The sequence below is a fragment of the Amycolatopsis sp. NPDC004625 genome (assembly GCF_040609695.1).
Classification (GTDB): domain Bacteria; phylum Actinomycetota; class Actinomycetes; order Mycobacteriales; family Pseudonocardiaceae; genus Amycolatopsis.
Window position 1 is genome coordinate 1 of record NZ_JBEXKX010000009.1, and the last position, 57,546, is coordinate 57,546.

Annotated in this window: 46 protein-coding genes (1 of these 46 only partly in view); 29 read left to right on the forward strand and 17 right to left on the reverse strand. The window is 73.5% G+C overall.

The genetic code is table 11. From position 1 onward, the window contains the following. Positions 1–143: 143 nt before the first annotated feature. Positions 144–440: a DUF1540 domain-containing protein gene (locus tag ABZW17_RS12355; RefSeq protein ID WP_354812536.1), complete on the reverse strand. Its 297-nt coding sequence runs from the start codon at positions 438–440 to the stop codon at positions 144–146. Between the two features lie 141 nt (positions 441–581). Next, complete coding sequence (locus ABZW17_RS12360; RefSeq protein ID WP_354812538.1) at positions 582–2,603, reverse strand: phosphocholine-specific phospholipase C; 2,022 nt, start codon at positions 2,601–2,603, stop codon at positions 582–584. 165 nt (positions 2,604–2,768) lie between these two features. Between ABZW17_RS12360 and ABZW17_RS12365 the strand changes: the two genes are divergently transcribed. Beyond that, positions 2,769–3,305, forward strand: a complete 537-nt coding sequence (locus ABZW17_RS12365) for a MarR family transcriptional regulator (RefSeq protein WP_354812540.1) — start codon at positions 2,769–2,771, stop codon at positions 3,303–3,305. Continuing rightward, positions 3,302–3,694, forward strand: coding sequence for a hypothetical protein (locus ABZW17_RS12370; protein ID WP_354812542.1), 393 nt, complete (start codon positions 3,302–3,304; stop codon positions 3,692–3,694). The genes ABZW17_RS12365 and ABZW17_RS12370 overlap by 4 nt, the downstream gene beginning before the upstream one ends. A 235-nt stretch (positions 3,695–3,929) precedes the next feature. Here ABZW17_RS12370 and ABZW17_RS12375 read toward each other — a convergent pair whose 3' ends face one another. Then, entirely contained in the window at positions 3,930–5,159 is a 1,230-nt protein-coding gene (locus ABZW17_RS12375; RefSeq protein WP_354812544.1) for an MFS transporter, read from the reverse strand. A gap of 110 nt (positions 5,160–5,269) precedes the next feature. Between ABZW17_RS12375 and ABZW17_RS12380 the strand changes: the two genes are divergently transcribed. Continuing rightward, on the forward strand, positions 5,270–5,980 hold the full coding sequence (locus ABZW17_RS12380; protein WP_354812546.1) for a metalloregulator ArsR/SmtB family transcription factor: 711 nt from the start codon (positions 5,270–5,272) through the stop codon (positions 5,978–5,980). Between the two features lie 41 nt (positions 5,981–6,021). Here the strand turns inward: ABZW17_RS12380 and ABZW17_RS12385 are convergent, their stop codons facing one another. From ABZW17_RS12385 to ABZW17_RS12395, 3 genes are read right to left on the reverse strand one after another with little or no spacing between them, the layout of a single operon-like run. Next, the gene (locus ABZW17_RS12385; RefSeq protein ID WP_354812548.1) at positions 6,022–6,762 is read right to left on the reverse strand and encodes a succinate dehydrogenase/fumarate reductase iron-sulfur subunit; all 741 of its coding nucleotides are present in this window, start codon (positions 6,760–6,762) and stop codon (positions 6,022–6,024) included. Next, a complete protein-coding gene (locus ABZW17_RS12390; protein ID WP_354812550.1) occupies positions 6,759–8,681 on the reverse strand; it encodes a fumarate reductase/succinate dehydrogenase flavoprotein subunit in 1,923 nt (640 codons plus the stop codon). Before ABZW17_RS12390 ends, ABZW17_RS12385 begins: the two co-directional genes overlap by 4 nt. Then, positions 8,681–9,370, reverse strand: coding sequence for a succinate dehydrogenase cytochrome b subunit (locus ABZW17_RS12395; RefSeq protein ID WP_354812552.1), 690 nt, complete (start codon positions 9,368–9,370; stop codon positions 8,681–8,683). Before ABZW17_RS12395 ends, ABZW17_RS12390 begins: the two co-directional genes overlap by 1 nt. An 82-nt stretch (positions 9,371–9,452) precedes the next feature. Between ABZW17_RS12395 and ABZW17_RS12400 the strand changes: the two genes are divergently transcribed. Then, positions 9,453–10,382, forward strand: coding sequence for a LysR substrate-binding domain-containing protein (locus tag ABZW17_RS12400; RefSeq protein ID WP_354812554.1), 930 nt, complete (start codon positions 9,453–9,455; stop codon positions 10,380–10,382). Here ABZW17_RS12400 and ABZW17_RS12405 read toward each other — a convergent pair. Continuing rightward, positions 10,379–11,218 carry a TIGR03619 family F420-dependent LLM class oxidoreductase gene (locus ABZW17_RS12405; RefSeq protein ID WP_354812556.1) on the reverse strand — a complete coding sequence of 280 codons (840 nt, stop codon included), beginning with the start codon at positions 11,216–11,218 and terminating at the stop codon, positions 10,379–10,381. The two genes, ABZW17_RS12400 and ABZW17_RS12405, sit on opposite strands and share 4 nt — an antisense overlap. Positions 11,219–11,447: 229 nt before the next feature. Between ABZW17_RS12405 and ABZW17_RS12410 the strand changes: the two genes are divergently transcribed. Next, entirely contained in the window at positions 11,448–12,554 is a 1,107-nt protein-coding gene (locus tag ABZW17_RS12410; RefSeq protein WP_354812558.1) for a serine hydrolase domain-containing protein, read from the forward strand. Between the two features lie 51 nt (positions 12,555–12,605). Here ABZW17_RS12410 and ABZW17_RS12415 read toward each other — a convergent pair whose 3' ends face one another. The 3 genes from ABZW17_RS12415 to ABZW17_RS12425 all read right to left on the reverse strand — a co-directional run bounded on the left by ABZW17_RS12415 (position 12,606) and on the right by ABZW17_RS12425 (position 20,567). Next, the gene (locus ABZW17_RS12415) at positions 12,606–13,163 is read right to left on the reverse strand and encodes a hypothetical protein (protein ID WP_354812560.1); all 558 of its coding nucleotides are present in this window, start codon (positions 13,161–13,163) and stop codon (positions 12,606–12,608) included. 22 nt (positions 13,164–13,185) lie between these two features. Beyond that, the gene (locus ABZW17_RS12420) at positions 13,186–19,788 is read right to left on the reverse strand and encodes an RHS repeat-associated core domain-containing protein (RefSeq protein ID WP_354812562.1); all 6,603 of its coding nucleotides are present in this window, start codon (positions 19,786–19,788) and stop codon (positions 13,186–13,188) included. 200 nt (positions 19,789–19,988) lie between these two features. Next, positions 19,989–20,567 (reverse strand): XRE family transcriptional regulator, encoded by a 579-nt coding sequence (locus ABZW17_RS12425; RefSeq protein WP_354812564.1) that lies wholly within the window; start codon positions 20,565–20,567, stop codon positions 19,989–19,991. 66 nt (positions 20,568–20,633) lie between these two features. Here ABZW17_RS12425 and ABZW17_RS12430 point away from each other — a divergent pair, with 66 nt between their 5' ends. Both ABZW17_RS12430 and ABZW17_RS12435 read left to right on the forward strand, forming a co-directional pair. Next, positions 20,634–21,239, forward strand: a complete 606-nt coding sequence (locus ABZW17_RS12430; RefSeq protein WP_354812566.1) for a class I SAM-dependent methyltransferase — start codon at positions 20,634–20,636, stop codon at positions 21,237–21,239. Positions 21,240–21,250: 11 nt separating this feature from the next. Then, entirely contained in the window at positions 21,251–21,733 is a 483-nt protein-coding gene (locus ABZW17_RS12435; RefSeq protein WP_354812568.1) for a DinB family protein, read from the forward strand. Between the two features lie 147 nt (positions 21,734–21,880). Here the strand turns inward: ABZW17_RS12435 and ABZW17_RS12440 are convergent, their stop codons facing one another. Together ABZW17_RS12440 and ABZW17_RS12445 are read right to left on the reverse strand one after the other, a co-directional pair. Next, positions 21,881–22,909, reverse strand: a complete 1,029-nt coding sequence (locus tag ABZW17_RS12440) for an alcohol dehydrogenase catalytic domain-containing protein (protein WP_354812570.1) — start codon at positions 22,907–22,909, stop codon at positions 21,881–21,883. Further along, positions 22,902–23,339, reverse strand: coding sequence for a tautomerase family protein (locus tag ABZW17_RS12445; RefSeq protein WP_354812572.1), 438 nt, complete (start codon positions 23,337–23,339; stop codon positions 22,902–22,904). Before ABZW17_RS12445 ends, ABZW17_RS12440 begins: the two co-directional genes overlap by 8 nt. An 88-nt stretch (positions 23,340–23,427) precedes the next feature. On the opposite strand from ABZW17_RS12445, the gene ABZW17_RS12450 reads away from it, so the two are divergent. The 5 genes from ABZW17_RS12450 to nrfD all read left to right on the forward strand — a co-directional run bounded on the left by ABZW17_RS12450 (position 23,428) and on the right by nrfD (position 31,082). Then, on the forward strand, positions 23,428–24,003 hold the full coding sequence (locus ABZW17_RS12450) for a TetR/AcrR family transcriptional regulator (protein ID WP_354812574.1): 576 nt from the start codon (positions 23,428–23,430) through the stop codon (positions 24,001–24,003). Positions 24,004–24,171: 168 nt separating this feature from the next. Beyond that, positions 24,172–25,680 (forward strand): MFS transporter, encoded by a 1,509-nt coding sequence (locus ABZW17_RS12455; RefSeq protein ID WP_354812576.1) that lies wholly within the window; start codon positions 24,172–24,174, stop codon positions 25,678–25,680. A 76-nt stretch (positions 25,681–25,756) separates the two neighbouring features. Then, entirely contained in the window at positions 25,757–29,035 is a 3,279-nt protein-coding gene (fdh, locus tag ABZW17_RS12460) for a formate dehydrogenase (protein ID WP_354812578.1), read from the forward strand. Continuing rightward, positions 29,032–30,063, forward strand: a complete 1,032-nt coding sequence (locus tag ABZW17_RS12465) for a 4Fe-4S dicluster domain-containing protein (RefSeq protein WP_354812580.1) — start codon at positions 29,032–29,034, stop codon at positions 30,061–30,063. Before fdh ends, ABZW17_RS12465 begins: the two co-directional genes overlap by 4 nt. Next, positions 30,060–31,082: an NrfD/PsrC family molybdoenzyme membrane anchor subunit gene (gene nrfD / locus ABZW17_RS12470; protein WP_354812582.1), complete on the forward strand. Its 1,023-nt coding sequence runs from the start codon at positions 30,060–30,062 to the stop codon at positions 31,080–31,082. Before ABZW17_RS12465 ends, nrfD begins: the two co-directional genes overlap by 4 nt. 8 nt (positions 31,083–31,090) lie before the next feature. Here the strand turns inward: nrfD and ABZW17_RS12475 are convergent, their stop codons facing one another. Continuing rightward, on the reverse strand, positions 31,091–31,501 hold the full coding sequence (locus ABZW17_RS12475) for an STAS domain-containing protein (protein WP_354812584.1): 411 nt from the start codon (positions 31,499–31,501) through the stop codon (positions 31,091–31,093). A gap of 218 nt (positions 31,502–31,719) precedes the next feature. On the opposite strand from ABZW17_RS12475, the gene ABZW17_RS12480 reads away from it, so the two are divergent. From ABZW17_RS12480 to ABZW17_RS12505, 6 genes are all read left to right on the forward strand, one after another. Then, positions 31,720–33,519 (forward strand): NAD(P)/FAD-dependent oxidoreductase, encoded by a 1,800-nt coding sequence (locus ABZW17_RS12480; protein WP_354812586.1) that lies wholly within the window; start codon positions 31,720–31,722, stop codon positions 33,517–33,519. Continuing rightward, complete coding sequence (locus ABZW17_RS12485; protein ID WP_354812588.1) at positions 33,516–35,039, forward strand: hypothetical protein; 1,524 nt, start codon at positions 33,516–33,518, stop codon at positions 35,037–35,039. Before ABZW17_RS12480 ends, ABZW17_RS12485 begins: the two co-directional genes overlap by 4 nt. After that, complete coding sequence (locus ABZW17_RS12490) at positions 35,036–36,475, forward strand: MFS transporter (protein ID WP_354812590.1); 1,440 nt, start codon at positions 35,036–35,038, stop codon at positions 36,473–36,475. Before ABZW17_RS12485 ends, ABZW17_RS12490 begins: the two co-directional genes overlap by 4 nt. Positions 36,476–36,637: 162 nt before the next feature. Continuing rightward, complete coding sequence (locus tag ABZW17_RS12495) at positions 36,638–38,020, forward strand: protein kinase (RefSeq protein ID WP_354812592.1); 1,383 nt, start codon at positions 36,638–36,640, stop codon at positions 38,018–38,020. A gap of 203 nt (positions 38,021–38,223) precedes the next feature. Further along, positions 38,224–39,552: a serine/threonine-protein kinase gene (locus ABZW17_RS12500; RefSeq protein ID WP_354812594.1), complete on the forward strand. Its 1,329-nt coding sequence runs from the start codon at positions 38,224–38,226 to the stop codon at positions 39,550–39,552. Between the two features lie 138 nt (positions 39,553–39,690). Beyond that, positions 39,691–40,734 carry a LacI family DNA-binding transcriptional regulator gene (locus ABZW17_RS12505; protein WP_354812596.1) on the forward strand — a complete coding sequence of 348 codons (1,044 nt, stop codon included), beginning with the start codon at positions 39,691–39,693 and terminating at the stop codon, positions 40,732–40,734. A 48-nt stretch (positions 40,735–40,782) separates the two neighbouring features. On the opposite strand, the gene ABZW17_RS12510 is transcribed toward ABZW17_RS12505, so the two are convergent. Together ABZW17_RS12510 and ABZW17_RS12515 are read right to left on the reverse strand one after the other, a co-directional pair. Then, positions 40,783–41,892, reverse strand: coding sequence for a substrate-binding domain-containing protein (locus ABZW17_RS12510; protein WP_354812598.1), 1,110 nt, complete (start codon positions 41,890–41,892; stop codon positions 40,783–40,785). Further along, a complete protein-coding gene (locus ABZW17_RS12515; RefSeq protein ID WP_354812600.1) occupies positions 41,892–43,688 on the reverse strand; it encodes a heparinase II/III family protein in 1,797 nt (598 codons plus the stop codon). The genes ABZW17_RS12510 and ABZW17_RS12515 overlap by 1 nt, the downstream gene beginning before the upstream one ends. A 105-nt stretch (positions 43,689–43,793) precedes the next feature. On the opposite strand from ABZW17_RS12515, the gene ABZW17_RS12520 reads away from it, so the two are divergent. Genes ABZW17_RS12520 through ABZW17_RS12540 form a run of 5 tightly spaced genes read left to right on the forward strand, consistent with a single transcriptional unit; the run spans position 43,794 to position 49,807 of the window. Next, positions 43,794–45,110, forward strand: a complete 1,317-nt coding sequence (locus tag ABZW17_RS12520; RefSeq protein WP_354812602.1) for a sugar ABC transporter substrate-binding protein — start codon at positions 43,794–43,796, stop codon at positions 45,108–45,110. Then, entirely contained in the window at positions 45,110–46,042 is a 933-nt protein-coding gene (locus ABZW17_RS12525; protein ID WP_354812604.1) for a sugar ABC transporter permease, read from the forward strand. Before ABZW17_RS12520 ends, ABZW17_RS12525 begins: the two co-directional genes overlap by 1 nt. Continuing rightward, positions 46,039–46,893, forward strand: coding sequence for a carbohydrate ABC transporter permease (locus tag ABZW17_RS12530; protein ID WP_354812606.1), 855 nt, complete (start codon positions 46,039–46,041; stop codon positions 46,891–46,893). The genes ABZW17_RS12525 and ABZW17_RS12530 overlap by 4 nt, the downstream gene beginning before the upstream one ends. After that, complete coding sequence (locus ABZW17_RS12535) at positions 46,890–47,900, forward strand: hydroxyacid dehydrogenase (RefSeq protein ID WP_354812608.1); 1,011 nt, start codon at positions 46,890–46,892, stop codon at positions 47,898–47,900. Before ABZW17_RS12530 ends, ABZW17_RS12535 begins: the two co-directional genes overlap by 4 nt. Next, entirely contained in the window at positions 47,897–49,807 is a 1,911-nt protein-coding gene (locus tag ABZW17_RS12540) for a DUF2264 domain-containing protein (protein ID WP_354812610.1), read from the forward strand. The genes ABZW17_RS12535 and ABZW17_RS12540 overlap by 4 nt, the downstream gene beginning before the upstream one ends. Positions 49,808–49,814: 7 nt before the next feature. On the opposite strand, the gene ABZW17_RS12545 is transcribed toward ABZW17_RS12540, so the two are convergent. After that, positions 49,815–50,540, reverse strand: a complete 726-nt coding sequence (locus tag ABZW17_RS12545; protein WP_354812612.1) for an ABC transporter permease — start codon at positions 50,538–50,540, stop codon at positions 49,815–49,817. Then, positions 50,537–51,262 (reverse strand): ABC transporter ATP-binding protein, encoded by a 726-nt coding sequence (locus ABZW17_RS12550; protein WP_354812614.1) that lies wholly within the window; start codon positions 51,260–51,262, stop codon positions 50,537–50,539. The genes ABZW17_RS12545 and ABZW17_RS12550 overlap by 4 nt, the downstream gene beginning before the upstream one ends. A 226-nt stretch (positions 51,263–51,488) precedes the next feature. On the opposite strand from ABZW17_RS12550, the gene ABZW17_RS12555 reads away from it, so the two are divergent. The 6 genes in view from ABZW17_RS12555 to ABZW17_RS12580 are tightly spaced (at most 47 nt apart) and all read left to right on the forward strand, a layout consistent with a single transcriptional unit that may run on beyond the window. Then, positions 51,489–53,129: a beta-1,3-glucanase family protein gene (locus ABZW17_RS12555; protein WP_354812616.1), complete on the forward strand. Its 1,641-nt coding sequence runs from the start codon at positions 51,489–51,491 to the stop codon at positions 53,127–53,129. A 40-nt stretch (positions 53,130–53,169) separates the two neighbouring features. Beyond that, positions 53,170–53,868, forward strand: a complete 699-nt coding sequence (locus ABZW17_RS12560; protein ID WP_354812879.1) for a response regulator transcription factor — start codon at positions 53,170–53,172, stop codon at positions 53,866–53,868. Continuing rightward, positions 53,865–55,241 carry an ATP-binding protein gene (locus tag ABZW17_RS12565; RefSeq protein WP_354812618.1) on the forward strand — a complete coding sequence of 459 codons (1,377 nt, stop codon included), beginning with the start codon at positions 53,865–53,867 and terminating at the stop codon, positions 55,239–55,241. The genes ABZW17_RS12560 and ABZW17_RS12565 overlap by 4 nt, the downstream gene beginning before the upstream one ends. A 47-nt stretch (positions 55,242–55,288) precedes the next feature. Beyond that, on the forward strand, positions 55,289–56,677 hold the full coding sequence (locus ABZW17_RS12570) for a ferredoxin reductase family protein (protein ID WP_354812620.1): 1,389 nt from the start codon (positions 55,289–55,291) through the stop codon (positions 56,675–56,677). A gap of 13 nt (positions 56,678–56,690) precedes the next feature. After that, entirely contained in the window at positions 56,691–57,152 is a 462-nt protein-coding gene (locus tag ABZW17_RS12575) for an FMN-binding protein (protein WP_354812622.1), read from the forward strand. Beyond that, positions 57,149–57,546: the 5' portion of an FAD:protein FMN transferase gene (locus tag ABZW17_RS12580; protein ID WP_354812624.1), read on the forward strand. Its footprint extends 340 nt past the window's final position; 398 of the gene's 738 nt are visible here — the first part of the coding sequence; it begins with the start codon at positions 57,149–57,151; its stop codon lies off the right edge, out of view. The genes ABZW17_RS12575 and ABZW17_RS12580 overlap by 4 nt, the downstream gene beginning before the upstream one ends.

Genomic DNA, 57,546 nt, shown 5'->3' on the forward strand with positions numbered 1-57,546 from the left:
CCCGGCGACCACCCCCCCCCCCCACCCCCGCCCGGCGCCCTTGTACGCCAAATTCCCACTGCGGCCCCCCGGGTGGGGTGAGTGGTAAGGCGCGTTAGAACGCGCCTTACCACTCACGACCAGCCGCGGCAGCGCGCTCGGGGCTAGCTGGTGTAGGTCAGGCAGTTGGCCGCGTGGCCGCCGTCGCCGGGGCCGACCCGGATGCTCGACGCCGTGCACTCCAGGGACGAATTGTGGCGGCAGTCCGTCCGGGAACACGCCCCGACCTGGGCCACCACCCGGTCCAATCCGCCCTTCGTGTTCAGCGGGACGAACGTTCCGCAGTCCGCCGAGCCGTTGTCGCCGCCCACCGTGATCGCGAAGGCGTGGCAGCCGTCGTGGTTGTAGCCGCAGCCGCTCACCGTGCACTCGTGCACCGCCGGCATTTCCGTCGTGGTCATCCGCACTCCTGGTTCCGTGGTGGGAAAGCAGTCGATGTCCCGACGCTCCCACCGCGGCCGTGGCCCCGCAACGCGCGGAACCACGGCCGGGTGACCCTGACAGCCCGAGCAGGTGACAACCGCGCCCGATCGGGCAAACCGTCAGTGCGAGATGATCTTCGGATCGCTCGTGCTGGGACGCCCGTTCTCCAGGTGCCCCGCCACGCGGCGCAGGAAGCGTGGATCCTGGTCCGAACCCACCGAAACGTCGTACCAGTTGCCGGTGCGGCGGGTTTCCACCACCTCGACCGCCCGCGCGCCCGGCCGCAGCACCCGGGTCGTCGAACGACGCCCGTACGCGTCCGTCAGCGTCAGGCGCACCGGGGCCGGACCGTTGTTGGTCAACACCAGCGACAGGTTGCCGCTGCGGCCGTCCGGGCGCACGCTCACCTCGGGGCCGGCCGCGCCGCTGCCGCGGAACCGGCGGACGAAACCGTTCGGTCCGTACGCCGTGTAGTCGTAGCCGCCGGCCGCCGGGAGCGTGGCGGACAGGGAACAGCCGGCGCCCGCGGTGTACGTCCGCGGCTCGCCGCCCGGCGAGGCCACGTAGAACGTCGCGCCCGCGCGGCCCTGGTTGGCGAACGTCAGGTGCAGCCCGTCCGCCGCCGCCCGGGCGTCGGCCGCCAGGTCGTACGGGAGCGCGCGGGCCGGGCGCTGCCCCGGCTCCTGCTTCGGCAGCACCGTGCGGGCCGGGACCGCCGGGACGTAGTCCGGGTGCCGCTCGCGGTCCGGCGGGAGGTACCCCGCGGTGTCCGGCAGCGCCGGGACCGCCGCGTCGGTGCGCCCGAAGTCGAACGCCGAGGTCAGGTCACCGCACACCGACCGGCGCCAGGCCGTGATGTTCGGCTCGTGCACGCCGAACCGGCGCTCGATGAACCGGATGATCGACGTGTGGTCGAACGTCTCCGAGCACACCCAGCCGCCCTTGCTCCACGGCGACACGACCAGCATCGGCACGCGCTGGCCGAGCCCGTACGGGCCGGCCGGGTTCGACGCCGACCCGGCGTAGATCTCGCCCGCAGTGTCCACAGTGGACTGACCGGCCGTCGCGTACGGCGGGACGACGTGGTCGAAGAACCCGTCGTTCTCGTCGTAGGTGATGAACAGCGCGGTCTTGCTCCACACTTCCGGGTTCGCGGTCAGCGCGTCGAGCACCTGCGCGATGTACCAGGCGCCGTAGTTCACCGGCCAGTTCGGGTGCTCGCAGAACGCCTCGGGCGCGGTGATCCACGAAACCTGCGGCAGCTTGCCCGCCTTGACGTCGGCGCGCAGCCGGTCGAAGTAGCCCTCGCCCGCCTTGGCGTTCGTGCCGGTGCGAGCCTTCTCGTACAGGGCGTCGCCGGGCTTCGCGTTGCGGTAGTTGTCGAAGTACAGCAGCGAGTTGTCGCCGTAGTTGCCGCGGTAGGCGTCGTCGATCCAGCCCCAGCCGCCGGCCGCGTCGAGGCCGTCGCCGATGTCCTGGTAGATCTTCCACGACACGCCGGCCTGCTCGAGGCGCTCGGGGTAGGTCGTCCAGGAATAGCCCTTTTCGTCGTTGCCGAGGACCGGGCCGCCGCCCTGGCCGTCGTTGCCCGTGTAGCCCGTCCACATGTAGTAGCGGTTCGGGTCGGTCGAGCCCATGAACGAGCAGTGGTAGGCGTCGCAGATGGTGAACGAGTCGGCGAGCGCGTAGTGGAACGGGATGTCCTCGCGGGTCAGGTACGCCATCGTGGTCGAGCCCTTGGCGGGCACCCACTTGTCGTACTTGCCGGCGTTCCACGCCGCGTGCGTGTCCTTCCAGCCGTGCGGGAGGTCCTGGATGAACTGCAGGCCCAGGTTGTCCGCTTCGGGGCGGAACGGCAGGATGTCGCGCTTGCCGTCCGACTGCTCCCACACCGACTTGCCCGAAGCCAGGGTCACCGGCCGCGGGTCACCGAAACCGCGGACGCCGCGCAGCGTGCCGAAGTAGTGGTCGAACGACCGGTTCTCCTGCATCAGCACCACGATGTGCTCGACGTCCCGCAGCGTCCCGGTGCGGTGGAACGCGGGGATCTCCGCGGCGCGGGCGATGCTGGTGGACAGCGCGGAAAGGGCGGCGGTACCGCCGGCCAGCTGCAGAAAACGTCGTCGGTTGACGTCCGTCATGGGGACTCCGGGGGTGTCGTGGTGGCGAGCCGGGTCAGTATGGGCGGCGAAGAGCGAACCTGTCCCGGGACCGAGGCTAACGCCGGGCGAAAGCCTGGTTAACGCCTGCGAGCGGACAGACCGTTGACAAGGATAGTGAAGCACGTACTAATGTAGTGCTTCACTATGAATGACGTACCCACCTTCGCCCGCGATCCCGACGACCGGCTCTACTCCCCCGACGTCCGCGCCGCACTGGCCGGGTTCACCCTCGGCGAGGACACCGGCGTGCTGGAGGCCGCCGCGGCCGTCCGCACCGCCGCGCGGAGCCTCGACCAGCTGCGCTCCCACGGCACCGACAGCCGCGGCCTCAGCCCCGGCGCCCTCGACATCCTGATCCGGCTCGGCACCGGCGGCTCGAACGTCAAGGACCTCGCCGCCTCGGCCGGGGTGAGCTCCCGGAACGTGACCGGCCTGGTCGACACCCTGGAGCGGGCCGGGTTCGCCGAGCGCGTCCCCGACCCGCGCGACCGGCGGTCGGTGCTAGTCCGGATCACCCCGGACGGCCGGAGCTGGCTCGAGGAGTTCCGGCGGCCGTCGCAGCGGGCGATGGCCGCGCTCTTCCGCGGGTTCACCGACGCCGAGACGACCCAGCTGCGGCACCTGTGCCTGCGGCTGGTGGAAAACCAGCACCACCTGGCCCGTCACCTGGAGGACCGATGACCACCCGCGAGACCGTCCGCGCCTACCACCGCGCCCGCTTCGACGGCGACGTCACCGCCGCGGCCGCGCAACTGGCGGACACGTTCACCTTCCGCAGCCCGCTGATCGCCTCCACCGACGCGCGCGGCCACCTCGACGGGCTGGCCGCGTTCGTCGGGATCGTCACCGGGGTCGACCTGCTCAGCGAGCTCTACGGCGAGTCCGAGGCCACGCTGGTCTACGACGTGCACACCGCCACCCCGGTCGGCACCCAGCACACGGCCGAGCACTTCCGGCTGCGGGACGGGAAGATCGAGGCCATTTCCCTGATTTTCGACGCGACGCCCTGGCAGCCGCTGCTGGCAGCGGTGACCCGCCCGGGTGCCCAGGTTGTGGAGACCACGGGCTGAGCTCGAACACCGGGCGGGGTCACCGCCGCGAGCGGTGTTCCCGCGCCCGGAGAGGTTAAACGGTCCCGCTTCCGCCCTGCGGAGGTCCGAGGGGGGTCGACCTGCGAGCGGAAGCGGGAGTTCGGGGCCGGTACGGGGGTCGCCTCGCGGCGAAAGGCTCAACACGGCTCCGTCATGACAGGTATTCCGTGAAGGCAAGGGGTGAGGCCCGGGGACACCGCCGTACCGACATCCATTACAACGTCGGGCCACCGCTGGTGTTCCGGACCGCGGGGGTGACGTGCGTCGCTCGGCCGGCCGGCTCGCGTGTGCGCACCGCCCAGCGGGTCAACGCCGGTACCGGGGCGGCGGCCGCGAGGAAAACCGCGGCCACCAGCAGCCATCCCGGCGCGCCGAGCCCGCCCACCGCGAGGGTGAACACGCCGGGGGCCACCATCTGCACGGTCGCCGTGGCCGCTTCGGTGACGCCTTGGTACGCGCCCTTGGCGTCTTCGCGCATCAGCCGCACGGAAAGGCCCCAGTTGGCGGCCACATAGGCCAGTTCCCCCACGATGTGCAGCAGTGCGGCCACAACCACCACCGTGACCGCACCCGCGCCCGCGCCTCCCGACGTCGTGGCCAGCAGCACGCAGCTCGCGGCGAGCACGGCACCGGACACCACCGCCGTCCGCGCGGCCTGGGCCGTCGTGCGCGCGAACCGCGCGAACGGCACCTGGAACAGCGCGATACCGGCCGAACTCAGCACCACCACGACCCCGCCGAGGCCCAGCGGCAGCCGCGTCCGGTCCGCCAGCCACAGCGGCAGCCCGGCCGACAACATGGCCCAGCACAGGGAAAGCACCGCCGTGGCCGCGACGACGGCCAGGTACGGCCGGTCGCCGAGCACGGTCCTGACCGCCGGGCGCTCCGCCGGGCGCGCGGCGGGCGCGGGCACCCGCAGCGTCGCGACGGCGAGCACGAGGAAGCTCACCGCGTTGACGACGATCGCGAGGGTGTAGGCCCACCGGACGTCGGCGGTGAGCACGAGGGCCCCGAGACCGGCTCCGGCGGCGTACCCGACGTGCTGGGCGACCCGCTGCTGCGCCAGCACGCGCACCCGGTCCGCGGGTGCGGTGACCAGCCCGGTGATCAGGGCCGTCCGCACCGCGGTCCCGCCGGTCGCCAGCGCGGTGAACGGGATCGTCACGGCCAGGAACGACCCGGTGCCGCCGACCGTGAGGTAGGCGGCCATCGCGGCGCCCCGCACGAGGGTGAGCACGACCAGGACCGGCCGGGCGCCGGCCCGGTCGGCCAGCGCGCCCAGCGGGAGCGCGGCGGCCATCCCCGCCGCGCTCGCCACCGCCAGCCCCACACCCACCGTGACCGGCGGCAGGCCGGCGATCCGGGTGAAGTACAGCGCCCAGATCGTGAACCACAGGCCGTCGCCGAGCGCGGACACCCCGCGGCCCCAGAGCAGACTTCGCATGCAACCACCCTTCACGGTGACGTGAATGGTAGGCACAGCTCGTCCGGTCCCGCAACGATCATTCAGGGTTGCCTGAACCGTGCTAGGCTCACGCGCGGAAGGGACGGGTGATGGGCGGACTGGTCGAGGCGGGCAACGCCGTCCAGGGCGCGATCGTCGAGCTGACGCGCGAGCTGGCCGATCCGGTGCGGCTCACGGCGGTGCAGGTGCTGGCCGCCGAAGGCCCGCACACGATGGTGCAGCTGGCCGACGCCCTCGGCGTCACGGCGCCGCGGCTGGGCAACCACCTGGCCCGGCTGCGGGCGGCCGGGCTGGTGACCGTCGAACACACCGGGCGGCACGCGCTGTACCGCGTCGGCCGCGAGGACCTGCTACCCGTGCTCACCGCCCTCGCGCACTACGCGGGCAAGGACTCGATCGCCCCGCCGGACCGCGCCGAGTCGGGCGCGGACCTCGCCCACACGTGTTACGACCACGCCGCCGGCCGCCTCGGCATCGCGGTGTTCGCATTGCTCGTCGAGCGCGGCGCGGTGCACCCCCCGGACGGCTCCGCTTCGGAGGTGTCGCTCGGCGAGGACCTGTCGGCGTTCCACGACCTCGGCGTCACGGCCGCGGAGGTGGACCCCGGCCGCCGACGCCCGGCGACGGCCTGCCTGGACCGGACGCACCGGGTCCCGCACCTGGGCGGTGTCCTGGGGCACGAGGTGCTGGCCGCGTTCCTCGCCGACGGCCTCGTCCGCCGCGGAGCCGGGGACCGCGAGCTGCGCATCACCGCACGCGGCCGCCGCCGGTTCGGCGCCCTGCTACCCGGGTTCGCCTGAGTATTCGGCGAAGATCTCCCCCGCCCCGGCGCGTCTGCCGGTCATCGGGTCCGGGTGGCCGCCAGGAACTCGCGGTTCAACGTCGTGATGCTCGAGAACGGGATGCCCTTCGGGCAGGACGCCACGCACTCGCCGGTGTTGGTGCAGCCGCCGAAGCCTTCGGCGTCCATCGCCTCGACCATGTCGAGCACCCGGCTCGCGCGTTCGGGGCCGCCCTGTGGCAGCAGGCTCAGGTGGGTCACCTTCGCCGCGGTGAAGAGGGTCGCGGAGCCGTTCGGGCACGCCGCCACGCAGGCGCCGCAGCCGATGCACGTCGCGTTGTCGAACGCCAGGTCCGCGTCCGGCTTGGGGACGGGGGTCGCGTGCGCGTCCGGGGCGCTGCCGGTGGGCGCGCTGACGTACCCGCCGGCCTGGACGATCCGGTCGAGCGCCGACCGGTCGACGACGAGGTCCCGGATCACCGGGAACCCCTTGGCGCGCCACGGTTCCACGTCGACGACGTCGCCGTCGGCGAAGGACCGCAGGTGCAGCTGGCACGACGTCGTGCGTTCCGGCCCGTGCGCCTGGCCGTTGATCACGACGCCGCACGAGCCGCAGATGCCTTCGCGGCAGTCGTGGTCGAACGCCACCGGCTCGTCGCCGGCCTCGATCAGCCGCTGGTTCAGGACGTCCAGCAGTTCGAGGAAGGACATGTCGGGGCTGACGCCCTCGACCGGGTAGGCGACCATGCGGCCTTCGGCGGCCGGGCCGGCCTGCCGCCAGATGCGGACGGTGAGGTTCACGTGTAGCTCCGTCGGGTCGGGTGGACGTGCTCGAAGACCAGTTCCTCGCGGTGCAGCACCGGCGGCGTGCCGTACTCCCACGCGGCGACGTGGGCGAAGTTCTCGTCGTCGCGCAACGCCTCGCCTTCGGGGGTCTGGTGTTCTTCGCGGAAGTGGCCGCCGCAGGACTCCTCGCGCGCGAGGGCGTCGACGAGCATCAGCTCCGCCAGCTCCAGGAAGTCCGCGACGCGGTTGGCCTTCTCCAGCTCCTGGTTGAACTCCTCGCCGCCGCCGGGGATCCGGACGTCGCGCCAGAACTCGGCCCGCAGCTCCGGCACCCGGTCCAGGGCCTTGCGCAGGCCCTCGCGGGTGCGGGACATCCCGCAGTGGTCCCACATCAGCAGGCCCAGCTCCCGGTGGAACGCATCCACCGAACGCGTGCCCGGCACGGCGAGGAGCCGGGTGATCCGGTCGCGGACCTCGGTCTCCACGTCCCGGACCACGGACGGCGGGACGTCGTCCAGCGGCGTACTGCCGAGGTAGTCGTTCACCGTCGCGGGCAGCACGAAGTAGCCGTCGGCGAGGCCCTGCATGAGGGCCGACGCGCCGAGCCGGTTGGCGCCGTGGTCGGAGAAGTTCGCCTCGCCGATCACGAACAGGCCGGGGATCGTGCTCTGCAGGTCGTAGTCGACCCAGAGGCCGCCCATCGTGTAGTGGATGGCCGGGTAGATCCGCATCGGCACGGTGTACGGGTCTTCCGCGGTGATGCGCTGGTACATGTCGAAGAGGTTGCCGTAGCGGGCCTCGATCGCCGGGCGGCCCAGGCGCGCGATCGCGTCGGCGAAGTCGAGGTGGACGCCGAGGCCGCCGGGGCCGACGCCGAGCCCGGCGTCGCAGATGTTCTTCGCCGCCCGCGAAGCGATGTCCCGGGGGACGAGGTTGCCGAAGCTCGGGTAGAGGCGTTCGAGGTAGTAGTCGCGCTCGTCTTCGGGGATCTCCCCCGGCGGGCGCGGGTCGCCCGCGCGCTTCGGCACCCAGATGCGGCCGTCGTTGCGCAGGGACTCGCTCATCAGCGTCAGCTTCGACTGGTGCTCCCCCGACCGCGGGATGCACGTCGGGTGGATCTGGGTGAAGCACGGGTTCGCGAAGTGGGCGCCGCGCTTGTGCGCCCGCCAGATCGCCGTGGCGTTCGAGCCCTTCGCGTTGGTGGAAAGGTAGAAGACGTTGCCGTAGCCGCCGGTCGCGAGCACGACGGCGTCCGCCAGGTGCGTGGTGATCTCGCCGGTGACGAGGTCGCGCGCGACGATGCCCCGGGCCCGGCCGCCGGCCACGACGAGGTCGAGCATTTCCGTGCGCGCGTGCAGTTCGACGTTCCCGGCGTCGATCTGCCGGGACAGCGCCTGGTACGCACCGATCAGCAGCTGCTGGCCGGTCTGGCCGCGCGCGTAGAACGTCCGCTGCACCTGCACCCCGCCGAAGGACCGGGTGTCGAGCAGGCCGCCGTACTCCCGCGCGAACGGCACCCCCTGCGCCACGGCCTGGTCGATGATCTGCGCCGACACCTGCGCCAGCCGGTACACATTGGACTCCCGCGCCCGGAAGTCGCCGCCCTTGACCGTGTCGTGGAAGAGCCGGTACACCGAATCGCCGTCGTTGCGGTAGTTCTTCGCCGCGTTGATGCCGCCCTGGGCCGCGACGGAGTGCGCGCGCCGCGGCGAGTCCTGGAAGCAGAACTGCACGACGTGGTAGCCCTGCTCGGCCAGCGTCGCCCCGGCCGAGCCACCCGCCAGCCCGGTCCCCACGACGATCACCCGGTGCCGGCGCCGGTTCGCCGGGTTCACCAGCTTCGCGGCGAACTTCCTTTCGTCCCACCGGTTCTCCAAGGGACCGGCAGGAGCTTTGGTGTCGGCGATCGGGTCGCCCGTCAGGTAATCGGACATCAGTGCACCAGTCCCGTCATGATCGCGACCGGGACGAGGGCGTAGCCGCCCGCGACCACGACCGCCGTCGTGCTGCCGAGGATCTTGATCGCGCGTTCGCGTTTGGCGCCGACGCCCAAAGTGCGGGCGGCGCTGGCGAAGCCGTGGTGGATGTGCAGGCCCAGCATGGCCAGGGCGACGAGGTAGATCAGGTTGACCCACCAGACCTGGAAATCGGCGACGAGGTTGTGGTACGGGTCGCCGGGCACGAAGTCCCGGTTCACCGCGCCCACGGTGAAGTCGAGGAGGTGCCAGACGACGAACACCGCGAGGGTCGCGCCGCCCCAGCGCATGGTCCGCACCGCGAAGGTCGCGCGCGGCCGCCGGTGGACGTAGCGGACCGGGCGGGCGCGCAGGTCGCGGCGGGCCAGCTGCACCGCCGCGGTGACGTGCAGGACCAGCGCCACGAGCAGGACCGCGCGCTGCAGCCAGAGGAACCACTCGCGGCGCAGCACCGGTTCGCCGATCGTGCGCAGCCAGGCCGCGTAGTGGTTGAGGTCGGCCGCGCCGAGGAACGTCTTGAGGTTGCCGACCATGTGCGCGAAGACGAAGGCGAGCAGGAGCACGCCGGTCACCGCCATCACGGCCTTCTTGCCGATCGTCGACGCCCAGAAGCGCCGGAGCGGTGCGGGGGCGAGGTCAGTTGCCACCCGATCGACGGTAAGAGCCCGCTCACCAGAGGTCAAAGACATGATGACTCTGCACTCGATAGACAGGGGCTATCATCGAGGAGTGCAGTTCCACCAGCTCGCCTACTTCGTCGCCGTCGCCGAGCACCGGCACTTCACCCGGGCCGCCGAGCAGATGCGCGTCGCCCAGCCGTCGCTGTCGCAGCAGATCCGCGCGCTGGAACACGATCTCGGTGCCCCGCTGTTCCACCGGATCCGCGGCAACGTGTCGCTCACCGAAGCCGGCGAGACCCTGCTGCCGATCGCACGCCGGATCCTCGCCGAGGCCGAAACCGCCCGGCTGGCCATCCGGGAACTGGACGAGCTCGACCGCGGCCGCGTCCGGCTGGGCGCGCCGCCGAGCCTCTGCACGGGCCTGCTGCCCGCGATGCTCGCCGCGTTCCGCCGCCGGTACCCGGGCATCCAGCTGGAGCTGCACGAAAGCGGCTCGGGCGACCTGCGGCAGCGGCTCGCCGAAGGCGCGCTGGACCTGGCGCTGCTGGCGGGCGCCCGGACGACGGCCGACGCGGGCCTGACCGCGACGCCGCTGCTGCTGGAGGAGCTGGTGGTGATCTCCCCGGCGCCCCTCGCGGGCGACCGGCTCGGCATCGAGGAACTGGCCGACGTCCCGCTGGTGATGTTCCGCCGCGGCTACGACGTCCGGGAAGCCACGGTCAACGCGTGCCGGGCCGCGGGGTTCGAGCCGTCGTTCGCCATCGAGGGCGGCGAGATGGACGCGGTGCTGGAGCTGGTGCGCGCGGGTGTCGGGGCGGCGGTGGTCCCGCGCACGGTGGCCGGCGACCGGTTCCCGGTGACGCGGTTCGCCCCGGGCGCCGGGATGACCCGCGTGGTGCAGCTCGCGCACCGCGCGGACGTGGAACCCACCCGGGCGGTGCGCGCGCTGCGCACGGCCGTCGTGGGGTTCGTGGCCGACCCGGCCCGGCGGGCGAGCCTGCCGCCGGGCATCGAATCCCTGGTGGACGGACCGGGTTAGCGGCCGAACCGCGCCGCGAACGCCGCCATTTCCTCGCGCCGGCGCTCGGGTTCTGCGGTGCTCGGGGTGACGACCAGCCGGGTGACACCCTGCGCGGCCAGCTCCTCGACGTCCTCTGTGGACATGTCGATGGTCCCCCATCGGGTGTATTCCAGGCCGTCGCGGCCCGCTTCCGCCGCCGTCGCCCGGGCGAGGTCGAACTGGCGGCGGCGCTCTTCCGCCGTCAGCCGGCCGCCGGGGAAGAACCCGTCCCCGCGCCGGCCCGCCCGGCGGGCGGCGGCCGCGCTCGATCCGCCGACGTGGATCGGCAGCCCGGCCAGGGGTTTCGGGAAGCTGCAGACGTCCTCGAAGGAGAAGAACTCGCCGTCGAAGCTCACCCCTTCCTCGCCACCGGCCCACAGCAGCCGCAGGACGTCGATCGCCTCGTCCGCCCGGCGGCCGCGGGTGGCGAAGTCCACGCCGGCCGCCCGGGCCTCGCCGGGCAGTGCGCCGACGCCCACCGTGAGCAGCCGCATGCGGCCGCGGGACAGGACGTCGACCGTCGCCAGCCGCTTGGCCAGCACGACCGGGTGGTGGTACGGCAGCAGCAGCACGCCGGTGCCCAGCAGGATCCGGTCGGTGACGGCGGCGACGAAACTCAGGCACTCCAGCGGATCCGTGTAGGGCAGCGACGGCGGCAGCTCCATCGGCCCGATCTTCGCGCCGCGGTACAGCGCAACGTGTTCCGGCAGGTACAACGACTCGAACCCGCACTCCTCCGCGTCCCGGGCGAACCCGGCGATCGTGTCCGGATCGGTCCCGAAAAACGGCGTGCTGTAGCTGATTCCGAATTCCACGGCCCCGAAGGTAGACGTTGACGTGGGCGTCAAGGCAACAACCGGGGGACCCGGACCACCGGCCGCACCGCCGTGCGCGCCGGCCGGGTCGCGCGCAACGCCGCCGGCACCCGCAGTGTGATCGGCGGGGGTAGCGCTGGCGCTACCCCCGGTCCGGTGGTCTGCACTCCTGATCTTCGCGGCGGATCCCGGCATCGTGAGCGGTGTCGATCCGGAGAGGAGCTGGAAGATGCGTACAGGTGTGGTGGTCTTGACCGTGGCCGGGCTGCTGGGTGCCGCGGCGCCGGCGGCGGTGGCGGCACCGCCGCGGAACGCCGTCCAAGAGCAGCTCGACGCGCTGGTGGGCCGGTTTCCGGCCGCGCTGGCCTCGGTGACCCGCGGCGGACGCACGGTGTCGCTGGTCGCGGGTTCGGCGCGGCTCGGCAGCCGGGTGCCGGTGCCGGCCGACGGGCGGGTCCGGGCGGGCAGCAACACCAAGACGTTCACCGCGGTGGTGGTGCTGCAGTTGGTGGCCGAGGGCAAGGTCGAGCTGGACGCGCCGATCGAGCGGTACCTGCCCGGCCTGGTGCCCGGCGGGGCCGCGATCACCGTCCGGCAGCTGCTGCAGCACACGAGCGGGCTGCCGAACTACACGGAATACCTGGGGCTGGAGGACATCGCGAAACTGCAGCACCGGTACTTCGAGCCACACGAGCTGCTCGCGACGGCCTTCGCGCACCCGGCTCGTTTCGCGCCGGGGACGAAGTGGGAGTATAGCAACACCAACTACGTGCTGGCGGGCCTGCTGATCGAGCGGGTGACCGGGCGGCCGGTGGCGGAGCAGATCACCGAGCGCGTGATCCGCAAGGCGGGCCTGCGGAACACGTACTGGCCCGCGGTGGGCGACCAGGACATCCGCGGCCCGCACCCGCACGGCTACGCGCGCTCGGGCGGCCCGGACGGCCCGGTGCTCGACGTGACGGAGCTCGATCCGTCGTGGGGCTGGGCGGCCGGCCAGCTGATCTCGACCCCGGCCGACCTGGCTTCGTTCTCCCGCGCCCTGCTGGGCGGCCGCCTGCTGCCGGCCGCGCAGCTGGCGGAGATGCGCCGGACGGTGGACGCCCCCATCCTGCCGGGCTGGCGGTACGGCCTGGGCCTGTTCCGCGTCCCCCTCACCTGCGGCGGCGAGTACTGGGGCCACGGCGGAGACATCCACGGCTACGAAACCCGCGGCGGCGCCACGGACGACGGCCGGGCAGTGGGCCTGGCGGTGACGGCCCTGCCGGGCACGTTCGGCAACGCGGACGAGGGGGCGCAGGCGGTGCTGTCCACAGTGGACGCGGCGTTCTGCCGCTAGGCCTGTCCTCAAACTGATGTGGTTGATCGGTTGTGGTGCGGAGGCGTGAGGCTAGCGCACCGGCGCCGTCAAGGCCTCGCGCAGGTCCGCCGGGTGGCGGATCCACACGTCCACCGCCGTGCCGTCCGGGGCGGTCAGGGTCAGGCAGCCCTGATCTCCCGGGCCCCAGAGGGAAACGACCTCCGCCGCCCACGAACGGTCGAACGCCACGGCACCCACGCCGCGGTTGCGGTCCCCTTCCCTCGGTGACCACCGCAGTTCGCCGTCGGCCAGGGAGAGACGGCCGAGCAGCTCGCCCACCTCGTCGACGCGGCGGGCGTGGCGGCCCGGTGCCTTCGCCCCGAGCAGCAGGGCCGCCTGGACCGGCAGCTGGGCCGGCCACGACGGCGCCTCGCCCGCCGCGCGCCGGCGGTGCTCGGCGCGCGCGTCGCGCCACATGATCACCGCCAGCACCGCGTACAACACCACCGCCAGGCCGAGCACCGTTGCCACCACCGGGATCCAGCCGGTCTTGAGGCTCAGCAACGCCGCCAACGCCACGACCTGACCGACGCCGAGCATCGCCCGGGTGCGGCGCCGGCGTTCGCGGTCCCGGCCGTATTCCGTCATCTGCCCGTCCGATCGGTTCGCCTCAGCAGACGATCGCCCGCCCGCCGTACGGAGAATACGTGCGGGGCGCGGCCGCCGCGCCGCCGCCACCACCGCCCTCGCTCCAGTTCCAGACCGTGCCCGCGACGCCTGAGGTGAAGGAGTTCACATTGGCGTACATACCCCACGAACCGGGCGCGAAGCCCCAGTCCGCCCAGGTACCGAACCCGCCGAGCGCCGTCGACAGGATGCCCAGGCCGCACCCGATGCTGACGAGCTGGTGGTAGCACGTGACCCCCGCGCTCACCGCGCCGAGCGTGGTCGCGGTGACGTCGGCGACCACGCCGACCGTCACCACTCCCCCGATCACGACGTCGCCGAGGCCTGCCGTGGCCAGCCCGATCCCGACCAGGGCGACTCCCGTCCCGACGTAACCGGCGACGGTGCCGATGGTGCTCCAGGTCTTGTCCGTCCAGCTGAACGGGTTCCACCAGTCCAGCCCGGTGATGTCGGTCAGGTTGAGCGGGTTGTCGGAGGTGTAGGCGTACGGCGTGCGCGTCTGGTCGACCTTCGGGTCCACCGTCAAGAACAGCGCCGTCACGGGGTCGTAGAAGCGGGCACGCAGGTACACCAGCCCCGATTCGGCGTCGGCGAACTGCCCGGTGAACTGCAGCGGGGTCGCCGCCGCACCGCTGTGCGTCGCCACGCCGTACGGGGTGTACGTGTACGTGCCGGCCACCGCGCCCGAGGCGTCGAGCAACGCCCGGGTCGAGCCCACCTGGTCGTGCACGAACCACACCGAACCGGCCGCGCCGATCTGCTCGATGGGCGCGCCGCCGGGGCCGTACAGGTAGGCGTTCGTGCCGTCGGAGAGCAGGCTGGGCGTCTGCCCCGCGTCCCAGACGAACGTCGTGGTGGTACCGCCGACGGTCTTCGCCACCCGCAGGCCGTCGCCGTCGTACCGGTAGGTCGCGCCGTTGACCGCGGTCAGCCGCTCCGCCTGGTCGTAGGTGTAGGTCGTCGAGCCCGCCGTCTTCCGGCCGCCCAGCCCGTCCGACGTGTACGCCGTCGCACCGCCCGGAACCGTGCCGCAGGCGGGGTTCGCGACCGTGCCGGACGGCAGGGTCCAGCACAGCTGCCCGGCCGCGTCGAAGGCCTGGGTGGCCGCGCCGACCTTGGTCGGGTTGTCGGCCGCGTCGACGCCGTAGGTCGTCGTGCCTTCGGCGGCCAGCTGGTTCTTCGGGTTGTAGCCGTAGGTCTGCGACGCCGAGCCCGTCTGGCTGGACGCCAGCTGCCCCACCGGATCCCGCCCGAACGTCATCGAGAACACCGTCGTGCTCCCGGTGGCGGCCGACGTGGACGCGAGCCGCGCCGCGTCGTCGTAGCCGTTGGTGACGGTCGTGCCGTTCGGGTAGGCCGCGGTCTTGACCCCGCTGTCGTTGTCGTACCCGAAGGTGGTCTTGTTCGCGTTCCAGTCCGTCACCGTCTTGAGCCGCTCGGCGTCGTCGAAGGTGCGGATCACCGCCGTCGCGTGGCCCGGGTAGGTGATCGACGTCTGGTTGCCGTTGTCGTCGTAGCCGTAGCCGGCCGCCGCCCCCGACCCCTGCGTCTGGGCGATGACCTCGCCGAAGCTGTTGTACGTCCAGGTCGACGTACCGGTGCCGTCGGTCATGCTGGTCTTCCGGCCCGACGGGTCGTACCCGAAGGTGACGCCGGGGGTCACACCGTCCGAATAGGACACCGACTTCGTCCGGCCGGCCGCGTCGTACCCGAAGGTGGTGACCCGGCCGGTGGGATCGGTCGTGGTGAGCGCGCGGCCCGCCGGGTCGAGGTGCGACGTCGTCGTGCGGTGGTCCGGGTCGGTGCGCGAGGCGCGCCGGCCCTGCCCGTCGTAGCCGTAGGTGGTCTGCGCGGTCAGCCCGTCCACGGTGTCGGCGACCGTGCCGTCGGGGTTGTAGTCGGTCACCTGGGTGCTGTTGTCGGCGTTGGTGGTCCGGATCGGCTGGTCGGCCGGGTCGTAGGTCCACGCCGTCGTGTGGTGGTTCGCGTCCGTCACCGACTTCTTGTTCGAGTCGGCGTCGTAGGCGGTGGTGGTCGCGTGGCCCAGCGGGTCCGTGGTCGACGTGACGTTGCCGTGGGCGTCGTGGCCGTAGGTCGTGCAGCCCTTGGCCGGGGGCACGCAGCCGGGGACGACCCCCGCGGCCGTGCCGTTGCCGTCGACCTGGGACGTCCGGAACCCGGTCGCGGTGTCGTAGCCGTACTGGGTCTTGTCACCGGCACCGTCGGTCTCCGAGACCTTGTCCCCGAAGGTGTCGAACGCCGTCGTGGTGGTCTTCCCGTTCGGGTCGGTCACCCGGGTCCGGTCGCCCGGGTGGGCGGCGTCGTCGTAGAAGTAGTTCGCCGTCCGGGCCGGGGCCGGGCCGAAGTTGCCGGTGATCGACTCGACGACGTTGTTCGCCTTCGTCCGGGTGGTGGCGGTGACGTCGTGCACCCCGGCGGCGCCGGCGGGGACGTGGCCGGCCTGGTCGTACTGGTTCACCGTCGCGACCCCGCCGGGATCGATGGTCTCGATCAGGTTCCCGGCGTCGTCGTACTGGTAGTTCGTGGTGAAGCCGAGCGCGTCGGACTCCGCCGTCCGGTTCCCGTGGTCGTCGTAGGAGTAGGTGGTCAGGTCGCCGTCGGCGTCGGTCTTGGTGCTCACCCCGAGGGTCACCGGGTCGTAGGTGTACGACGTCGTCCCGGCATCGGCAGTGCTGTAGCCCTTCGTTTCCGAGACCAGCAAACCGTTCTGGTAGGTGTCGAGCGTCTTGTGCCCGGCCGGGTCGGTCACCAGGGTCTGACCGGCGGCGAGGCCACCGTCCGGGCCGTAGGTGAACGTCGTGGTGTGGCCGTTCGGGTCGGTCTGCGTCTTCACCCGCTCGGCGCTGTCGTAGACCATCGACGTCACCGCCGTCGCCGGCCCGCCGAAGTCGGCCGGGGACCGCATCGACGTCATCAGGTGGTTGCCGTCGTAGGTGTAGCGGGCGTGGTCGTCGTCCAGTGTGGACGGTGTACGGGTGGTGCCCACGCCGTAGACGTCGGTGAGGTTCCCGGCCGCGTCGTAGCCGTAGGTGACCTTGCGGCCGGCCGGGTCGGTCAGCGCCGTGACGTGGTTCCCGGTCCAGGTCAGCGTGTAGGCCCGGTTCGCGGGATCGGTGACGGTGGCCAGGTGGCCGGACCCGTCGTAGCCGAGGGTGAGCTGGTACGGCGGGGAAGCCTTGCTGCCGGCCGGGTCCGTGATCGCCGTCAGCCGGCCGCTGGCGGCGTCGAACGTGAAGACCTGGCTGCCGCGGCGGGTGTAGACGTACGTCGAGCCGGACTTGACCAGGGTCGCGTCGTACCGCGGCGCCGACACCGTGTACGCACCGCCGCCGGCGACGAAGGTGACCGCCGAACCGTCCTCCTGCTTCACCGTGACGTTGCCCGTGCCGGCGTCGGTCGCGGACGTCAGGTTGTAGGAATCGGTCCAGCCGAAGCCGAACGGACCGTCGGCGGCGAGCGCCTTGTTGGGCCCGTTGGGGTCGGCGACGCTTTCGGCGTAGCTGCGCTTGAACGCCAGGGGCAGCCGGCCGGGCGTGCTGAGGTCGGTGAAGTCCTCGCCGAACGTGCCGGTCGCCGTGTCGACCGGGTCGCCCGCGGTGCGCCGGCCGCAGCCGCACTGCACCCACGACGGGTTGGAGCCCTTCGGCTCGTCCTGCACCCCGGGCGGGCCGCCGATCGGCTGGCCCGGCGTGCCGCCCTGGGGCACGAACGCGATCGCGTCGAAGGCGACGTCGAAGTCCGAATAGCCGTAGCCGCCCTGGTCCTGGGAGCTGCCGTTGTTGTTCAGGGTGACGGTGGCGCCGTTCTGCATGGCGAACGTGCCGATCGTCACCCACTGCTCGGAGTTCCACGCCTGGTTGACGCGGATCTTCCACGGCGAGACCCCGCCGCCCGGGTTGATCGTGTAGACGACGTTCGTCGCCTGCGCCCCGAGGCCGGGCAGGTGCAGCTTGACCTTGTAGTACTGCAGCGACGGCAGGTTCGGCGTCCACACGCCGGTGTTGATCAGGGCCGGGTTCGAGCCGTCTTCGGTGTGGGTGAACAGCACCCGGCCGCCGAGGCCGGTGCCGAGCTGGTGGGTGTCGATCGCGCCGATCGGGTCACCCGCGGAGTTCGTCCCGTAGGTGTAGGTGAACGTGCCGTTGTCCGACCAGTTCGCGCCGCCGCAGCCCTGCAGGTTCAGGCGGTTCGGCTCGTCGTCGACGATGATCGAGCCGCCCGGCACCTTCGACGTGTCCTGGCTGCACGTCGGCGGGTTCTGCGTCGGGTTCGCCGGTTCGGACCCGCCCGACACCGCGTACGGGCTCGTCGCGCACGTCGTGGCGCAGGTCGGGATCCACGTCACCGGGTTGTGCCACCAGCACTGGAAGTCGTCCAGCATGCAGTGGCTCGCGCCCGGGTTGGAGGTGTTGGTGCTGTTCGGGTCGCACTGGTTGGCCGCCATCGAGCACATCGCGGTGTAGGGCGCGGGCTGCACCCAGTGCTGGCCGCCGTTGTACGTCGGCTTCGCGTACGCCGGGTTGCTGTAGCGGATCAGCGGGCTCGCGGTCCAGCCGAGCACGCGCTCCTGGTACGGCCAGCTCGCCGGGTGCGCCGCGTCGGCGTAGGTGTCCTGCAGGTACGGGTCGCGGTTGGGCGGGTAGTCCAGGTTGGCCGGGTTGTTGGTCCAGCCCAGGCCCCACGTGCCGTGCGGGCCGGTGCAGGACGGGCCGGGCGTGCAGCCGGTGGTGTTGCCGTTGGCCGCGTTCGGCTGGATGCCCGAGTTGTACGCCCAGGCCGCGAAGTACCAGTTCTCCAGGTACCGCGGGTCGGCGTTGTTCGCGGTGATCCCGGCCGTGTAGAGCTGGTTCCAGGTGCTCTCCAGGATCTGCAGGCCGGCGGCGATGTTCTCCTGGTAGTCGACCGCGACCTTCCACTGGCCGTGCTCGGAGAGCGAGTGGTCGCCGATGTGCATGCCGTCGGTGACCTGGCTGATGCCGTAACCGCAGTCGGAGGCGGCGTAGTTGATCGAGACGATGTCGCCGCCCGCGCCGTAGTAGCTGGCGATCAGCGGGTCGCCCGCGGTGCCGGCCGGCGCGTGCCACGACGCCTGCGACCAGTTCGACTCCTGGGCCATGATGCCCTCGAAGATCGACCGCGGCACCGAGTTCGAACCGCCCGACGGGTGCGACAGCGGGATCAGCGGGAAGTCGCTGTTGGGGGCGTAGGCGACCAGGCCCATGTTCCCGAACCCGGCCGGGCGCGTGTACGCGCTGCCGGTCAGCAGGCCCTGCTCGGCCATCTGCACCGCCCAGTTCACCTGCGCCGGGTTCGGCTGCAGCACCTGGCGGTTCGCGGCGAGCGGCGGCACCGCGCACTTCGGCGTCTGCGCCTGGGTGGTGTTCGGGGCCGCCTTCGCCGCCGCCGCGTCACCCTGCGGGCTCAGCCGGTTCTGGTGCGGTGCCTGGGCGGCCTTCGGCGCGGCGGAGTAGGTGGGCACGGCGGTGGTGGCGGCCCTGGCCGCGGCCGGGACGGCGGGCGCGAGCACCTTGCCGGTCCTGGTCGCGAGCAAGGCGGGCGAAGACTTCTTGCCGTCGGCGTCCGGGCCGAGCAGCGCGTCACCGTCCAAAGAGGACGCGGCGGCGCCGTGCGCGAGCGGGCCGTCGCCCACGTTGCGGACGCCCGCGGCGGCCAGCGCGGCGGGGGCGGCCGGGTCGGCGCCCGAGAGCACGGCGTGGCCCGCGCGGCCCTGGAACAGCTGCACCCGGCTCAGGTCGCCGGAGCCGAGCGGGGTGACCACGCCGCCGTGCTCGTGCGCGGCGGTCGCGGTGCGGGTGCCCGGCCGGGTGTGCAGGAAGCTGACGCCGCCGTCGGCGGCCGGGCGCACGTCGTAGACGTCACCGGGCAGGGTGGCCAGCACGGCCGGGTTTCCCTTGGCGGGCACGGAAACCAGCCGGTTTCCGGCCACGCCGACGACGCCGGCCCCGGCCGGGACGGCGGAGGTGAGCTGGCCCGGCGTGGTCACGTCGGCGTCGATCTTGCCGGTGGCCAGGTTCGCGGTGAGCAGCCGGGTCTGCCCGTCGAGGGCGACGGTGAACACGGCGGTGGTCCCGGTGCCGCAGCCGGGCGAGTAGTACTTGAGGCCGACGCCGCCGGCCAGCGCGTGCACCGCCCCGCTGCCGAGGTCGACGGAGTAGGCGAAGGCGCCGTGGTCGCGCGCGGCCTGGGTGTTCACCGCCGAAGCGGGCAGAATCGCGACGGCGGCGTACTTCCCGTCGCCGGACACGCACTGGTAGCCGGTCCACGAGCCGTCGTCGAACCCGGCCGGGTGCAGCAGCGCGACCTCCCGCCAGGCGAACCCGGCGGTTTCCCGGCCCAGTGCGACGTGGTAACCCTGCGCGTCCCCGTAGCCGTCGACGGCGACATCGGCGGATTTCGCCGCGTCCGGACCGAAATCCGCCGGTTTCGGGGCGGCGGCGGGTGTCGCGGCCGCGGTGGGTTCCGGTGCCGCGGCGACGACCGAAGTGGACGCCCCGACGAGGGCGAGCACCGTGCCCAGCACGGTCAGCACCCGGGACCCGGACATTCTTCGCGCACGATCGATCCCACCGGCCACGGCAGATCCTCCCCCTGAGGTAGCGCACCGGAAATCCGGCCACTACGGGAAAATCTAACTGTCCGCCCCGCGGGACCCATCGCCCATTGGAGTGATCTTCGAACCCGGTCCCCGCGACCTCGGCCGGGATTTCGCCTGTCGCAAAAGGACAATTGCGCCGAAACAGGATTTCAGTGTGCGCGGGCGCGCAGGTGGGCCCGTTCGCCTTGGCGGCCGAACAGGATGAGGAGCTCGACCGCCTTCCCGTCCGCCGTGCCCAGCCAGTGCGGGATCGTCGTGTCGAACTCCGCGGCCTCGCCCGGCGGCAGCACGAGGTCGTGCTCGCCGAGGACCAGCCGCAAGTTCCCCTGGAGCACGTACAGCCATTCGTTCCCCTCGTGGATCCGGTGGTCCGGAACGGGCGGCGGGTCGGCGCCGGGGATGAGCATCTTGTACGCCTGCATCCCGCCCGGCCGCCGGGACAGCGGCACGAAAGTCATGCCGTGGCGGCGGATCGGGGTGAGGTGGATGCGCGGGTCGCCGGTGCGCGGCGCGCCGACGAGGTCGTCGAGCGGGACGTCGTAGGCGCGGGCGAGCGGCAGCAGCAGTTCCAGGCTCGCCCGCCGCTGCCCGCTTTCCAGCCGCGACAGCGTGCTCTCCGACACCCCGGTCGTGCCGGCGACGTCCGCCAGCGTCAGCCCGCGGTGCCGGCGCAGCGCCCGCAGCCGGGGGCCGACGGCGTGCAGCACGTCCTCGAAGTCGTCGCTCATGCCGCCATCTTGCCGGAACCGCAAGAAAGCGTGCCGGAATCGCCAGGGCCGGGTCAGGGTGGAGCCATGACGACCACCGAAGCGTCCCGGTTCTGGGACGGCCACCACGCGGCCCACCGCCCCGGCGGCGAGCCGCCCCCCAACGTCCGGCTCACCGAAGTCGTCTCGGCGCTGACCCCCGGCCGGGCGCTCGACCTGGGGTCCGGCGCCGGCGGCGACGCGCTGTGGCTGGCCCGGCACGGCTGGCGCGTGACGGCCGCCGACATCTCCGCCGTCGCCCTCGGCCGGCTGGCCCGCCGCGCGCGGGAGGCCGGGCTCGGCGACCGGATCACCGGCGAGCGGCACGACCTGGCGGCGACGTTCCCGGCGGGCGCGTTCGACCTCGTCTCGGCGCTCTACCTGCACACGTCCTTCCCGCTGCCGCGCGACACCGTGCTGCGGCGGGCCGCGCGGGCGCTCGCCCCCGGCGGCCGGCTGCTCGTGGTCGAGCACGGGTCCGTCGCGCCGTGGTCGTGGAACCGGGAAGCTCCCCCGCCCCCGCGGGTGCCGTCGCTCGATCCGGCGGGGTGGACCGTCGAACGCGCCGACGCGCTCCCCCGCCGCGCCACCGGGCCCGGCGGGCGGACCGCCGAGGTCGTCGACCACCTGCTGCTGGTCCACCGCACCCGCTGAAAGGACGCACGATGCCCCGAACCCGACGGCGGGACACCCCGCCCCCGCGCACCGGGCCCACCGAAAAGGAGGTGCTGCGCGGCTTCCTCGACCACCTGCGGGCCGCCGTGGCCGCCAAGGCGCAGGACGTGCCGGAACCGCAGGTCCGGACGCCCGGCGTGCCGTCCGGGACGTCGTTGCTGGGCCTGGTCCGGCACCTGGCGCACGTCGAGCGGTTCACCTTCCTCGGCGAGGAACCCGGCAGCTGGCCCGGCACGTTCCGGCCGGGCCCGGCCGAGACCGTCGCCTCGGTGCTGGCGGACTACCGCACGGCGTGCGAGCGGGCGAACGCCGTCATCGACGCCTGCCCCGACCTGACAATGCCGGTGGCCCGCCCCGGCCGCCCGGCGCCGTCGATGCGCTGGGCGCTGGTCCACCTGATCGAGGAGACCGGCCGCCACGCCGGGCACGCCGACATCCTCCGCGAACTGATCGACGGCAGCACCGGCCGGTGACGGCCCGTTTCCGCGCCCCGGCGGCGGCGCCGCCGGCGAATTCGGTCATTATGAGTGAATCACCCGAGTCCGTCCAACGCCTATTTCGCTTCGCTCAAGGGTCCGCGCTGATCCGCACCGCGTGCGCGGGAAACCGTTGCGCCGCAGTCACCCTGATCCGGCGGCACCCGCGAGGTCCCGCACGAACACCGGCTTGAGGTGCCGCTCCGGCAGCGCCCCGGGCAGCTGCTCCCAGCCGAAGACGTCCGACACCACGCGCCGGGGGTCCACCCGGCCGGAGCCGGCCAGCTCGAGCGCGTCGGGTAGGTGCGTGCGCACGTTGTCGCGGGCGATGCGCAGGTTCACCCCCGTCAGGTACATCTCCAGCAGCGGCAGCGCGCCGGGGCGGAAGTGGTTGCCCGCGCTCTCGCACCACCCCTCGGGGGCCAGCGAGCGCAGGGCCGTCGCCAGCTCCTCGACCCGGCCCGTGGCCTCGACCGCCAGCTCGAACCCGTGGTGGACCGGCTCGATCGCCGCCGCCGTGCGGGCGCCGTAGGTCCCGGCGATCGCCCGGTGCGCCGGATCGGGGTCGACGTGGAGCACGTCGGACGCGCCGAGCGCGCGGGCGATGTCGCAGACGTAGAGGCCGATGCTGCCCCGCGCGAGCACCAGCACCCGCGCGCCCGGTTTCGCCCGCAGGTGCGGTGCCACCAGCCGGTACGACAGCGACCAGTTGTCGCTCGCGGCCGCCATCGCGACCGGGTCCAGCCCGGGCGGCAGCGGCACGAGCATCGCGTCCGCCCACGGGACCCGGACCAGGTCCGAGAACAGGCCGCCCCTGCGGCCGCCGATCGGGGCGCCGAACATCGCCATGTGCGGCACCGACGTGCAGTGCGCGGTCAGCCCGGCCCGGCAGCGTTCGCAGGCCCCGCAGGCGATCGCCCACGGCACGACCACCAGGTCACCCGGCGCCACGTGGGTGACCGCGTCGCCGACGTCGGTCACGCGCGCGACGCATTCGTGCCCGAGCGCGAACGGCGGGGCGAGCGGGCCGTGCCCGGCCAGGATCGCCGAGTCGACGTCGCAGGAGGTCGCGGCCACCGGGGCGACGAGCGCGTCCCGGTCCGAAGCCAGGACCGGATCCGGGACCTCCCGCCACTCGACGGCGTGGCGCCCGGTGTAGGTCAGTTCACGCACCGGCCGCCTCCCGGGCCCGCTGGGCCAGCGCGACGAGTTCGGCGTACCGGACCACCTCGCCGCCCGCGCCCCACGTTCCCCCGGGCTGCTCGTGGATCAGCACCCACACCCGCGGCGCGTCGGCCTCGCCCAGCCCGGCGGCCGCCAGCACGGTCGCGGTGGCCTCCCGGACCAGGCCCGCCTTGCGCCGGTCGGACACCGCACCCTGCGGCACCGTGACGTCGACCCGGAACCGCGGCGCGCCGTCCTCCGCGGTGGTCTGCGCCCCGGCGGGCAGTTCGTGCAGGTAGCTCCACGCCTGCGCGCGGAAGAACGCCGTGTCCGGGGCGCCTTCCCAGCGCAGCAGCACGGCCGCGAGGTCACGCTGCACGCTCTCGCGGCCCGCGGCGGTCAACGCCCCCGCGGGGACGGTCAGCTCGATCATCGGCATGGCACAGCTCCTCGCCTCCGCCGTTATAACACTCGTTATAACGGGGGCGGACGCTACACTATGACGACTGTTATAAACAAGGAGTGCGATGACCGAGGCGGATGCCCGGCGCCGGCTGGTGGCCGGCGCGGCCGACATGATCCGGCGGCGCGGCCTGAACGCGACGAGCATCCGCGAGGTCGCCAAGCACGCGGCGACGCCGCTGGGCTCGACGTACCACTACTTCCCCGGTGGCAAGCAGCAGCTCGCCGCCGAGGCGGTGCGGTTCGCCGGCGAGACGGTGGGCCGGATGCTGGCCGGGCAGCTGGCGGCCGGACCGGTCGACGGGCTGCGCGCCTTCCTCGCCCTGTGGCGCGAAGTCCTCGTCGGCAGTGAATTCCGGGCCGGCTGCCCGGTGCTCGCGGTGTCGGTCGAAGAGGCCCCGGACGAAGACCGCCTCGCGGTGCTCACCGCCGCGGCGGCGGTGTTCGACGGCTGGGAGACGCAGCTCGCGGACAGCCTGCGGGACCACGGCGTGGCCGACGGCGAAGCCGAGGAGCTCGCGACTCTCGTCGTCGCGGCCGCCGAAGGCGCGGTGGCGCTGTGCCGCGCGCAACGCAGCACGGTGCCGCTCGACCGGGTCGCCGCCCGCCTCGAAAGCCTGCTCACGGCGGCAGCCGGCTGACCCCCACCCGTCCACTGAGGACAGCTCGGGCCGGCTCAGCGGTTCCGCATCCGGGCGGCGGAACTCGCGGCCGGCACCGGCGCTCGGCGTGGCAGCCGACCCGATCGTGTTTCGCCGGGGGCGGGCGGGGGAAGTCACGCGGGGCGGTTCGCTCTCAAGGAGGTTGTCATGGCGGCAACACCCGATCCGGCGTCGGCCGGGGTGCGCACGCTGATCCCGGCGCGCATCGACCGGTTGCCCTGGTCCCCGTTCCACACCCGGATGGTGATCGCCCTCGGGGTCGCCTGGATCCTCGACGGCCTGGAGATCACGGTGGCCAGCGCGGTCGCCGACACCCTCACCAAGCCCGAGACGCTGCACATGTCGTCGGCCGCGGTGGGCCTGCTGGCGACGATCTACCTCGCCGGCGAGGTGGTCGGGGCGCTGTTCTTCGGCAGCCTGTCCGACAAACTGGGGCGCCGGAACCTCTTCATGCTGACCCTGGCCGTCTACCTGGTCGGCAGCGGCCTGACCGCGCTCACCCTGGGCAACGGCGCGGGCTGGGTGATCTTCCTCTACGCCACCCGGTTCGTCGCCGGCATGGGCATCGGCGGCGAGTACGCCGCGATCAACTCCGCCATCGACGAACTGATCCCGGCCCGTTACCGCGGCCGGGTCGACATCGCCGTCAACGGCACCTACTGGGCCGGGGCGGTGCTCGGCACGATCGGCACCTACATCCTGCTCAACCGGATGGACCTGTCGCTGGGCTGGCGGCTGGGCTTCCTCATCGGCCCGGTGCTCGGGCTGGTGATCCTGCTGGTGCGGCGGCACCTGCCGGAGAGCCCGCGGTGGCAGATCATGCACGGCAGGGCGGACGCCGCCGAAGAGTCGATCCGGCAGATCGAGCAGGAGGTCGAGCACACCGGCCGCGAGCTGCCCCCGGTCGACGAGAAGAAGGCGATCGAGGTGACCCCGGCCGAGCGGATCGGGTACGTGGCGCTGGCCAGGGTGCTGTTCCGCGACTACCCGTCACGGGCGATCCTCGGCGCGTCGCTGATGATCAGCCAGTCGTTCCTGTACAACGCGATCTTCTTCACCTACACGCTGGTCCTCGGCAAGTTCTACGGGGTGTCCTCGGCGGCGACGCCGATCTACCTGATCGCGTTCGCGGTGGGCAACCTGGTCGGCCCGTTCACCATCGGCCACCTCTTCGACACCCTCGGCCGCCGCAAGATGATCTCCGGGACGTACGTCGTGTCCGGGGTCCTGCTCGCGATCACGGCGGTGCTGTTCTACGCGGGCGCGCTCAACGCGATCACCCAGACGATCGCGTGGTGCGTGATCTTCTTCTTCGCCTCCGCGGGGGCGAGCGCGGGCTACCTGACGGTGAGCGAGATCTTCCCGCTGGAAGTCCGGGCGAAGGCGATCGCGGTGTTCTTCGCGATCGCGCAGTGCTTCGGCGCGCTGGGCCCGGTCATCTACGGCGCCCTGATCGGCACCGGCGAGCACCCGGCCCGCCTGTTCGTCGGCTACCTGCTCGGCGCGGCGGTGATGATCGCCGGCGGCCTGGTGGTCCGGTTCCTGGCGGTCGACGCCGAGGGCAAGTCGCTGGAGGACATCGCCCAGCCGCTGGCCGCGGCGGGCCGGCGGGGCCGGACGCGGGCGGAAGGGGCCTCGTCGCCGTTCTCGACCTGACGGCGGCGGCCTCGCGGTTTAGGCTCGGGAAGGCGCGGGTAGCCGCGTGCGGGATCGACGCGGTCGGGAGGTGGGCGTGGGACCACGGAAGTGGCTGGAGCTGTGGCCGGTCTACCGCCAGCTCACCGGCACCGACCCGCTCGGCCGCGGCAAGGCCGCCGAGTCCCCGCACTCCGCGGCGCTGGCCCCGCGCACCGCGAGCGCCGACCGGGTCGCCAAGTCGGTCTGCCCCTACTGCGCCGTCGGGTGCGGGCAGCAGGTCTTCGTCAAGGACGAGAAGGTCGTCCAGATCGAGGGCGACCCGCACAGCCCGATCTCGCGCGGCCGGCTCTGCCCCAAGGGCTCGGCCAGCAAGCAGCTGGTCACCGGGCCGCAGCGCGAGCAGAAGGTCCGCTACCGCGCGCCCCACGCCACCGAGTGGACCGAACTCGACCTCGGCACGGCCATGGAGATGGTCGCCGACCGCGTGCTGGACGCCCGGCGCAAGGGCTGGCAGGACACCGACGACCACGGCAGGCCGCTGCGGCGGACCATGGGCCTGGCCAGCCTCGGCGGCGCCACCCTGGACAACGAAGAGAACTACCTGATCAAGAAGCTCTTCACCGCACTCGGTGCGATCCAGATCGAGAACCAGGCGCGGATTTGACACTCCGCCACGGTTCCCGGTCTGGGGACCTCCTTCGGTCGCGGTGGCGCGACGGACTACCAGCAGGACCTGCAGAACGCCGACTGCGTCGTGATCATGGGCTCGAACATGGCCGAGGCGCACCCGGTCGGGTTCCAGTGGGTGATGGAGGCGAAGGCCCGCGGGGCGCAGGTGCTGCACATCGACCCGCGGTTCACGCGCACCAGCGCGCTGGCCGACGCCCACGTGCCGCTGCGCGCCGGCACGGACATCGCGTTCCTCGGCGGGGTGATCAACCACATCCTGAGCAACGACCTGTACTTCCGCGAGTACGTCGTCGCCTACACCAACGCGTCCTTCCTGGTGTCCGAGGACTACCGCGACACCGAGGACCTGGACGGCCTGTTCAGCGGCTACGACGAGGCCAAGGCCGCCTACGACCCGGCCACCTGGCACTACGAAAGCGTCGGGAAGAAGGAGGACGGCGGGCACGGCAAGGAGACGTCGTCCTCGGACCAGCACGGCTCGGGCGGCCCGGTGCTCGAAGGCGGCAGCGAGGAGATCGCCGCCGACCCGACGCTGCAGCACCCGCGCTGCGTGTTCCAGATCCTCAAGCGCCACTTCGCCCGCTACACGCCGGAGATGGTCGAGGCGACCTGCGGGACGCCGAAGGAGCTCTTCGAGCGCGTCTGTGCCGCCTGGACGCACAATTCCGGCCGCGAACGCACCGCCGCGCTCGTCTACAGCGTCGGCTGGACCCAGCACAGCGTCGGCGCGCAGTACATCCGGGCCGGCTCGATCATCCAGCTGCTGCTCGGCAACATCGGACGGCCCGGCGGCGGCGTGTTCGCGCTGCGCGGGCACGCCAGCATCCAAGGCTCGACCGACATCCCGACGCTGTTCAACCTGCTGCCCGGCTACCTGCCGATGCCCACGCCCGAGCAGGGCACCCTCGACGACTACCTCGGCAGCGTCAGCGGCGACAAGCAGAAGGGCTTCTGGCGCAACGCCGACGCCTACACCGTGTCGCTGCTCAAGGAGTACTGGGGCGAAAAGGCCACTCCGGACAACGACTTCTGCTTCGACTATCTCCCGCGGATCAACGGCGACCACGGCACCTACCGCACGGTCATGGACATGGTCGAGGGCAAGGTGTCCGGCTACTTCCTGCTCGGCCAGAACCCGGCCGTCGGATCGGCGCACGGCCGGCTGCAGCGGCTCGGCATGGCCAACCTCGACTGGCTGGTCGTGCGCGACCTGACGATGATCGAGAGCGCCACCTTCTGGAAGGACGCGCCGGAGATCGAGACCGGCGAGATCGTGCCGGAGCAGTGCCGCACCGAGGTGTTCTTCTTCCCCGCCGCCTCGCACGTCGAGAAGGAAGGCACCTTCACCCAGACCCAGCGGATGCTGCAGTGGCGGGAAAAGGCCGTCGAGCCGGCCGCGGACCAGCGGTCGGAACTGTGGTTCTTCTACCACCTCGGGCGCATCCTCCGCGAGCGGCTGGCCGGCTCCAACGACGAGCGCGACCGGCCGGTGCTCGACCTCGCCTGGGACTACGAGGTGCACGGCGGCGAACCGTCCGCCGAGGACGTGCTGCGGCGGATCAACGGCCAGGACCTCACCACCGGCCGGGAGCTGGGCGGCTACCTCGAGCTCAAGGCCGACGGGAGCACCTCCTGCGGCTGCTGGATCTACAGCGGCGTCTACGCCGACGGCGTCAACCAGGCCGCCCGCCGCAAGTCCCGGTTCGAGCAGGACCTGGCCGCGCGGGAATGGGGCTGGGTGTGGCCGCTGAACCGGCGGGTGCTCTACAACCGCGCGTCCGCCGACCCGCAGGGCCGCCCGTGGAGCGAACGCAAGGCCCTGGTCTGGTGGGACGCCGACCGCGGCGAGTGGACCGGCCACGACGTCCCCGACTTCGAGAAGACCAAGCCGCCGGACCACGTCCCGCCGCCGGACGCCGTCGGCCCGGCCGCCCTGCGCGGCGACGACCCGTTCATCATGCAGTCGGACGGCAAGGCGTGGCTGTTCGCGCCGTCGGGGCTGGCCGACGGCCCGCTGCCGACGCACTACGAGCCGCACGAATCGCCGTTCCGGAACCCGTTCTACGCGCAGCAGGGCAATCCGACGCGGAAGGTCTACGGCCGCCGGGACAACCCCTCGCACCCGTCGCCGCCCGAGGCCGGCGGCGAGGTGTTCCCGTTCGTCTTCACCGCCGCGCGGCTGACCGAGCACCACACCGCGGGCGGGATGAGCCGGACCCTGCCGTACCTGTCGGAGCTGCAGCCGGACCTGTTCGTCGAGGTCTCCCCCGAGCTGGCGAAGCAGCGCGGGCTTGCACACCTGGGCTGGGCGCACGTCATCACCGCGCGGGCGGCCGTCGAGGCGCGGGTCTTCGTCACCGACCGGATGGCGCCGCTGCGGGTGCAGGACCGGGTCGTGCACCAGGTGTGGATGCCCTACCACTGGGGCGGTTCCGGCCTGGTGGCGCGGGACGTCGTCAACGACCTGTTCGGCGTCGTGCTGGACCCCAACGTGTTCATCCAGGAGAGCAAGGTCACCACCTGCGACGTCCGGCCCGGCCGGCGCCCGCGCGGTGCCGAGCTGCTCGCCCTGCTGGCGGCGTACCGGGACCGCGCCGGCATCACGGCGGAAACCGGGACGCAGGTGGCGACCGTGCACGGAACGCGGCACGTCGAACCCGGCCACGAGGAGGACGGGACATGACCATCGAGGACCGGCTGTCCGGCCCGCTGCCGGACGTCGCCGGGGAGGCCGGGCACACCGGGCACCCACCGCGGGTCGGGTTCTTCACCGACACGTCGGTGTGCATCGGCTGCAAGGCCTGCGAAGTCGCCTGCAAGGAGTGGAACGGCGTCCCCGAAGACGGGCTCGACCTGCTCGGGATGTCGTTCGACAACACCGGCGCGCTCGGCGCGAACTCGTGGCGGCACGTGGCCTTCATCGAGCAGCAGCGCCCGCTCGGCGAGCAGTCGCCCGGGCTCGAAGGGCTGCCGACCGGGCCGTCCGCGATCGACGTCACCACGGCCTTCGTCGCCGAGGAGCTGCGGGACGCCCCGCGCGGCGGCGGCGAGCTGGGCACCTCGCCCCTGCCGCGGGCGCCGGAGGACCTCGGGATGCCGTCGTTCGACCTGCCGGGCGCGAACACCGGCGCCGGCGGCCGGACCGACTTCCGCTGGCTGATGGCGTCGGACGTGTGCAAGCACTGCACCCACGCCGGCTGCCTCGACGTCTGCCCGACGGGCGCGCTGTTCCGCACCGAGTTCGGCACGGTCGTGGTCCAGCAGGACATCTGCAACGGGTGCGGCTACTGCGTTTCCGGCTGCCCGTACGGCGTCATCGACCGGCGCCCGGGTGACGGCCGCGCGCAGAAGTGCACGCTCTGCTACGACCGGCTCCACGACGGCCTCGAACCGGCGTGCGCGAAGGCGTGCCCGACCGACTCGATCCAGTTCGGCGAGCTCGGCGAACTGCGCGAGCGGGCCGCCCGCCGCGTCGAAGACCTGCACGAACGCGGCGTGCCCAAAGCCCGGCTGTACGGCCACGACCCGGCGGACGGCGTCGGCGGGAACGGCGCGTTCTTCCTGCTGCTGGACGAACCCGAGGTCTACGGGCTGCCGCCGGACCCGGTGGTGCCGACGCGCGAACTGCCCGCGATGTGGAAGTACGCCGGGATGGCGGCGTCGGCGCTGCTCGCCGCCGCCGTCGCGGCCTTCGGACGGAGGCGCCGGTGACCTCGCACGAACCCCGCAGCGACGCCGGAGCCGCCGACACCCGGGCGCGCGTGTTCGGCCGGCGCAGACGCGGCGGCGGCGACGGTACGCGCGAAGAGCCGATGGTGCCCCGGGCGGAGTTCCGGTCCTACTACGGGCGGCCGGTGCTCAAGCCGCCGGTGTGGGAGTGGAAGGTGCCGGCCTACCTGTTCACCGGCGGGCTCGCGGCCGGCACGTCGCTGCTGGCCGCGGGCGCGGACCTGACCGGGCGGCCGGCCCTGCGCCGGGTGGGCCGCACCGGTTCGCTGGCCGCGCTGCTGGCCAGCGTCTACCTGCTGGTCGCCGACCTCGGGCGGCCGGCGCGGTTCCACCACATGCTGCGCGTCGCGAAGCCGACGTCGCCGATGAGCGTGGGCACGTGGATCCTGAGCGCGTTCGGGCCCGGGGCGGGGATCGCGGCGGCGGCCGAGGTGCTGCCCGCCGGGCTGCGCCGGCGCCTGCCGGGCCGGCTCGTGGGCGCGGTGGCCCGGCCGGCCGGGCTCGTGTCGGCGGCCGTGGCCCCGGCGGTGGCGTCCTACACGGCGGTGCTGCTGTCGCAGACCGCGGTCCCGGCCTGGCACGAAGCCCACCCGCAGCTGCCGTTCGTGTTCACCGGCTCGGCGGCGGCGAGTTCGGGCGGTTTCGCGATGGTGCTGGTCCCCGTCGAGGAGGCCGGGCCGGCGCGGACACTGGCGGTCTTGGGCGCGGCGACGGAGCTGGTGGCGTCGAAGGTGCTGGAGAAGCGGCTCGGCCTCACGGCGGAGGCGTACACGACGGGCAAGGCGCACCGGCTGCGGAAGTGGTCGGAACGGCTGACGGTGGCCGGGCTGGTCGGGGCGCTGGCGGGCCACCGCAGCCGCGCGATCTCCGTGGCGGCCGGGGCGGCACTGTTCGCCGGGAGTGCGTTGCAGCGCTTCGGGGTCTTCGAGGCGGGCGTCGAGTCCACAAAGGACCCCAAGTACGTCGTCGTGCCCCAGCGGGAGCGCGCAGACCGGGCGTGACGCCGCGGTCAGCCGGGTAGCAGCCGCGGCAGCACGGCCAGCCACTCCAGCGCGGCGGCGGCACTGCGGTGGATCGGCAGCACGTGCTCCAGCCCCAGCACCCGGATCGGGCGCAGGACCGGGCGTCCGTCGGCGGCGATGGCGAACGGCACCCCGCTGACGTGCGCTTCGGACGCGGCCACGAGCAGTTCCGTGATGCCGCCGCTCCCGCAGAACCCGACGCCGGTGAGGTCGAGGACCAGCGCCCGCGGCGCGAGGTCGAGTTCTTCGCCCAGCCGGCTGCGCAGCCGGGCGAGCACGGCCAGGTCGACGTCGCCGCGCACGGCAACCACCGTGGCCTCCGCCGTGGCGGTGACCCGCAGGGTCATCCCGGCCGGGACATCCACTTGCCGACGCGGCACGGCGAGCTGGTCGAGCACACGGCCTCCTGGAAGCGAGAGACGACGCGCAGAGCGCACGAGGGGACGGCTCCCGGCTGAACCGTGACACCCCCACCGTACGCCTCGCGGCGACCGGCGGGGACGGCGTCGGATTCACCGGACCCGGTGGCTTTCCGGCCGATCTTCACGCTAACCTAAATCAAGCAGTTGATTTAACCACTGGTCACGTCCTGCCCCGGGCAGGCGGAAGGGATCCCATGTCTTCCCAGCCGGCACGCCTCGACCTCGGTTTCGACCCCGAAGCCCTGCGCGCGAAGTACCGGGCGGAGCGGGACCGCCGCCTCCGGCCGGACGGGTCCGCCCAGTACCGGCGGGCGGCCGGCGAATTCGGTTACTACGCCGCCGATCCCTACACAGAGCGCGTCGAGCGGGACACCGTGCACGACCGCGTCGAGGCGCTCGTGATCGGCGGCGGCTTCGGCGGGCTGCTCACCGGGGCGCGCCTGCGGCAAGCCGGGCTGACGACGATCCGGACACTGGACGAGGCCGGCGGCTTCGGCGGCACCTGGTACTGGAACCGCTACCCCGGCATCCACTGCGACATCGAGTCCTACGCCTACCTGCCCCTGCTGGAAGAAGTCGGCTACGTGCCGAAGTGGCGCTACGCCCCCGGCGAGGAGATCCGGCAGCACGCGAACGCCATCGCGGAGCACTTCGGCCTCGACCGCGACACCCTGTTCCACACCCGCGCCACCGAGCTGCGCTGGGACGAGGACGCGGCCGAGTGGCAGGTGCGCACCGACCGCGGCGACGCCTTCCGCGCCCGGTACGTCGTCGTCTCCTCCGGCACCCTCACCCAGCCGAAACTGCCCGGCATCCCCGGCATCGAGACCTTCCGCGGGCACACGTTCCACACCAGCCGCTGGGACTACGGCTACACCGGCGGCAGCCCCGACGGCGGCCTGGACCGGCTCGCGGACAAGAAGGTCGCGGTGGTCGGCACCGGCGCCACCGGGATCCAGGTCATCCCGCACCTCGGCCGGGACGCCGGGCGGCTGTACGTCTTCCAGCGCACGCCGTCGTCGGTCGACGTGCGCGGCAACCGCCCCACCGACCCCGCGTGGGCGGCGTCCCTGCGGCCGGGCTGGCAGCGGGAGCGGATGGACAACTTCCTGACCATCGTCACCGGCGGACACGCCGAGCACGACCTCGTCGGCGACGGCTGGACCAGTACCGGCCGGCTGCAGCGGCAGATGCTCAGCGGCACCCTCGACACCTCCCTGCCGGCCGACGAGCGGGAGCGGCTCGACGAACTCGCGGACTTCGTGAAGATGAACGAGATCCGCGCCCGCGTCGACGAGGTCGTGACCGACCCGGCGACCGCGGAGCTGCTCAAGCCCTGGTACCGGTACATGTGCAAGCGGCCGACGTTCAGCGACCACTACCTGCAGACGTTCAACCGGCCGAACGTGACGCTGGTCGACACCGCCGACCACGGCGGGATCACCCGGATGACCGAGCACGCCGTGGTCGTCGGCGACCGCGAGTACGAAGTGGACTGCGTCGTCTTCGCCACCGGCTTCGAGGTCGGCGTCTCCGGCATCCTCTCCGGCACGCTGCCGGTGTACGGCCGCGACGGCGTCCCCCTGCTGCAGTCGTGGCAGCGCGGGCCGAAGACGCTGCACGGCTTCTACAGCCACGGCTACCCGAACCTGTTCCACCTGGGCTCGCTGCAGAACGCCACCGCCGTCAACTTCGTGCACGTCCTGCAGGAGCAGGCCACGCACATCGGCGCGGTCGTCGGCGAGGCCGCCCAGCGCGGCGCCCGGTACGTCGAGCCGACCGCCGAAGCCCAGGAAGCGTGGGTCGCCGGCCTCCGCGCGAACGCCCGCGACACCTCCGCGTTCCTCACCGAGTGCACCCCCGGGTACTACAACAACGAAGGCAAACCGCGGCCGGCGGGCAACTCCTTCGCCGCCGGGCCGGTCGTCTTCCACGACCTGCTGCGCCGCTGGCGCGAAGCCGGCGGGGCGGCCGGCGTCCTGGTCGGCGCGTGAGCGGCTTCCGCGCGCGCCGGCTGACCCGGCCGGCGCCCCTGCGCGGCTCGAACGGCGTCACCTTCGGCCCGGACGGGCGGCTGTACGTGGCGCAGTTCCTGGCCGGCGAAATCAGCGCCGTCGACCCGGCGAGCGGCGACGTCGAGGTGATCGTGGCCGCGGACGGGCCGGTGCAGGCCCCCGACGACCTCGCCTTCGGCCCGGACGGCTCGCTGTACATCACCGACCTGGTCCCCGGCCGCGTCTGGCGGCGGCACCCCGACGCGACGTTCAGCCTCGTCACCGACCGGGTGCGGCTGCCCAACGGGATCGCCTTCGCCGGCGACCGCCTGTTCGTCAACGAGATGATCCCGCGCGGCCGGCTGCTCGAACTGGGCGCGGGCGAGCCGGCCGTGCTCACCGGCGACCTCGCGATGGGCAACGCCATGCAGCTCGGGCCGGACGGGCACCTGTACTACCCGCACATGCTCACCGGCGAGGTCTTCCGGATCGCGCCGGACGGCGGCCCGCCGGACCTGGTCGCGGCGGACGTCCCCGAGCCGGTCGCCGTCCGGTTCGACCGGGCCGGGACGCTGCTGGTGCTCTCCCGCGGCGCGGCCGGCGTGATCACCCGGATCGACCTGGCCGGCACCGGCGGCCGGTCGGTGCTCACCACCGGGCTGCCCGGGCTGGACAACGCCGCCTTCGACGCCGAGAACCGCATGTACGTCACCAGCTTCGCCGGCGGCGGCCTCGCGGAGGTGCACCCCGACGGGCGGACGCGCGAGGTCGCACCCCGCGGGTTTGCCGGGCCCTACGGCGTCACGGTCGACCTCGGCGGCACGGTGCACGCGGCCGACCACTACCGCATCACCGAGCCCCGCGGCGACGTCACCACGACCGAGCTCCTGCCCTTCGCCCACGGCATCGCGGCGGACGGCGACCTGCTCCACCTGACGTCGCAGTACGGCCAGGTCCGCACGTACGACCGGGGCACGCGAGCGGTCCGCACCCGCGCCGCCGGCCTGGACCGGCCGCTGGGCATCGGGGTCCGCGCCGACGGCACGCTGGTGGTGGCCGAAGCCGGCGCGGGCCGCGTCCTGGCCGTCGACGCGGGCGACGCGGTCACGGAGCTGGCCACCGGCCTCGGCCGCCCGGCGGACGTGACGGCGGACGGCGAGGGACGGTGGTACGTCAGCGACGAGGAGCGGGGCACGGTGTACCGCCTCGGTTCCGAGCTGACCGTGGTGGCCGAGGACCTCCAAGCGCCGCAAGGGATAACGGTCGTCGACGACTGGTTGTACGTCGCCGAAACGGGCCGGGCCCGGGTGGTCGCGGTCGACCTCACGACCGGGGAAACCGAGGTCGTGCTCGAACTCCCGGGGACCCCCGCGCCCGCCCGGGAGTTCCCCGCCCTGCACGCCCACGGCCTGCCCGGCGTCCCCCGGCCCTTCGCCGGCCTCGCCGCCGGGCCCGGCGGCTCCCTCTACCTCACCGCCGGCGGCACCGTCGTGCACCTCACCCCCGCGGAGCGCCCGTGACCACGCTCGACGCCCCGGCGCGGCGGCAGGTGCGGCAAGCGCTGAGCGGCCTGCTGCTCGCCCTGTTCGTCTCCACCCTGAGCAGCACCGTCGTCGCCACCGCGCTGCCGCGGATGCTGCGCGAACTCCACGGCTCGCCCACCCAGTACACCTGGGTCGTCACCGCGACCCTGCTCGCCGCCACCGCGGCCACCCCGATCTGGGGGAAGTTCGCCGACCTCTGCAGCAAGAAGACCCTGATCCAGCTCGCCGCGGCGGTGTTCATCGCCGGCTCGGCGGCCGCCGGGCTGGCGCAGGACGCCGGGCAGCTGATCGGCGCCCGTGCGCTGCAGGGCGTCGGCGTCGGCGGGCTGCAGGCCCTGGTCCAGATCGCCATCGCCGCGATGATCCCGCCGCGGGAACGCGGCCGCTACGCCGGCTACCAGAGCAGCGTCACCGCGGTGTCGACCATCGGCGGGCCGCTTCTGGGCGGCTTCCTCGTCGACACCTCCTGGCTCGGCTGGCGGTGGTGCTTCTTCGTCGGGGTCCCGGTCGCCGTCGCCGCCCTCGTGCTGCTGCAGCTGACACTCCGCCTGCCGGTCGTCCGCCGGGCGGACGTCCGCATCGACTACGCGGGCGCCACCCTCATCACCGGCGGGGTCAGCCTGCTGCTGATCTGGGTGTCCTTCGCCGGCGGCGCGTTCGCCTGGGCGTCGTGGCCGAGCGCCGTCATGGTCGGCGGCGCCGTCGTCCTGCTGGGGCTCGCCGCCCGGGTCGAGGCGCGCGCCGCCGAGCCCGTCGTCCCGCCCCGGATCATCCGGCAGCGCACCACCGCGCTGGCGATCCTCGGCAGCCTCGCCGCCGGGACCGCGATGTACGGCGCCGCCGTCTTCCTCAGCCAGTACTTCCAGGTGAGCCGCGGCCGCACGCCGACGGAGGCCGGCCTGCTCACCATCCCGATGATGGCCGGCATCCTCGTCGCCTCGGTCGCGGGCGGGCGGCTGGTCAGCCGCTCCGGCCGCATCAAGCCCTGCCTCGTCACCGGCTCGATCAGCCTGACCGCCGGCTTCGGCCTCCTCGGGTTCCTCGGCGAACGGACGCCCCTGGCCTTCGTCGCGGTGGCCATGGTGCTCGTCGGCGCCGGGGTCGGCCTGACGCTGCAGAACTTCGTCCTGGTCGTGCAGAACGCCGTGCCGCTGCGGGAAGTCGGCGCCGCGAGCGCCACGGTGTCGTTCTTCCGGTCCCTCGGCGGCACCATCGGCGTCGCCGTCCTCGGGGCGGTCCTCGCCCGTCAGGTCGCGGGCCGAACGGCGCACGGAACACCGGCGGCCGCCGCCTACGGCCAGGCGACCGGGCACATCTTCGCCGTTTCCGCCGGGGTCGCCCTGCTCGGCGTGCTCGCCGCGCTCCTGCTCGAACCGGTGTCGCTGCGCACCAGTCTCGACAAGGCGGGCTGACCACCGTCCACAGTAGACTGCGGGGAACGCGTCGAAATCGGCGAACGGGCCGATCATGGTAACGGTTCCCGCGCGAGTGACCGAACGAACTCCCCGCCCGCGCCCGTTCTCTGCTAAAAAGGCCCTCGGTCACGAAGTCCGCCGAGCGACGCAGGGGTACGGGTGCCTTTCGAGGAACAGCTCGTGAGCGGGCGCTACCGGATCCTGGACCGCATCGGCCGCGGCGCGATGAGCGTCGTGTGGCGGGCCAGGGACGAGCGGCTGGACCGCGTCGTCGCGGTCAAGCAGTTCCTGCACGAGCCGGGGACCGGGGCGGCGCCGGCCGGGATCTGCGAACGGGCGATCCGCGAGGCGCGGCTGGCTTCCCGGCTGCGGCACCCGCACGCGATCACGGTGTACGACGTGCTCGAGGACGCCGGGTCGATGTACCTGGTCATGGAGTACGTGCCGGCCCGCTCCCTGACCGACGTGCTCGTCGAGCGGGGCGCGCTGCCGCGGTGCGACGTGGTCCGGCTCGGGCGGCAGATCGGGGCCGCGCTGGCCGCCGCGCACGGGGACTGGATCCTGCACCGGGACGTCACCCCGAACAACGTCCTCGTCTCCGACGACGGCACCGCCCGGATCACCGACTTCGGGGTGTCGCGCGCGCTCGGCGAGCACCTCGCGGCCGAAGACGACGTCATCGTCGGCACCCTCCCCTACCTGGCCCCGGAGGTGGCCCGGGGCGGCGAGGCCGGCCTGCCGTCCGACGTGTACGGGCTCGGCGCGACGCTCTACACCGCGCTCGAGGGCACCCCGCCGTTCGGCACCAGCGACGACCCGATCACGCTGCTGCGGCGGATCACCGAGAACCAGCTCGTCCCGCCGCCGCACGGCGGCCCGCTCACCGGCGTGCTGATGCGGATGCTCGAACGCGATCCCGCCGCGCGCCCCACGATGCAGGAGGCGGTCGCGCTGCTTTCGGCGGTGGGCCGGCCACCGGCCGCGGCGGCGCCCCGCCGGCCCCGGCTGCGCCGCCTCGCCGTGACCGGGGCCGCGGTGTGCGTGACCTCGGCGTGCGTCGCGGCCGGGCTGGCCTTCACCGGCGAGCCGGAGACGACCGCGGCCCCGGTCGAACGCCCGCCGACGACCGTCACCGCGGACCACACCGTCAGCGCCACCACCACGGCACCCCCGCCCCCGCCGCGGCCGGCGCAGGCCACCGGCGAGGCGCCGGCGCACCCGGCCGCACCGGCGGCCGCGGGGTGCACGGCGCGGTTCGAGATCACGAACTCGTGGCCGGGCGGCGCGCAGGCCGAGGTGACCGTGCACAACGACCGGCCGACCCGGCTGTCCGGCTGGACGGTGACGTGGGCGCTGCCCGGCGGCGCGGCCGTCCGTGACCTGTGGAACGGGACCCTCACCCGGGCCGGCTCGACGATGACCGTCACCGACGCGGGCTGGAACGCCTTGGTCGAGCCGGGCGCGTCGGCGTCCTTCGGGCTGATCCAGGACCTCGCGGACGGCCGGGCCGCCGTCCCCGCCCTCGGCTGCCGCCCGAACTGACACGGGTAATACCGTTACCGTTCCGACACAACCGGATCGGCCTTTTCTCCGTAGCGCCGGAATGCTTTTCCGGCATCCGGAGTGAAATCATCGAAGGCGATTTCCGGAAACCACCCGGGTGAGTGAATTCTTCGCGGACGCCGAACGCCGCGGCCGAACCGGCCGTGTTCCCCGTCGACGGCAACTGCAGAGGGAGCGTGCCCGTGGACGTAGGGGCAGTGATCGCCGGTCGCTACCGCGTGCTCGGCCGGGCCGGGCACGGCGCGATGGGCACCGTGTGGCGGGCGCAGGACGAACGGCTCGAGCGCGTCGTCGCGATCAAGCAGCTGTTCGGCGACTCCGGCGCGGAACGCACCCGGGCCCGGACGGTCCGGGAGGCCCGCGTGGCCGCCCGCCTGCGCCACCCGCACGCGGTGGTCGTCTACGACGTCGTCGAGCACGACGCGGCGTCCTACATCGCGATGGAGTACCTGCCGTCCCAGACGCTCACCGAAGTCCTGGAGGGCGAAGGCCCGCTGGTGCCGGAGTACGTGGCCGAACTCGGCGGCCAGCTCGCCTCGGCGCTGGCCGCGGCGCACGCCGAAGGCGTCCTGCACCGCGACGTCAGCCCGAACAACGTCCTCGTCACCACCGACGGCGTCGCGAAGATCACCGACTTCGGGGTGGCGCACGCGCCCGGCGAAGGCACCGCGACCGGGGGCGGGCTCGTCGTCGGCACGCCGGCCTACCTCGCCCCGGAGGTCGCGGACGGCGCCGACGCCGGCTTTCCGTCCGACGTGTACTCCCTCGGCGCGACGCTCTACACCGCGCTCGAAGGCCGGCCGCCCTTCGGGACCGACCACAACCAGCTGGCCCTGCTCAAACGCGTCGTCCGCGGCGACGTGCGGCCGCCGCGCACCACCGGGCCGGTCACCGACGTCGTCCTCCGGCTGCTGCACCGGGAGCCGGCCGCCCGTCCCACGATGGCCGAAGCGGCCCGGCTGCTCGGCCGCCGCGCCACCGGGGGCGCGCTGCCGCCGGGGCCGGCCCCGGTGCCCGCCGAGCCCGCCCCCGCCCGCCCCCGGCGCGCCCGGGCCGGGCTCGCGGCGGCCGTGCTGGTGCTGGCCGGGGCCGGGATCGTGGCGGCGACGTCGATCCCGGCCCGCTCCGAGCCCGCGAGCGCACCGGCCCAGCTCGCCTCGGCGCCGTCCACGACCGCCTTCGCCCCGGCCGCCGCGGGGCCGCCCGGCTGTGATGCGCGCTACCAGGTCGTGAAGTCCTGGGACGGCGGCTTCCAGGGTCTGGTGACCGTGCGCAACAGCGGGCGCGCCGACCTCGCCGGCTGGACGGTCAGCTGGGCGACGCCGTCCGGGACGAGCATCGACGACCTGTGGAACGGCAAGCTGCTGCGCACCGGGGAAACGTCGGCGATCGTGAACGCCGAGTGGAACGGGAAGCTGCGGCCCGGCGAAACGACCACGTTCGGCTTCGTCGCCCTCGCCCGCGGTGGCCGTCGCGGACTCCCCGTGACCGACTGCCGCCCCGCGGGGTGAGGGCGCGCTCCGGCCGCCGACGAAGGTGGCTTGACCAGCGCCGTTGACCGCCATTATGGTCAGCCTTCCCGCTTTCGTGTTAACGCTAACGCTCCACCGGACAACGGACCGGACAATGGCCCGGGAAAGTGCTCGACAATGACGAATCCCCGCGACGCCGCGGACGAACCGGGCCGCGGCGTGGTGACGATCACCGACGTGGCGAACGCGGCCGGCGTCTCGGCGAGCACGGTGTCGTACGTGATCACCGGCAAGCGGACGATCTCCCCCGCGACGCGGCGGCGGGTCGAGCAGACCATCCGCGCCCTCGGCTACCGGCGCCGCACCGGCTCGCCGCCGCCGTCCCCGGCCCGGGCCGGGGTGCTGGCGGTCGCGGTGCCCCCGCACGGCGACCGGCACGTGGGCGTGGAGATGGAGTTCTTCTCCGCGGCCGCGGGCGCCGCCCGCGGGCTCGGCTTCGACCTGCTGCTGGTGACCGACGAGGAAGGCACGGCGGGCCTGCACCGGGTGACGTCGGCCGCGCTGGCCGACGCGGTGATCGTGCTGGACGCCGGCGACGGCGACCCGCGGGTGCCCGTCCTGCTCGCCTCGGGCCGCCCGGCGGTCCTGATCGGGGCGCCCGGGCGCCACCACGGGCTGGCCGCGCTGACGCTCGACTTCCGGCCGGCCGGGCAGGCGTGCCTGAACCACCTCGCCGACCTCGGCCACCGCTCGGTGGTCCACCTGGGACCGTCGCCGGCCCGGCCCGGCCACCGGCTGCGGTACCTCGAGGACTTCACCGAGGGCCTGCGCACGGCCGCGGCCCGGCGGGGCGTGGAAGCGCTTTCCCAGCCGTGCGAACCGACGGCCGAAGACATCGCCCGCTGCCTCGCCGAGCTGCCACCCGGCTCCACCGCGCTGGTGGTCCACGACGAGGCCGCACTGCCGCTGGTGATGGCGACGCTGCAGAGACGCGGGCTGCGGGTCCCCGAGGACGTCTCGGTGGTGGCGATCTGCTCGGCCACGGTGGCGGAGCACCAGCGGATCCCCCCGACGGCGGTGGTGATCCCGGCCCGGGAAGTGGGCGCACTGGCCGTCGACCGCGCGGTCCGCCAGCTCGACGGAACACCGGCCGCGGAGGCGGAATCGGTGCTGCCGCGGTTCGTGCCCGGGGAGACCACCGGGCCGGCCCCGGTGGGCTGAGGCACCACGAAACCGTTGCCCGGGAACGGAAGGCCGGATTCGGCAAGGTCAGGCCCGGGCGGATCCCGGGTCGCCGCCGCAGGATTCGCGGACCACGAGCGTCGGCCACAGCTGCAGGCGGTGGACCGGGCGCCCGGCCGGGTCGGCGAGGCGGGCCAGCGCCAGCTCCGCGGCCACCGCGCCGAGGCGGTGCTTCTGCGGGCACACCGCCGTCAACGGCGGGTCCGAGGCCGCCGCGACCTCGTCGTCGTAGGTGACCACCGCCAGTTCGCCCGGCACCGCGATGCCGCCGTCGCGGGCCCGCTCGATGAGGCCGATGGCCTCGCGGTCGGAGTGCACCAGCAGCGCGCCGACCCCGGCGCGGCGGCAGCGGTCGAGCAGCGCGTCGTACTCCGCCGTCCAGCCCGGGGCGCCGTAGACCGGGACGTCGAGATCCAGGGCCGTGCCCGCGTCCAGGCCGAGGGAGCCGACCGTCTCGCGCCAGCCGGTGCGCAGCGCGCGGCTGGTCGGGCTGGACCGGGACGTGACCAGCCCGACGCCGCGGTGGCCCAGGGACACCAGGTGCCGCACGGCCAGGCCCGCGCCCAGCGCGTGCGCGGTCGTGGCCGCGTCCAAGGCCAGGGTGGGCAGTTCCGGCGGCGGCAGGCGTTCGACGAGGACCACCGGGACGCTCAGCGAACCCAGCCAGCGCAACAGGTCCAGCGCCCCGCGCCCGCTGGTGGCCGGCGCGACCAGCAGCGTCTGCACCCCGCGTTCGAGCAGCTTGGTGACCTGGCGGCGGTCCTCCGCCGCGTCGTAGCTGGACGCGCGCAGCACGAGCCGGCCGCCCGCCGCGGCCACCGTGGACTGGGCGCCCTGGACCACCGGCGGCCAGTAGTACTCCACCGACGGCGTGACCATGCCGACCAGCGCGCCGGGCACGACCGGGCCGAACATCGAGGCCGCGGCGCGCCCCGGCTCGGGCGGGCCGCCGCGGGGCCGGGTCAGCGTGACCCCGCCGTGCACCCGCGTCAGCAGCCCGCGGTCGGCCAGCTCGGTGACGTCCCGGCGCACGGTGACCGCGGTGACGCCCAGCCGGTCCACCAGCTCGGTGAGCCGGACCGCGCCGTGTTCGCGCACCAGCGAAAGGATCAGCTGGTGCCGTTCCGACGCGAGCATCACCGGACCTGCTCCAGCCGGACCCGCGCGGGCCCCTCGTGAACCAGCAGGGTGAGCCGGCTGAGGTGCTCGCCCCAGGCCGCCCGCAGCAGCGGATCGGCCAGCGGCTGCCGTTCGAGTTCCGCGGTGGCACACCGGGGATCCCAGCTCAGCCGCACCCGGACTCCGTTGCGGGACACCGAAACCTCGCCCTCGCCCAGTTCCACCGCACCCGCCAGGACGTGCCGGAGCCGGACCGGCCGGACACCGTCGTCGTCGGCCACGACGACGTGCGCGCGAGGGCCGCGGACCAGCCGCACCGACCGGATCCAGCGCGCCACGCCCGGATAGGCGCCGGCGAGGTCCGCGGTCAGGACGGCCTCGGCCGCGGTGAGCTCCACCCGCACGTCCCGTGCCCCGGCCGCCTCCCCCGCTTCCTGCGTGACGCCGGGCTCGGGGACGTTGTGCCACTCGCTGCGCAGCGGCCAGGCCCGGTACCGGTCCGGCCCGAAGCTCGCCGCCGTGTAGGTGGGCTGGCCGACGTCGGCCACCACCGGGACACCGTCGGCCGCCACCCAGAAGGAACCCACGTCGAGGTGGTTGTGCCGTTCGCCGTTGTGCCCGGCCTTGACCGCCACGGTCAGCCCGCGCGCGGTGCCCGCCGTCTCCCGGGCCACGAGCACCTGCACCCGCGGCAGCCACTCCTCGCGCGCCAGCCACGGTTCGCCCGGGCCGGCCGCCGTCACCGCCGCACGCCAGCCCGGGTCGGCCAGGCCCGAAAGGGCCCGGCCCAGCCCGGCCGACAGCCACACGAGCCGCCCGCCCGCCCGGGCCTGACCGGCCGCGAAGGCGCACACGGCGGCGTCGCCGAGCCGCTCACCCCACCGGTGCAGGACGTGCCACGGCTGGGCCGGCGACAGGCGGGCCGGGGCGTCCCCGGCGTTGACGAAGGCGTCGCCACCGAAGTGCATCCGGTGCGGGAAGCGGATCAGCTCCGCGAGCACGGGCGGTTCCGGCACCTCGAAGCCGGCGGCGGCCAGCAGGTCGAGGCACTCCAGCAGGCGGCAGGCGCCGTGCCACCAATAGGCGACGCCTTCGTCAACGCCGCCGTCGTCGGGCAGCACGGCCACGTAGTGCCCGAGACCGTCGACGACCAGCCGGACCAGCCGCCGTCGCCGGTCTTCGTCGGCCACGAGCAGGAGCGCGGCGGTGAGGACGGCGCTGTGGATCCACGGGTTCCAGTTGTGCGCGTCGCCGTCCGAGCCGAGCCAGTGCCAGTCGCGGATCCGCTCGAACGGCGTCAGGACGCGGTGCTCGACCTCCCGGCGCAGACGTTTGCGCACCCCAGGAGCGCGGCGGTCGAGGTGCGGACCGAGGGCCTGATCGGCCCAGGCGAACAGCGCGGCGACCTCGGCCGCGCCCAGGTCGAGGAACGGGTCGTCGGGGTCGGCGAGCACCTCGCCGCGCCCGGCCGCGTGGCGGTCGTGCGGCGCCCAGCACCAGGTGGTCGCCTCGGCCAGGGTGACGAGCCCGTCGATCGCGCCGTCGAGGAACGGCACCTCGCCCGGTGGGGCCTCGCCGGTCAGCACCGCGGCCAGCACCAGCGTGGTGACGCGTTCGCGCAGCTCACGGGCGGCGTCTTCGTAGTCGGTCCGGACGCCGTCGCGGAACGTCCTGGCCCACGCCGTGGCCGTCAGAGCGGGCGCCGGCCGGGCGAGCAGGGCGCGGGCGTCGGCGAGCACCGCGGCGCCGTCGGCCGCGTCCCAGACCGCCCGGTCGCGGACGTCGGGAAAGCCGAACAGCGCGCTCGACACCATGGCGTTCCTTCGGTTCTGATCGTTTGTGATCGCTTTTGCGCTGAAATGTTGACTCGCACTATGGCACACCCCGACAGTGACAGCCATCACTTCGACGGAGGAGCAATGACGCTTCGGCCACCGGCCGGCCTGACCCGCCGGACCTTCCTGTCCGCCACCACCGGGCTCGCGGCCGCCGGGCTCGTCGGCGGCTGCGCGTCCTCGACGACGACGGCGTCCGGCGCGACGCGGGTGCGCATCTGGTCCTGGCTCACCGGCATGGACAAGTACGTCGCCGGCTTCAACGCGGCGCACCCGGACATCTCGGTGGAGCTCAACGTGATCGCGTCCGGGCTCAAGGGCGGCTACGCCCAGCAGACCAACGCCCTGCGCGCGCACAACGCCCCGGACATCCTGCACACCGAGTACCAGGGCCTGCCGCAGCTGCTGACCACCGGCGGCCTGCGCGACCTCACCACCGACCTCGCGGACCTCGAACGCGGCTACTCCCCCGCCGCCTGGCAGGGCGTGCGGCCCGGCGGGCGCACCTGGGCGGTGCCGATGGACCTGGCCCCGATGGTGCTCTACTACCGCAAGGACCTGTTCGACCGGCACGGCATCGCGGTCCCGCGCACGTGGGACGAGTTCCGCACCGCCGCCCAGGCCGTGAAGCAGGCCGACCCGGCCGCGCGGGTGACGACGTTCCCGCTCAACGACGGCTCGTTCTTCGCCGGGATGTGCTGGCAGGCGGGCGATCCGTGGTGGCGGGTCGACGGCGGCGCCTGGCGGGTCGACATCGACGGCGAAGGCACCCGGCGCACCGCGGACTACTGGCAGGGCCTGATCGGCGCCGGCCTGGTCGCCACCGCCCCGACCGGCGACCAGGACTGGATCGGCGCGATGCACACCGGCCGGCTGTGGGGCCTGCTCGGCGCGTCCTGGAGCGTCGGCACGCTCGTCAAGTCCATCCCGAAGGACACCGGCCGGTGGGCCGTGACCACCATGCCGACCTGGGACGGCGTGCCGTCCACCGGCGTGCAGGGCGGCAGCGCGTTCGCCGTCTCCGCCGAGAGCAAGGTGCCCGAGGCGGCCGTGAAGTTCCTGCGGTGGCTCAGCACCGACCCGGCCGTGGCGAAGATCGGCACGACGTTCACCACGCCGTTCCCCGGCTACCTGCCGAGCCGGGACGTCGCCCGGAAGGCGTACCAGGGCGGCTACTTCCTCGGCGCCCCGGTGTACGACGTGCTCGACGAAGCCGCCCGGCGCGTCCCGGACTGGACGTGGGGCCCCAACGCCCTGCGGATGTTCTCGACCGTCGTCGACCACCTGGGCGGGGTGAAGACCGGCGGCACGACCCTGGCCGCCGCCGTCCGGCAGACGCAGGCCGACGCCGTCGCCGAGCTGCGCGAGCGGGGATTGACCGTGCGGGAAGGGAAAGCCTGATGACCGTCCTCACCCCCGAGCGCGCCACGGACGTCCCGGCGCCGGCGCGGTCCGGCGCCGCGGCGCGGGGCCGCCGCGGGCGCGGGCGCGCCGGCCTCGTGCTGGCCGCGCCGTTCGCGATCCTGCTCACCGTCACCGTGCTCGTCCCGATCGGGTACGCGCTCTACCTGAGCCTGTTCACCGATCGCCTGTCCGGCCTGGGGTTCTCCGGCCCGCGGCAGGCGTTCGTCGCCCTCGGCAACTACGCCGACGTGCTCACCGACAGCGCGTTCCACGCCAGTCTCGGGAACGTGGCGCTGTTCGTCGTGGTCCACATCCCGATCATGCTCGGCCTGGCGCTGCTGCTGGCGCTGCTGGTCGACTCCGCCGTCGTGCGGCTCAAGCGCGTGTGGTCCCTGGCCGTCTTCCTGCCCTACGCGGTACCGACGGTGATCACCGGGCTCGTCTGGGCCTACCTCTACAGCCCGAACTCGGGCCTGTCCGCGGTGCTGCCGGTCGACCCGCTGGGCAAGACCGGCATCCTGCCCTCGATCGTCAACATCGCGACCTGGCAGTGGGTCGGCTACAACATGATCATCTTCTACACCGCGTTGCAGGCCGTCCCGCGTGACGTCCTGGAGGCGGCCCGGGCCGACGGCGCCGGGGGCGTCCGGACGGCGTGGTCGGTCAAGGTCCCGATGATCCGGCCGACGATGTTCGTCGCCTTGGTGTTCACCGTCATCGGCTCGCTGCAGCTGTTCACCGAACCCCTGGTGCTGCGCGGGTTCACCGGGTCGGTGACGAGCACCTGGTCCCCGAGCCTCTACGTGTACGAAGCCGCTTTCATCGCCGGCGACTACGGCCGGGCCGCCGCCGCGTCCGTGCTGCTGGCCCTGGTGTCCGCCCTGCTCTCGGCGCTGGTCATGCGCCTGTCCAACCGGAGGTCCCGGTGACCTTGTCCCACGCGGGTTCGCGCTGGACGTCACGCACCGTCGTACACGTCCTGCTGGTACTGGCCGCCCTCTACGCGGTCCTGCCGCTGGTCTGGCTGGTCACCTCGGCCACCAAGTCCGTCGGCGACTTCTCCACGACCGGGGCGTTCGAGCTCGGGCAGTGGAACCTCGGCACCAACCTCGGCGCCCTGTTCACCCAGGAGAACGGCGTTTTCCTGGCCTGGATCCGCAATTCGCTGCTCTACGCCGGCCTCGGCGCGGTGCTCGGCTCGCTGATCTGCGCCGGGTGCGGGTACGCCATCGCGAAGCTGGACTTCCCGGGCCGGCGCGCGCTGTTCGCCGTCACGCTGGCCGGCGTCCTGGTGCCGACCACCGCGCTGGCCCTGCCGCTGTACCTGCTGGCGTCCCAGCTGCACGTGGTCGGGACGTTCTGGGCGGTGTTCATCCCGTTGCTCACCAACCCCTTCGGCGTCTACCTCGCCCGCGTCTACGCCGAAGCCGCGGTGCCCGGCGAGGTCCTGGAAGCCGCTCGGACCGACGGCGCCGGCGAGCTGCGGACGTTCTTCACCATCGCGCTGCCGATGATGCGGCCGGGCCTGGTGACCGTCTTCCTGTTCCAGTTCGTCGGGATCTGGAACAACTTCTTCCTGCCGCTGGTGATGCTCACCGACCCGCAGCTGTTCCCGATGAGCCTCGGGCTGTACCAGTGGAGCACGCGCGTGACGCAGTTCCCGCAGTACAACCCGCTCGTCATCACCGGTTCGCTGCTGGCGGTGCTGCCGCTGGTGGTCGCGTTCGTGCTGCTGCACCGGCAATGGCGGTCCGGGCTGGCCGCGGGCAGCGTCAAATGACGCGGCGCCCGGAGACGCTGCTGGTACTGGGCCGGGACACGATGGAGCTGCAGTTCGGCGCCGCGGAACTGGCGCGGCTGCGGGCCGCGGCCCGGCTCGGCGATCCACTGTGGACCGACGAGCTGGCCTCGGCGGCGGCGCGGGCGCGGCTGGCGGAGGCCGAGGTGCTGATCACGTCGTGGGGCTGTCCCCCGCTCGACGAACCGGTGCTGCGGGCCGCGCCGAACCTGCGCGCGGTGCTGCACGCGGCCGGCAGCGTCCGCGACCACGTCGGGGCGGCGGTGTTCGACCGGGGCCTGCTGGTCACCACGGCCGCCGACGCCAACGCCGAGCCGGTCGCCCAGTACACGCTGGGCGCGATCCTGTGGGCGTTCAAGAAGGTGCCGTTCCTGGCCGCCGACGCCCGGGCGTTCCGGGAGGACTGGCGCTACCGTGAACACCGTGGCGAACTGTCGGGCCGGGACCGCACGGTCGTTCTGGTGGGCTTTTCCCGCGTCGGACGGCGGGTCGCCGCGCTGCTGCGGCTGCTCGGGCTGGCCCGGGTGCTCGTCGTCGACCCGGTGGCCGGCCCGGACGAGATCCGGGCCGCCGGCGCCGAGCCGGCCACGCTCGCCCACGCCCTGCCGCAGGCGGACGTGCTGAGCCTGCACGCGCCGTCGCTGCCGGAGACCCGGCACATGATCGGCGCCGCGGAGCTGGCCGCGCTGCCGCCCGGCGCGGTGCTGATCAACACCGCGCGGGGGGCGCTGGTGGACACCGCGGCCCTCGAACGCGCCTGCACCGGCGGCCTGCACGCCGTCCTCGACGTCACCGAGCCGGAACCGCTGCCCGCCGCGTCGCCGCTGTACGACCTGCCCAACGTGGTGCTGACCCCGCACGTGGCGGGCTCGCTGGGCGCGGAGACCCGGCGGATGACCGCCGAGGCGCTCGGCGAGCTCGAGCGGTACGCCGCCGGCCTGCCGCCCCGGGCCCCGGTGACCCGGCACTCCCTGGCCGTGCAGGCATGAGGGCCGTCGAGGACCGGCGGCTCTCGCCCCACACCGGCTGGACCCGCGAGCACTGGACCGCACTGGCCGACCGGATGCTCGCCGCGGTGGACCGCCACCGCTCCCCCGGCGGCGCCCGGATCGACCTGCCCGGGCCGGCCAGCCGCAACGGGCGCGCCTCCGACGGTCTCGAGGGGTTCGCCCGGACGTTCCTCGTCGCCGGGTTCCGCGTCGCCGGGGAACGCGGCGCGGACCCCGGCGGGCTGCTCGAGCGGTACGCGGCCGGGCTGGCCGCCGGCACCGATCCGGCGTCGCCGGAGGCGTGGCCGCGGCCCGACGAGCTCGGTCAGTCCAAAGTGGAGGCCGCGTCGATCGCCCTGGTGCTGCAGCTGACCCGGCCGTGGCTGTGGGACCGCCTGGAAGACGCCGTCCGGGAGCGGGTCGTCGCCTGGCTGGCGACCGTCGTCGGGCAGCCCTACCCGCCGATCAACTGGGTGTGGTTCCGGATCGTCGTCGAGTCGTTCCTGCGCGAGGCGGGCGGCCCGTGGTCGGCGGCGGACATCGAGGAAGACCTCGCCGTGCACGCGTCGCTGCGGCGGCCCGGCGGCTGGCTCAGCGACGGCGACGAGCGCGCCTACGACCACTACGCGGGCTGGGCGCTGCACCTGTACCCGCTGCTGTGGACGCACCTGTTCGACGTCACCGGCAGCCTGTGCCCCGGCTCGCTGCGGCACCGGTGGGCCGCGGACCTGCGCGACTACCTCGACGACGCCGTGCGGCTGGTGGGCGCCGACGGCTCGCCGCTGCTGCAGGGCCGCAGCCTGGTCTACCGCTTCGCCGCCGCCGCGCCGTTCTGGGTCGGCGCGGTGACCGGGACCTCCCGGCTGTCTCCCGGCCTGACCCGGCGGGTGGCCGGCGGGATGGTGCGGCACTTCGCCGACCGCGGCGCGTTCGAACCCGACGGCCTGCTCACCCTCGGCTGGCACCGGGCCTGGCCCGCCATGCGCCAGGCGTACTCCGGGCCGGGCTCGCCGTACTGGGCGGCCAAAGGCCTGCTCGGGCTGGCCCTGCCCGCGGACCATCCCGTGTGGACGGACGTCGAAGAGCCGCTCCCGATCGAAACCGGCGACGTCGCCCGTGTGGTCACCGCGCCCGGCTGGCTGGTCTCGGGACGGCGTCGCGACGGCATCGCCCTGGTCGTCAACCACGGCACCGACCACGCCCGGCCCGGCGACCCGCGGTCCGACGCCCCGCTGTACGCCCGGCTCGGCTATTCGACGGCCACGGTGCCGCCACTCGGGTCCGTGCCGGACAACACGGTCGCCGTGCTCGACGCCGACGGCCGGGCGAGCCACCGGGCGGGCTTTTCGACGTGCTACGCGACCGAGCTGCCCGGTGGCGTGCTGGCGGCGGCGTCCCGGGGTCCCGTCCGCTGGGTCGGCACCGGTGGCGACGACTCACCGGACCACGGCTCCGGCCGCAGCGGCCCGGTGGTGGCGGGGCCCGTGCTGACCGTCGTTTCCGTGGTGCGCCAAGGGATCGAGGTCCGGCTCGCGCGACTCGGCGCCGCTGACGCCGGGGTCCGGGCGCTGCGGCTGAGCGGGTGGCCGGTGGCGGCCGCCGCGCGGCCGGTCACCGGGTCCGGGGCCACGGCCGAGACTCCGGAGCTGCGGTCCGCGGTGCGGAACCTGCGGGGTTTCGCCACCACGGACGTGGCGGTCGAAGCCGGGACGTCCCCGCTGGGTGAGTGGACGGCGATCCCGTTCGTCACCACCGCCGGTCCCCCGGCAGCCGGCGAGGTGTTCGCCGCCGTGGTCGTCCTGGACCGCGGCGGACCCGTCGAGGCCGATCCGGCCCTGACCGTCACCGGCGATCGCGTCACCGTCACCTGGCCGGACGGACTCGCCACCGAAGTCACCGTCCCGTGACCGGCTCTCACGGTGTGCGGCGGCGCAGGGTGGCCGCGCCCAGCAGGAGGGCGAGGACCGCGCAGCCCGCGATGATGCCGATGTTGCGGACCAGCGTGCCGTCGATCTCCGCCGAGCGGGTCACCTGCGTGAGGGCGTCCACGGCGTAGGACAACGGCAGCACGTCGGACACCGCGCTCAGCAGCCAGCCCATGTCACCGCGCGGGACGAACAGCCCGCACAGCAGGAACTGCGGCAGCACGAACACCGGCAGGAACTGGATGGCCTGGAACTCGGTGCGGGCGAACGCGCTCACGAACAGCCCCAGCGCCGTCCCGAGCAGCGCGTCCAGCACCACGATCAGCAGCAGCGCCCACACCGAGCCGGCGATGGCCAGCCCGAGCCAGGTCAGGGAGATCCCCGCCGCCACGACCACCTGCAGGACCGCGAGCAGGCCGAACGCCAGCGCGTAGCCCAGGATCAGGTCCAGCTTGCCGATCGGCAGCGTCATCAACCGCTCCAGCGTCCCGGTCGTGCGCTCGCGCAACGTCGTCACCGAGGTGAGCAGGAACATGATCGTGAACGGGAAAATACCGAGCAACGCGGGCGCGACCGCGCTGAAGCGCTGCTCCGAATTCAGCACGTACCGCAGCAGGACCATCAGCACGCTGGGCACCGCGACCAGCAGCACGATCGTGCGCGGGTCGTGGCGCAACTGGGTGAGAATCCGCCGGGTGGTGGGGAGTGCGCTCATCGCGTCGCCCCTTCCCGGCCCTTGATCAGCCGCAGGAAGGCCTGTTCGAGGTCGGCGGCGCCGGTCCGGGCGCGCAGGTCGCCCGGGGTGCCCCGGGCCAGCAGCCGGCCCCGGTGCAGCAGCAGGAGGTCGTCGCAGCGGGCGGCCTCGTCCATGACGTGGCTGGAGATCAGCAGGGTGACCCCGCCGGCGGCCAGGGTGTGGAACAGCGTCCACAGCTCGTCGCGCAGCTCGGGGTCGGAGCCGACCGTCGGCTCGTCCAGCACCAGCAGCTGCGGGGTGCCCAGCAGCGCCACCGCCAGGTTGGCCCGGCCGCGCTGGCCGCCCGACAGCCGGCCGACCAGGGTGCGCGCGGACCCGGTGAGCCCGGTCTGCGCGATCACCCGGTCCACATCGGAGGGACCGGTGCCGAGCACCGCGGCGAAGTAGCGCAGGGCCTCGGTCACGGTCAGGTCGGCGTAGATCGCGGGGTCCTGGGTCGCGTAGCCGATCCGCCGCCGCAGGTCCGGGCTGCCCGCCGCGCGGCCGAGCACGGTGACCCGCCCGCCCGCCACCACCTGGACACCGACGATCGAGCGCATCAGCGTGCTCTTCCCGCAGCCGTTGGGACCGAGCAGGCCGGTCACCGACCCCCGCCGGACACCGAACCCGATGTCACGCAGGACGTCGTGCCCGCCGCGGCGGACGCGCAGGCCGGTCACCTCGATCGCCGGTTCGTCCATGGCCCGCTCCTTCCCGCCCCTCATGGTGCGCGCCCGGGCGGCTCCGGGCAAGGACGTCCGGCTCAATCCACAAAGGACGGTGACCGGACCACCGGACGTACTGGTCCGGGCAACGAAAGGGCAGGTTCGTGGTCCGTTAGTCCCCAACCCGGGTGGCCGGATGTTGACCCGGCCGGAACCCGTACCTACCGTCCGGCGGACACGAAAGCCCTTTCCAGGAGGTGCCATGCTGTCGAGGCGTACCTTCGTCACCGCAGGACTGGCGGCCGCCGCGGCCGGCACGCCGCTGTGGGCCGCCCTCGCCGCGCCGGCCGCCCGGGCCGCCGCCGCCCTGCCGTTGACGCTGAAGAACAATTCCGGCAGCGGCACCGTCTACGCCTACATCAGCGGTTCGGACACCGCGGGCCGGCCCGGGTTCGTGACCGCCGACGGCCGGTTCCAGGCGCTGCCCAACCCGTCCGCGCCGGTGACGCCGATCCCCGACTACTCGATTCCGCTGACCGGCTCGGGCGCGCAGCGCACGGTGACGCTGACCGACTACCTCATCGGCGGCCGCGTGTGGTTCTCGGTGGACAAGAAGATCCAGTTCTTCGTCAACCCCGGGCCCGGCCTGGTGCAGCCCGGCTTCACCAGCTCGGACCCGAACTGGCAGACGAACTGGACGTTCTGCGAGTTCACCTACAACAGCGCGAACCTCTACGCGAACATCAGCTACGTCGACATGGTGGCGCTGCCGGTCTCGATGGCCACCACGGGCGCGGCCGGCGCCCAGTCGGTCAGCCCGCTGCCGAGCGGCGCCCTCGGCAGCATCGCCGACGGGCTGCGGGCGCAGCACAACGCCGACGGGGCGCCGTGGGACCGGCTGGTCGTCACCGACGGCGCCGGCCAGGTGGTGCGGGTGCTCGCGCCCGGCCACTCCCCGGTCGACTTCGGCGGGTACTGGACGAACTACCTCAACGCCGTCTGGGACCACTACCGCTCGACGCCGCTGACGATCAACGGGCAGGGCGGCATCGGCTCCTACACGGGCACGGTCAGCGGCGACGCGATCGTGTTCGCCGGGCTGAACACCAACGGGGTGCCGTTCACCAAGCCGAGCGCGGCGGACATCTTCGGCTGCGCGAGCGGGCCGCTGTACAACTCCGGCAGCGACGCCCGGGGCGCGGTCGCGGCCCGGCTGGCCGCGGCGCTGAACCGCAGCAGCCTGCTGGTCGCGGGCGGCGGCAACCAGCCCGACGGCGTGCCACCGTCGCAGTACTACCGCGACGCCACGACGAACCACTACGCGCGCCTGGTGCACCAGTACGCGTCGATCGGCTACGCGTTCCCGTACGACGACGTGGGCCCGACGGGCGCCCAGCCCGTCGACGGCCACCTCCAGGACCCGGCCCCGACGTCCTGGACGGTGTCGCTGGGCGCGGGCGGCGGCACGACCCCGCCGCCGGGCAACGGCGGCACGAGCGCGTACTCGACGATCCAGGCGGAGGCGTACAACGCCCAGAGCGGCACCCAGAACGAGTCGTGCAGCGACACGGGCGGCGGCGTCGACGTGGGCTGGATCGCGAACGGCGACTGGCTGAAGTACGCAGGCATCGACTTCGGCTCGAGTTCCCCGAACCAGTTCGTCGCCCGCCTGGCCTCGGGCGCGGCGGCCGGCGTGAGCGGCGCGATCAAGGCCCGGCTGGACGGGGTGTCGGGCCCGGTGATCGCGGAGATCGACTTCGCGAACAACGGCGGCTGGCAGCAGTGGCAGACGGTGCCGGCCAACATCGTCGGCGCGGCCACCGGCGTGCACGACCTGTACCTGACGTTCTCGGGGAGTTCGGCGGACTTCGTCAACGTCAACTGGTTCACCTTCACCCGCTAGCGAGACGGCCCGCGCGCCCCGGCGGCGGCGCGCGGGCATGATGGCGGCCATGCCGCACCGCGTCCTGCTCGCCGACGACGACCGCGCCATCCGGGAGTCGCTCGTCCGGGCCCTCGACCTCGAGGGCTACCGGGTCACCGAGGTGGCCGACGGGGTCAGCGCGCTCGCCACCGCCCGGCGGGACGAGTTCGACGTGATCGTCCTCGACGTCATGATGCCGGGCGTCGACGGGCTCGGCGTCTGCCGGGTGCTGCGGGCCGAAGGCGACCCCACGCCGATCCTCATGCTCACCGCGCGGGTCGAGACCCCCGACCGGGTGGCCGGGCTGGACGCCGGGGCCGACGACTACCTGCCCAAGCCGTTCGAACTCGACGAGCTCCTCGCGCGGCTGCGGGCGCTGCTGCGGCGCACCGCGCCCGAGTCCGAACCGGAGGCGCGGCGGACCGTGCGGCTCGGCGAGCTCGCCGTCGACCCGGCCGCGCGGCGGGTGTGGTGGCAGGGCACCGAGATCACCCTCTCGAAAACCGAGTTCGACCTGCTGGAACTGCTCGTCCGCAACGCCGGGATCGTGCTCGACCGGGCCACCATCTACCAGCGGATCTGGGGCTACGAGTTCGGCGCGGACTCGAAGAACCTCGCCGTCTACATCGGCTACCTGCGGCGCAAGCTGGAGCAGGCCGGGGCCACCGGGCTGATCCACACCGTGCGCGGCGTCGGCTACTCGGTGCGGCCGTCGTGAACCTGCGCAGCAAGTTCGCCATCGCCTTCGCCGGGGTCGGTGCCGCGGCGGCGATCCTCGTCGGGGTCTTCAGCTACCAGGCCGCCTCGGAACGGATCGACGCCGAGCTCGACCGGTCGCTGCTGACGACGTCGGCGGAAGTCGCCGCCGGGGCGACGCAGGTCCTCGCGCCGAGCCCGGTCACCCGCGGTCCGGACGACGACCACGACGAGGCCCAGCCCATGGTGGCGCAGGCCATCGCCCCGGGCGGGACCGTCCGCCCGCTCGGCGGCCGCCGGGTGCGCCTGCCGGTCGGCGACCCCGACCGGGCGCTGGCCGCGACCGGCGCCCTCGGCGACCACCGCTACACGGACTTCACCGCCGGTCGCGACGACTACCGGGTCATCACCGTGGCCCTCGGACCCGGCCGCGGCGCCGTCGAGCTCGGCATCGACGTCGACGAATCCCGGCACGTCCTCAAGGGCCTGGCCGCCCGCATCACCGGCGTCAGCGCCCTGGTCCTGGCCGTCGCCGCCCTGGCCGGCTGGCTGCTGGCCCGGCAGATCACCCGGCGGCTGGTCCGGCTGACCGACGTCACCGAGCAGGTCAGCGACGGCCGCCTCGACGACGTCGCCGTGCCCACCGGCGGCCGCGACGAAGTCGGCCGGCTGGCGACGTCGTTCGACCGGATGCTCGGCCGGCTCGCCGACGCCCGCGCCGACCAGGACCGGCTCGTCCAGGACGCCGCCCACGAGCTGCGGACCCCGCTGACCAGCCTCCGCACCAACGCCAGCGTGCTGCGCCGCTTCGGCGAGCTCAGCCCCCAGGCCCGCGCCCGGCTGCTCGACGACGTCGACGGCGAGAGCCGCGAACTGACGCACCTGGTCGACGAGCTGGTCGAGCTCGCCACCCGCCGCTACGAGGCCGAGGAGCCGGCGCCGGTGGCGCTGGGCGAGCTCGCCGAGAGCGCCGCCGAGCGCGTCCGGCGGCGGTCCGGGCGCGCCATCACCGTCGAGGCCGACGCCTCCGCCCTGACCGGCCAGGCGAAGGCCCTCGAACGCGCGGTCGCGAACCTGCTGGAAAACGCCGTGAAGTTCGCCCCCGAAGGGCCGATCGAAGTCGTCGTGCGCGGCGGCCGCGTCGAGGTGCTCGACCGCGGCCCCGGCATCGGCGACGACGACGCGGCCCGCGTGTTCGACCGCTTCCACCGGGCGGACGGCGCCCGCGGCCTGCCCGGCTCCGGCCTCGGGCTGGCCATCGTGCGGGAGATCGCGCAGGCCCACGGCGGATCGGTCTTCGCCGAGCCGCGCCCCGGCGGCGGCGCGGTGGTCGGGTTCACCGTCGGAGCGGATCTTCTCTTACCGAACTCTCACCCTGGTCACGTCGACGGCTAACCGGGCTCGGGAAGGGTGGATCGAGAAGCGATCACCCGAGGAGCCCGATGTCCGCCACCACCACGCTCGCCACCCGCCGCCTCGCGCGGCCCACGGTCCGCCCGTGGTGGCGCGACGCCGCCGGCCTCACGGCCTGGGGGAGCGTGCTCTTCGTGGTCGCGCTCTGGGTGTCCGGCCGCGGCCTGCAGGACCTCGCGAGCGACTTCTTCACCTCCACCGGACGGCTCACCGGGCTGCTGTCGGCGGATCTGCTGCTGCTCCAGCTGCTGCTGATGGCCCGCATCCCGTGGGTCGAGCGCAGCTACGGCCAGGACGAGCTGGCCCGCCGCCACCGGCTCGCCGGCTTCACCTCGATCACGCTGCTGGTCGCGCACCTGGTGCTCATCACCCTCGGCTACGCGGCGGCCGACCGCTCCGGCGTCCTGGGCGAGGCGTGGGCCCTGGTGACGACCTACCCGGGCATGCTCCTGGCCACCGCCGGGACGGCCGCGCTGGGCATGGTCGCGGTGACGTCGGTGCGGGCGGCCCGGCGGCGGCTGCGCTACGAGTCCTGGCACCTGCTGCACCTCTACGCCTACCTCGGCGCCGGGCTGGCCCTGCCGCACCAGCTGTGGACCGGCGCCGACTTCACCGCCTCCCCGGTCGCGACCGCGTTCTGGTGGACCGCGTACGCGGCGGCGGCCGGCGCGGTGCTCGTCTTCCGCGTCGGACGGCCGGTGTGGCTCAACGCGCGGCACCGGCTGGTCGTCGAGGACGTCGTGGTGGAGGCACCCGGCGTGGTCACGGTGTCCCTGCGCGGCCGCGACCTCGACCGGCTGCCCGTCGCGGCCGGCCAGTTCTGCGTCTGGCGGTTCCCCGCCGGACCCGGCTGGACGCGCGGCAAGCCGTTCTCCCTCTCCGCCGCCCCGGACGGGCAGCGGCTGCGGATCACCGCGAAGGACCTCGGCCCGGGCAGCCGGCGGCTGGCCACCCTGCGGCCGGGCACCCGGGCGTTCTTCGAAGGCCCGTACGGCCGGCTGACCGCGACCGTCCGAAAAGGATGGAAGATCGCGCTGTTCGCCTCCGGCATCGGGATCACGCCGGTGCGCGCGCTGCTGGAAGAACTCCCCTACCGGCCCGGCGAAGCCGTGCTGTTCCACCGCGCCGGGCGCCCGGCGGACCTGCTGTTCCGCCAGGAGCTCGAAGACCTCGCGGCCCGCCGCGGCATCCGGATCCACTACCTGCTCGGCCGGCGCGCCCCCGGCCGCGTGTCCTGGCTGCCGGCCGGATACGCCCCGGTGCCCGACGAGCAGGTGCTGCGCCGCCTCGTGCCCGACATCGCCGAGCACGACCTCTACGTCTGCGGCCCCGACGCCTGGACCGGCGCCGTGCTCGACAGCGCCCGCCGCGCCGGCGTCCCCGCCGAACGCGTCCACCACGAACGGTTCGCCTGGTAGGAAAGGACTTCCGATGCGCAGGATCGCCATCGCGGCCGCGGCGACCGTCTCCGTCGTCGTGCTGCTGTTCAGCTACCGCACCAGCACGGACCAGACACCGGTCGCGGCCACCGGCCGCCCGGCCGGCGGGGCCCAGCCGTCGCGCACCACGAGCCCGCCGCCGGCCGCGAACCCGTCCGCGACCACGGGCACCACCGGCGACGGGACGTTCACCGGCGACGCCGCCGACACCCGCTACGGCCCGGTCCAGGTCCGGATCACCGTCGCCGGGGGCCGCATCACCGCGGCGGACGCGATCGACTACCCGCAGGAGAGCGGCCGCGACGTCCGGATCAACACCGAGGCCGTGCCGGAGCTGAACCAGGAGACGCTGCAGGCCCAGAGCGCGCAGATCGACACGGTCAGCGGCGCCACCTACACCTCCGAGGGCTACCAGCAGTCCCTGCAGTCGGCGATCGACCAGGCCCACCGGTGACCACCGCGTCCCGCCGGTCGTGGACGCGGGCCGTCATGGGCACGCAGGCCAGCCTCCACCTGCGCGGGCGGCGCATCGACAGCGATCCCGCGGTCGAACCCGCCGTCGCCGCCGTCTTCGGCGGCCTGCGCTGCGCCGACGAGCTGTTCAGTACCTACCGGCCGGACAGCCAGGTCAGCGCGCTGCGCCGCGGGCGGCTCCCGCGGGCCCGGCGGCACCCGTGGCTCGTCGAAGTCCTCGCGCTGTGCGAAGAAGCGCGGGACCGCACCGAAGGCTACTTCGACGCGTGGCTGCCCGGCGGCTTCGACCCGTCCGGTCTCGTCAAGGGCTGGGCCGCGGAGAAGGCCGCCGAGCACCTGGCCGGCCTGTGCGGGTTCGACCACTACCTCAACGT

Excerpts from the sequence above, each read along its gene's own strand:
- ABZW17_RS12415 (WP_354812560.1), bottom strand. The coding sequence starts at position 13,163 with ATGACGGAATACGGCCGGGACCGCGAACGCCGGCGCCGCACCCGGGCG.
- ABZW17_RS12390 (WP_354812550.1), bottom strand. The coding sequence starts at position 8,681 with ATGTCCGATTACCTGACGGGCGACCCGATCGCCGACACCAAAGCTCCT.
- ABZW17_RS12515 (WP_354812600.1), bottom strand. The coding sequence starts at position 43,688 with ATGGTGTCGAGCGCGCTGTTCGGCTTTCCCGACGTCCGCGACCGGGCG.
- ABZW17_RS12455 (WP_354812576.1), top strand. The coding sequence starts at position 24,172 with ATGGCGGCAACACCCGATCCGGCGTCGGCCGGGGTGCGCACGCTGATC.
- ABZW17_RS12450 (WP_354812574.1), top strand. The coding sequence starts at position 23,428 with ATGACCGAGGCGGATGCCCGGCGCCGGCTGGTGGCCGGCGCGGCCGAC.
- ABZW17_RS12575 (WP_354812622.1), top strand. The coding sequence starts at position 56,691 with ATGCGCAGGATCGCCATCGCGGCCGCGGCGACCGTCTCCGTCGTCGTG.
- ABZW17_RS12525 (WP_354812604.1), top strand. The coding sequence starts at position 45,110 with ATGACCGTCCTCACCCCCGAGCGCGCCACGGACGTCCCGGCGCCGGCG.
- ABZW17_RS12550 (WP_354812614.1), bottom strand. The coding sequence starts at position 51,262 with ATGGACGAACCGGCGATCGAGGTGACCGGCCTGCGCGTCCGCCGCGGC.
- ABZW17_RS12445 (WP_354812572.1), bottom strand. The coding sequence starts at position 23,339 with ATGCCGATGATCGAGCTGACCGTCCCCGCGGGGGCGTTGACCGCCGCG.
- ABZW17_RS12555 (WP_354812616.1), top strand. The coding sequence starts at position 51,489 with ATGCTGTCGAGGCGTACCTTCGTCACCGCAGGACTGGCGGCCGCCGCG.
- ABZW17_RS12430 (WP_354812566.1), top strand. The coding sequence starts at position 20,634 with ATGACGACCACCGAAGCGTCCCGGTTCTGGGACGGCCACCACGCGGCC.
- ABZW17_RS12420 (WP_354812562.1), bottom strand. The coding sequence starts at position 19,788 with ATGTCCGGGTCCCGGGTGCTGACCGTGCTGGGCACGGTGCTCGCCCTC.
- ABZW17_RS12570 (WP_354812620.1), top strand. The coding sequence starts at position 55,289 with ATGTCCGCCACCACCACGCTCGCCACCCGCCGCCTCGCGCGGCCCACG.
- ABZW17_RS12520 (WP_354812602.1), top strand. The coding sequence starts at position 43,794 with ATGACGCTTCGGCCACCGGCCGGCCTGACCCGCCGGACCTTCCTGTCC.
- ABZW17_RS12435 (WP_354812568.1), top strand. The coding sequence starts at position 21,251 with ATGCCCCGAACCCGACGGCGGGACACCCCGCCCCCGCGCACCGGGCCC.
- ABZW17_RS12375 (WP_354812544.1), bottom strand. The coding sequence starts at position 5,159 with ATGCGAAGTCTGCTCTGGGGCCGCGGGGTGTCCGCGCTCGGCGACGGC.
- ABZW17_RS12510 (WP_354812598.1), bottom strand. The coding sequence starts at position 41,892 with ATGCTCGCGTCGGAACGGCACCAGCTGATCCTTTCGCTGGTGCGCGAA.
- ABZW17_RS12365 (WP_354812540.1), top strand. The coding sequence starts at position 2,769 with ATGAATGACGTACCCACCTTCGCCCGCGATCCCGACGACCGGCTCTAC.
- ABZW17_RS12380 (WP_354812546.1), top strand. The coding sequence starts at position 5,270 with ATGGGCGGACTGGTCGAGGCGGGCAACGCCGTCCAGGGCGCGATCGTC.
- ABZW17_RS12425 (WP_354812564.1), bottom strand. The coding sequence starts at position 20,567 with ATGAGCGACGACTTCGAGGACGTGCTGCACGCCGTCGGCCCCCGGCTG.
- ABZW17_RS12560 (WP_354812879.1), top strand. The coding sequence starts at position 53,170 with ATGGCGGCCATGCCGCACCGCGTCCTGCTCGCCGACGACGACCGCGCC.
- ABZW17_RS12480 (WP_354812586.1), top strand. The coding sequence starts at position 31,720 with ATGTCTTCCCAGCCGGCACGCCTCGACCTCGGTTTCGACCCCGAAGCC.
- ABZW17_RS12465 (WP_354812580.1), top strand. The coding sequence starts at position 29,032 with ATGACCATCGAGGACCGGCTGTCCGGCCCGCTGCCGGACGTCGCCGGG.
- ABZW17_RS12355 (WP_354812536.1), bottom strand. The coding sequence starts at position 440 with ATGACCACGACGGAAATGCCGGCGGTGCACGAGTGCACGGTGAGCGGC.
- ABZW17_RS12410 (WP_354812558.1), top strand. The coding sequence starts at position 11,448 with ATGCGTACAGGTGTGGTGGTCTTGACCGTGGCCGGGCTGCTGGGTGCC.
- ABZW17_RS12505 (WP_354812596.1), top strand. The coding sequence starts at position 39,691 with ATGACGAATCCCCGCGACGCCGCGGACGAACCGGGCCGCGGCGTGGTG.
- ABZW17_RS12545 (WP_354812612.1), bottom strand. The coding sequence starts at position 50,540 with ATGAGCGCACTCCCCACCACCCGGCGGATTCTCACCCAGTTGCGCCAC.
- ABZW17_RS12370 (WP_354812542.1), top strand. The coding sequence starts at position 3,302 with ATGACCACCCGCGAGACCGTCCGCGCCTACCACCGCGCCCGCTTCGAC.
- ABZW17_RS12540 (WP_354812610.1), top strand. The coding sequence starts at position 47,897 with ATGAGGGCCGTCGAGGACCGGCGGCTCTCGCCCCACACCGGCTGGACC.
- ABZW17_RS12360 (WP_354812538.1), bottom strand. The coding sequence starts at position 2,603 with ATGACGGACGTCAACCGACGACGTTTTCTGCAGCTGGCCGGCGGTACC.
- ABZW17_RS12535 (WP_354812608.1), top strand. The coding sequence starts at position 46,890 with ATGACGCGGCGCCCGGAGACGCTGCTGGTACTGGGCCGGGACACGATG.